The following is a 55,534-nucleotide window of genomic DNA, read 5'->3' as shown; positions in this document are numbered from 1 at the left end:
CTGCGGGCGCCCGTACACGACGTGGGCATCGCTCCGGACGGCACGATCGCCGTCCCGGACGCGGCCCGCGCCCAGGAGGCCGGCTGGTACGACCAGGGGCCCACCCCGGGCCAGTACGGCCCAGCCGTGATCGTCGGGCACGTCGACACCACCAGCGGGCCGGCGGTCTTCCACAAGATCCGCGAGCTGCGTTCGGGTGACGAGATCGAGGTCACGCGCACCGACCAGCGCGTGGCAATCTTCGAGGTGAACTCGGTGGAGAAGTTCGACAAGGACCGGCTGCCGGTGGACGAGGTGTACGGCGACTTCAGCCGCCCGAGTCTCCGCCTGATCACCTGCGGCGGCCAGTGGGTCGGCGGCGAGACCGGCTACGCGGACAACGTGGTGGTCTTCGCCTCACTGGTCAAGGCGCGGTCCGGTGGCTGACCAGCGTCGACGTAATCGGCGAGCCGGGCGGCCCCGGTGAGCATGGCCCGGCCACGCTCGGTGAGCCGTTGTCGCCACTGCCGCAGTGACGCGGCGAGCGGTTCAGCACCGCCGGCGTCGCGCACTCGACGCAGCACGCCGGCGATGTGGTCGAGCCGGTACCCGCCACGGCGCAGCAGGTGGGCGAGTTCGGCGTCCCGGACGTCGTCGGGAAGGTAGAGCCGGTAGTGGGTCACCGGATCACGTGTCGGCCGCAGCACCCCGGCCCGCTCCCATTTGCGCAGCGCGGCTGGCTGGAGACCGAGCCGGTGGGCCAGCACGCTGATCGGCACTGCTTTCTGGCTCTGCGGTCGCGGTCTCGTTCCGGTGAGCGTCGCCACCGCCGTCTCCACCGCGTCCAGCGTCTCCCGATCGCGCTGGAGCAGGGCATGACTCTGGTCGATGGTCCGCAGCGCCGTGTCGATGTCGCCCCGGTTGACGGCCCGCATGATCTCGCCGCTGGCCGCATAGCCGTGGCCCGCGATCAGGGCAAGGTAGGCACTCAGTGCCTTGACGTGCAGCTCGGTGAAGCGACGGTAGCCGTTCGGGGTGCGCTGGGCCGGCGGCAGGACGCCGTCCCGTTCGTAGTTGCGCACTGCCTGTGCGGAGAGGCCGTGGGCGCGCGCGAGATCGACCGGTCGGCGTACCCCTGGGTTTGAAGGTTTTTGGGTCGTCACCGTGCTCCGCCGCTCGCGAGTCTCAACCGCTGGTTCAACGATACGGTTCATGGAATGGCATCTTTTCTCGACCTGCTGGCGGTATCCCCGGACCTGCTCGCGCTCGGCGAACCAACGCACGGTGAGTCCGCCTTCCTGCAACTCCGCAACGAGGCCTTCATGTCGCTGACGGAGCATGGCTACCGCTCGATCGCCGTGGAGAGCGACCGAGCGGCCGGGCTGATCGCCGACGCGTTCGTGCAGGGCGTCGCCGACGTGACGCTCGGCCGGGCGCTCGCCGAAGGGTTCAGCCACGGATTCGGGGCAGCACCGGCGAACCGGGACCTCCTGCTGCGGATGCGGGAATGGAACGCCGGACGGCCGGTCGCCGAGCGCCTGACGTTCCACGGCTTCGACGCCCCGGTGGAACTGGAGAGCGCTCCGAGCCCGCGCCGCCACCTCAACCAGGTCTGCCACTTCCTCGACCTGGACCGGTCGGCCGAGATCGACGACCTGATCGGGGACGAGGCACTGTGGAATGACACGGCCGCGATCTGGGAACCGGGCCGGTCCGTCGGGCGCTCGACCGACGCCCAGCGACTGCGGGTGCTCGCCGACGACCTGGTGACCGAGTTGTACCTGCGAGCGCCGTGGAAGTCAGCGGGCTGGCAGGCGGCGTTCGTGCACGCCACGGCCGCGGTCGCGTTGCTGCGTTACCACGCCGCGGCCGCCGCGCCACTGGCCCAGGAGGAACGCTTCGCCCGCCTGGCCGCGGTCCGGGACGCGCTGATGGCCGAGAACCTGCTCGCGATCCGATCGGCCGAGGCACACCGCGGGCCCACACTGGTCTTCGCGCACAACACGCACCTCCAGCGTCAGCAGAGCACGATGACCCTGGCCGGCATGCAGGTGTCCTGGGCCGGCGCCGGAGCGATCGTCGCGTCGCTGCTGGGCGACCGGTACGCGGTGATCGCCGGCAGCCTCGGCGCGAGCCCGGCGCTCGGCATCGGGCCGCCCGCCCCCGCCACCTACGAGGGCAGACTCCAACAGGAAACAAGCCTTCCCCGGTACCTGCCGACGTCCGACATCGCAGCGGCCGAGCAGCGAACGCACGACTACCGCTACTTCCCGCTGGACCGGACCATCATCGAGCACGCCGACGCGATCCTGCACATTCCGACAGGTGTCGACGCGGCCATGCTCGCCGAACGGATCGTCGCGCTGCCCGACGTCGAGCAGGTCGTGGCGAGCAAGGAGAACGGATCACCCGAGGCAGCTTGGGGCGACCGGTTCTTCTTCGTCGGCCCGGACCGTCGCCAGCCGTTCGCCACAATCGTCGAGCACGACGTGCCCGGCTTCGACGAGGCCGCACAGCTTGACCGCCCCGGCGTCTTCCGCCTCAACCTGGACCTGGGGCGGGCCGAGTTCGAGCGGCGGTTCGGCTTCCCGCCGAAGGCCTTCGAGGAGCACCGGCACGAGTTCGACTTCGCCCGACTGGACACCCTCGTGCCGCACCCGGGCTACGCCCAACACGGCTTCGCCGGCATCGTCATGCCCGGCCCGCAGCTGCTGCCCGAGATCGACGGGCTACTCGCGATCGCGCACGGCCGAGCGGTCGACCGCCGGGAGCGCGCAGCGCGCCGTGCGACCCAACCTGAACCCGAAGCCTGACCGCGTCCTTCGGACTCAGGCGGCCGCCTCGGGCTCCCGCAGGTCCAGCCAGTCGGCCCAGCGGGGGTCGGGGGCGCGGTGCCCGAGCACCCGCCAGGCGGTGCCCTTCGGGGCCGCCGGCAACGCGTGTAACCGCCACCCCATCTCGGCCGGGGTCTTGTCGCCCTTTGTGTGGTTGCAGCGGGCGCACGCGGCGACCACGTTCTCCCAGGCGTGCCGGCCGCCCCGGCTGCGCGGAAAGACGTGGTCGATGGTCTCGGCCGGACCCCGGCAGTAGGCGCACCGCCATCCGTCCCGGGCGAAGATCGCCCGCCGGGACAGCCCGACATGTGTTCGGTACGGCACCCGGACAAAGCGCGTCAGCCGGACCACAGATGGCACCGGGAGCGCGTTCCGGGCGCTGTGCAGGATGCCGTCACCATCGGCGACGCAGACCGCCTTGGCGGAGAGGACGAGGATCGCGGCGCGACGCACCGACACGACACACAGCGGCTCGTAGGTGGCGTTGAGGACCAACGCGCCGGAGCCCACCGTGGGTCGTATGTCAGGCATCGCGCTCACCCTCCCGGTTCAGCGGCTGCTGGGGACCGCCGCCGACCGGGGCCGGGCACAGAGGCCCACACGGTCGACGCCGGGCCGATCACCGACGTCCGTTGCGCCAATAGTCCCTGATCGGACCCCGGATTGCACGTACTAATCCCTCATGGGGTATGAGGATCATCCGCGACCGGGCCGATCGCTGGCCCTGCCTGGGAGAACTCTGCCCTTGCCTGACAGTGGTTAACAGCCCTTGTCGCGCCCGGTTGTGCCGGATCTGGGCCCGATGATCTTTGGCCCTCCCTCCGGCTGCGACCCTCAGCCATCCCGGAGCACCCGAGGGGCCCTCGCCGGAGGCACTGACTTACCTTGATCCTCCCATTTGAGACTGGAGAGGCCCCGAAGTGACAGCCACGAGCTGTCCGCGAATCGATTCGGGTGGCCAGAAGTATGGGCACGAATTCTCATCCGCGCGCGCGGATGCTGCTCCAGCATGCTGCGAAAATATGAATTGTAACTCTCCAGCGCGGCGCGGCTCTCCTTCAGGGGACGGATCGATTCGTTGTTCGGAACCCCCCAATCCCACGAGTCGCCACTATATTTCTTTATCTCGTGGGGAAGCTCAGGCCCCTTGACCCAACTGTTGGCATCAAGGCGAAAAGCTCCGTCCTTGAAGGAAGTGTCCAGCCTCATCCACGCAACGTCAAAGTACAATCCTTCGACAACACTCTTCGCCCGGACGTGCCAGGGCAGATGTTTACCGAGGCCACGGGCGCAGCCGGGAAAAAGGGTGCGCAAGGGTGCGAGACGGCTACTAAGCATAACCATGGATAGACCATCGACCGTAATATCCATAGGTGCATCAACCGTGATGCGGATGTGAATGCTCTCCTGCGCATCCGAAAGGTCGAGTCGCACTGCGCCCCGATTTTTTCTCCATTGGTGCCAGGCGAAGACCAGGGCCGCGAAGGCTATTGCTGCACTGATATACAGTTCCATCGACGAATGAGGCCCTCTCGCTAACTCAAATCCGACTCTTTACGGGTAGCAGAGCGAAATGAATCTCCGGTGCCAGCCCGGAGCGCCTCGGTTGCTCGACCATCACCTCGCCCTGGTCCAGAGCGACGGTGACGCCGGCTTGCAATGTCTCCCAGCTCGATGTCCCCTACTGTAGGGCCACGCGCAAGGCCGGAATTGATCACGCCGCAAACCGACTGGTCAAGCGTCGAGTGGTGATAGCCGCTGGGCCTGACCGATTGCGTGGAAGATCAGCACCGTCCCACTCCGTGACGCTCTTGTAGCTGGCCGATACCCTGTCGCCGGCCAGTCGACCGAACAGGGAGGGCTACACGCGGACGCTCCTGCACCGACTGCACACCTGGTGGAACGGATACGGGCCCACATTGCGGGCGGCTGCCATCGGTCTCTGGCTGTTCGCCACCGCAGTAACCGCATTAGGGCTCTACGGCGATCGTTGCAGATGGTGGGACAACGCTCCCTTCGCCACCAACTTGGTGTCATCAGTAGCTGGCGCGAGCTTCGGAGTGCCCATAGCGCTACTCATTCTGGCGACACTTTCCGCGCAGCAGGCGTTGATGACGGCACAGCGGGAAGCGCAAAAATTCGCCATCAGGCTGCTACGCCGAATTGCGGACGCGCCTCGAATGGACTTCGAACTCAGCTCGGACTACGAGCAAATAGACCAGATTGTTACGATACTCGGCCGCGCCCGTGAATTCGTGCGATCGCACCCCAACGGATATCAGGCGATCGGCTCGGTGATCGATCCTCCGCCATCCCCTCGTGGACAAATCAAACAGGCCGAGCGCCTTCTTCAAGGTTTCCCGACCGCAGTCGCCCGTTGCGCCTACGACTGCAGCGGCGCCTGGGAGCTGTTTCGCACGGAAGCACGGTTGCGACTCGCGGAGCATGGACTACCGTCCGTGGACTACGAGCGAGCACGCCACATCGAGCAGGCTGTGGAAGCTCTCAAGTCGATGGACCGCCGCCTGGGTGCCGAGCTGAAGCTCAGCGAAATCTGGGAGCGATACGAGCAAACGGACACGCGGCATCTGACAGCCAACCTGACGTGGCTGGACGACTCCGACTCTGAACTCCTCGCGGATCCGCCCGCCCATGCGCTGGTGAAGACCGTCGACGCCATCGAGTTGGCCCTGACTGCCATGCGAACTCTCATGGTGGAGGCGTCGGCGGCCGTCCGCGACCTCGAAGGCGCGGGTTGACCTCAGTGGTTCGGCTGCCGAGGGCGAGCACCTCGCCACACCCGGGCCCGCCTGGACGGTGTTCTTCGCCCTGGGCTACCTCGGGCCCGCGTCCACCCACATCGGCGCACTGGTGCGCTCGACCGGACAGGGGTTCGACGTGGTCTTCGACGTTCTCTGGGTCGTCCTGGCCGCGCTGGTGGTGACGTGGGCGTGGCGGGGTCAGGGCGTACGGCTGCATCCGTCCGGAGTACGGCAGACCTGGGCGCTGGGCTCCCTCACCGTCCCGTGGGAGGCCCTCCTGGCCCCGGAGATCCACCCGGCCGCAGACGACCGCCGCCCGTGGTTCCCGATGAGGATCACGGAACCCCACCTGGTCCGGAGGCGCGGCATTCCGCGGAGCCGCAGGGCGTCGCGGACGGACAACGTCGACCCCGGATTCCTCGCTGCGGTCATCGGGCACTACGTCGCCCACCCCGAACACCGGGCGGCGATCGGTACTCAGGCCGAGTACGAACGGCTTCGCGCCGCGTTGGCCGGGAATGGGTGAACAACAGAGCAGGCGGGTCAGCCGGCCGGTGGGTCGGCGACGGACGCTCGGGCCCCTTGCGGTACGAAGACACAGTGAGTGCCGCCAGCGTGACGCCCCTAGCCCTGTCCGACGCCGTCTCGGTGAGCTGCCAGGGCAGCACCTCCTGCGAGTGGATCTACCGGATCACCGGGTCCGCCTGGTTCGCCGAGGGAAGCTACTGGATCCTGCTCAAACCGCTTCGGGTGCTGCTGATCCTGGCACTGGCGATGGTGGCCCGCTGGGCGCTGCACCGGACGATCGACCGGCTGGTGCGGACGACCACCGACGGTGCGGTGCCGACGATGCTGCGGCCACTACGCGAGCGGGTGCCCACCGCCGCGGTCGACCCGGCCGAGTTCGTACCCGAGCGGCGACGGCAGCGGGCCGAGGCGATCGGGTCGGTGCTGCGCAGCCTGACCACCGCGTTCGTCTTCGGCATCGCGCTGCTGATGATCCTGCGCGAGTTCAGCTTCGACCTGGCGCCGCTGCTGGCCAGCGCGGGGATCGCCGGCGTCGCGCTGGGCTTCGGTGCGCAGAGCCTGGTGAAGGACCTGATCGCCGGCCTCTTCATGCTGATCGAGGACCAGTACGGCGTGGGCGACAACGTCGACCTGGGCGAGGCGATGGGCGTGGTCGAGTCGGTCGGCCTACGGGTCACCACGGTGCGCGACGGCCGCGGCGTGCTCTGGTACATCCGCAACGGCGAGATCATCCGGGTGGGCAACAAGAGCCAGGGCTGGGCCCTCGTGGTGGTGGACCTTCCGATCGGTTTCAACAGCACCGAGGAGGCCACGGCGGTGCTACGGACCGCGGCCGCCTCGGTCGCCATGGACCCGGAGCTGTCGCCGGAGATCGTGGAGGCGCCCGAGGTGTTGGGCGTCGAGCAGGTGACGGTGGACGGCGCGGTCATCCGCACCGTGGTGAAGACGACAGCGGACGGGCAGTTCGCGGTGGGCCGGGAGTTGCGTCGGCGTCTCGCGGAGGCTCTGGAGAATTCGGGGATCACGGCGCAGATCGCGGCCGCCCGCATCTATCCCGGCCTGTCGACCCGGCCGTTGCCCGAAGGTGAGACCGGGCAGGGCGGCGCCACCTGAGCCCGCGACATTGTCCTGCTATTCAGGGGTCGCGAGCCGGCCGGCCCCTCGGGTATCGTCCGTTCGTTCAGTCGGGGAGGCGACGAACGACCCGTTCGACCTAGCTAGTTGTCAGACGATCGGGCAGAATCCGGAGCACGCGTTCCCACCAAAGCGTGATCACATCCTCGCTGATCCGTAGATCTGACGAGAGCTTCCGGCGGTGCTGCCACGAGCGGCCGAGCCGGAGCCGATGGAGGCGACGGTGCCTAACGAGCGACCTTCCGCGGAAGGTCCCGCCACGTTTCGCGAAGTGTTCGCCCAGCACGAGTTCCGGGCTGTGTTCGTGGCCGGCGCTCTCTCCTGGGTCGGCGACTATGTCGCGAAGGCCGCCGTCACCCTGCTCGTCTATCAGCAGACCCGGTCCGTCGCGCTGTCCGCGGCCGCCTTCGCGGTCAGCTTCCTGCCGTGGTTGCTCGGCGGTCCCGTGCTCGCCGCACTCGCGGAGCGATACCCGTACCGACGGGTGATGGTGGCGTGCGACCTCATCCGGATGGCACTGATGGTGCTCATCGCCATTCCCAGCCTGCCGTACCAGGTGGTGCTGGTGCTCATCTTCGCCGCCACGTTGGCCAACCCACCGAGCCAGGCGGCGAAGTCCGCGCTGATCCCGCAGTTGCTCACCGGGGACCGACTGGTGGTGGGGCTGTCGGTGAACGCCAGCATCGGGCAGGCCGCCCAGGTCGTGGGTTACGTCTTCGGCGCCGCTGTCGCCGCGATCAACCCGGAGGTGGCGCTGCTGTTCAACGCGGCCACGTTCGGTCTCTCGGCGCTGCTGGTTCGCCTCGGTGTGCGCGACCGCCCGGCGGTGATGAACCCGGCGCACCGCAGTCACCTGCTGCGGGAGACTCGCCAGGGGTTCGGCATCGTCTTCCGTACACCTGTGCTGCGGGCCATCGCGGTGCTGGTGTTCAGCGCGATGCTCTTCTCGATCGTGCCGGAGGGGCTGGCCGCGGCCTGGGCCAACGAGGGGAGCCGTGGTGCCGTGAGCGCGGGCACAGCGCAAGCGGCGATCATGGTGGCGAACCCGGTCGGCTTCATCCTCGGTGGGTTGCTGGTGAGTCGCCTGTTCGGGCCGACTCGCCGACTGAAGCTGATGCGGCCGCTCGCGGTGCTCGCCCCGTTGGTGCTCGTACCGGTGCTGCTCGACCCGCCGCCGTTGGTGGTCGCGCTGCTCGCCGCGCTCTGCGGGTTCGCGGTCGCGGGCATGATGCCGATGGCCAACGGGTTGTTCGTCCAGGCGCTGCCGAACGGGTTCCGGGCCCGCGCCTTCGGCGTGATGGCAACGGGTGTGCAGGTCATCCAGGGTTTCGCGGTGCTGGTCACCGGGGTGCTCGCCGAGCGGTTCCCCATCCCGATCGTGGTCGGGGTGTGGAGCGTGGCCGGGGTGGTGCTGATGGTGGTGGCCACGTTGCGCTGGCCGGACCGGCAGACGGTGGACGACGCGATCACTGCTGCCTCGGCGGCCAACGCCGATCCGCCGCCCTCCGGGCCCGATGGTCCGGCCGGCGACGGCTCGGTCGGAGGCACGGCCGACCCGCACGCCGGTGACGGCCACCGCCGGCACGCGGTGACCTGACCCGTCGAGCCGACCTCGACCGGAGCGGGTGCGCGGCATTCGGAGGCGTCGGCCCGGCGTGATCCGACGCACGCCCTGCGGGTCGGGTCGGCACCGGGCGCACCTGGCAGGATGGAACTGTGACTTCCGCAGGCGAATCCGACCGTCCCGGTGCGTCGATGACCCTCTTCGAAGCGGTCGGTGGCGAACCCACCTTCCGCAAGCTGGTCGACGAGTTCTACGCCGGTATCGCCACCGATCCCCTGCTGCGGCCCATGTACCCGGAGGAGGACCTGGGTCCGGCCGCGGACCGGATGACCCTGTTCCTGATGCAGTACTGGGGCGGGCCGAACACGTACTCCGCGCAGCGGGGGCACCCGCGGCTGCGAATGCGGCACGCGCCGTTCCGGATCGGCGCGGCCGAACGGGACGCCTGGCTGCGGAACATGCGCCGCGCCGTGGACCGGCTCGATCTTGAGCCGGAGATCGCTGGCACACTCTGGGACTACCTGGAGCGTGCCGCGTACTTCATGGTCAACGTCGAGGACGACCCGGCCCACGGTGTCTGACACCGCCCGACCCGAAGCGGCGTCAGAGCAGGGCGCCCTCGTCGTGCAGCCAGTCCACGAAGCTGGTGGCGACCGCTGCGCCGCAGTCGAGCATCTCGACCAGGAGCGCGTCGTGGGTGCCGGCGCCGAGTGGCACCTGGAGCTCGGCGTAGATCGGTAGCTGACCGCGCTCGGTCGGGTCACCGATGTACGCCTTGCAGAACCGGCGGGTGTGGTTCCACTCGTTGACCACCCGGTACGCCCGGTCGGCCCAGTCCGGCGGGACCGTGGCGTGCGGACGTGCCCGCATGACCAGGATCTCGTCCTCCGGACCTTCGAGGGTGACCAGCACCGCGTGCCGCTCCCACATCGCCAGCAGGTTGCCGTCGCCGTCGGCCAGGTAACGCACGTCGAGCAGGTCGAGTGCGTCACAGACCCGGCGCAGACTCACCGGCTCGACGGTGGCGGGCATCTCGGTCAGCACTGGCCGCTCGTTGGACGGGCAGTCGTCCCCCGGCTGGCGAGGGTTGGGCGGCCCGATCCGGACCGCACTGTCGACTGTGATCCCGCTTCGGGTTTCCGGATCGCCGCCGTCGGCGGGACCGGGGCGCCATGACCACCACGGCATCGCTCGCGCACCTCACTCCCCAGCGGATCCAGACGCCTACGGTGCGTTGGATCCGAGGATGGACGGTACCCGGACAGCCGGGTTGAAGCACCCCCCCAACGACCGCCCCTGACCAGAAGAATGATTCGGGGTCATCCGTTCGGACGAGCACTGAGGGGTGTCACGGCAAGATCCGTGGCCTTCTGCAACCAAGCCGCTCCGTGCGGTCCCACCAAGCCGACCCAGCGACCGGCCACCCGCACCTGAACGGCCTTCCCGCCCTCGCCGGCCGCCGAGCCGTCAGCGGCGCCGAGGAAGCCCATTCGGACCACCCCCTGCACCAGCCGCTGCGGCACCTCGACCGGCGCGGCGGGCGCCCCGTCGGGGGTGATCAGCACCGCCACGTGGTCGAGCAACGCGTCACGCAGGACCCGCTGGCCCACGGCACGGCCGGCCACACCCTGCTCGCTCGCCGTCCGCAGGGTGCCCGCCGCCGCGTCCGCGATCCGTCGCAACTCGGCAACGGGCAGCGCCTCCACCTGACGGCTCCTCATCGGCGGCAGCGGCCACCGCCACTGGGCGTCCCGGCGGGTCGGCAGGGCCGCGCCGCCGCGCTCCAGCTCGGCGAGCAGCTCCGCGGCTGCCACCGTGACGTCGTCGGCGGCACCGTCGGCCGGCCCGCCGGCAACCGTGCGGACCACCAGAACCTGCCACGGCAGCCGGGCCCACAGCGCGACCCGGCCGGGTGCGCCGGCCGGCCGCAGCCGGACCGGCGCGACCGGATCCAGCCGGACCAGCCGGGCCAGGAAGGCGCCCGCGTCCGCCACCCCGGCGACACCATGCGTGGATGCCGCCACCCGGCCAGGCTCAGCCATGCCCGGCCGGGTCACGCCACACCGCCCTGCGGCGCGTACGTGAGCAGAAAGTCCCGTTCCTCGGTGGTGATCCGCCGGGGCACCTGGCGGGTCAGGTCGAACGGCACAAGCACCGAACGGGCACGACTGGCCAGCACGTCGCCGTCGTACAGCTCGTAGGCGACGGTGAACCGGGAGGCCCGGATCTCCTCCACCCACAGCTCGATCCGCACGGTGGGTGCCGCCTCCGCGGTGGCCCGACCGAGCGCGTAGTCGACCGGGCGCAGGTAGTCGACCTCGTGCCGGCGGATCACCACCCCGTCGGCGAACGAGCCGACCCCCCAGGCCCGGCCGCCGGCGAACATCAACGCGACCCGCGCCTCCTCGTACAGGGTGAGGAAGCGCGAGTTGTTGACGTGGCCGTACGCGTCCAGGTCGGACCAGCGCAGGGTGCAGTGGTAGACGAAGCGGTCAGACACCGTCTCGGCCGGTCAGTCGCGGGTCAGCTTGCGGTACGTCACCCGGTGCGGCCGGGCGGCCTCCGCGCCGAGGCGGTCGATCTTGTTCTTCTCGTACGCCTCGAAGTTGCCCTCGAACCAGAACCACTTGGCCGGGTCCTGGTCGTCGCCCTCCCAGGCCAGGATGTGCGTGGCGACGCGGTCCAGGAACATCCGGTCGTGCGAGATGACCACGGCGCAGCCGGGGAACTCCAACAGCGCGTTCTCCAGGCTGGACAGCGTCTCCACGTCCAGGTCGTTCGTCGGCTCGTCGAGCAGGATGACGTTGCCGCCGATCTTCAGGGTCAGCGCCAGGTTGAGCCGGTTGCGCTCACCGCCGGAGAGCACCTTCGTCGGCTTCTGCTGGTCCGGGCCCTTGAAGCCGAACGCGGCGATGTACGCCCGCGACGGCATCTCGACCTTGCCCACCATCAGGTAGTCAAGTCCGTCGGAGACGACCTCCCAGACGGTCTTGTCGCCGTTGAGGCCCTCGCGGTTCTGGTCGACGTACGACAGCGAGACCGTCTCGCCGACCCGCACCTTGCCGTCCGTCGGCTGCTCCAGCCCGACGATGGTCTTGAAGAGCGTGGTCTTGCCGACGCCGTTGGGGCCGATGATGCCGACGATGCCGTTACGCGGCAGCGAGAACGACAGGTTGTCGATGAGGATTCGGTCGCCGAAGCCCTTGGTGAGGTTGTTCGCCTCGATCACCGTGCTGCCCAGGCGCGGGCCCGGCGGGATCTGGATCTCCTCGAAGTCCAGCTTGCGGGTCTTCTCCGCCTCGTTGGCCATCTCGTCGTACCGGTCCAGACGGGCCTTGGACTTGGTCTGGCGGGCCTTGGCGTTGGAGCGGACCCACTCCAGCTCCTCGGTGAGGCGCTTCTTCATCTTGGCGTCGCGGCGGCCCTCGACGGCCAGCCGGGAGGCCTTCTTCTCCAGGTAGGTGGAGTAGTTGCCCTCGTACCCGATCGCCCGGCCGCGGTCCAGCTCCAGGATCCAGCCGGCCACCTTGTCGAGGAAGTACCGATCGTGGGTGATCGCCATGACGGTGCCGGCGTACTTCGCCAGGTGCTGCTCCAGCCAGGAGACGCTCTCCGCGTCCAGGTGGTTGGTGGGCTCGTCGAGCAGCAGCAGGTCGGGCGCCTCCAGCAGCAGCTTGCAGAGCGCGACCCGGCGACGCTCGCCACCGGAGAGCTGGGTCACGTCGGCGTCCGGCGGCGGGCAGCGCAGCGCGTCCATGGCCAGTTCGAGCTTGGAGTCGACGTCCCAGGCGTCGAGGTGGTCAAGCTCCTCCTGGAGCTTGCCCATCTCCTCCATCAGCTCGTCGGAGTAGTCGGTCGCCATCTGTTCGGCGATCTTGTTGAACCGCTCCAGCTTGGCCTTGGTCTCGGCGACCGCCTCCTCGACGTTGCCGAGCACGGTCTTGGCCTCGTTGAGCGGGGGCTCCTGGGCGAGCATGCCGACGGTGTAGCCGGGCATGAGTCGGGCCTCGCCGTTGCTCGGCTTGTCCAGCCCTGCCATGATCTTGAGGAGGCTGGACTTACCCGCGCCGTTCGGACCGAGCACACCGATCTTGGCCCCCGGCAGGAAGCTCAACGTGACGTTGTCGAGCACGACCTTGTCGCCGTGCGCCTTGCGCGCCTTTTCCAGGACGTAGATGTACTGGGCCACGGTGCGGGCTACCTCCGTCGGTTGCTGTCGCTGATCGGCGGCGCGGCGCGAGCTGTGCGATCCGCCCGCCGCCGCCGGCCGGGAAGCCGGCCGCGCGCACGCCATCGTCAATCCTGACAGGTACGGCGCGCTTCGCCCACATCACCCCGCCCCAGGAGTACGCGGGCGCGCCTCCTTGCCAGAGCCGGTAAGGCAAATTACGGTTTCGGTATGACCAAGAAGATCACCATCAGCCTGCCCGATGATCTTGCAGACAGGCTGACCGAGGAGCCGAACGCCTCCGCCTATGTCGCGGAGTCCCTCCGACGGCGGGTGGCCGGGGAGAAGACACGAGAGATCCTTCGGCGGGTCGGTTTCGAGATCACTGATGAGGGTGTGGCGCGGGTGCACGCCGAGATGGAGCAGTTGAGGGCGAGCGTCACCCCCGAACTGCGCGAACAGGCGGCCCAACTCCAGGCAGAGGTCTTGGCGGCACGCGCGAGAGCCACCCGGTGACGGGCTACGGCTTGGCGTTGGACGCGACCGCCCTGCTGGCCTATTCGTCGTCGGAACGGGATGTCGGTCACCGCATCGCGGAAGCTGCTGACTATGGCGTGCACGTGCTGGTACCGGCACTCTGCCTCGTCCGTGCGCACCAGGATGCCACCCCCGCCCAGTGGGAGATGCTCGAAGTGCTCGCCGCGTTGCCGCACATCCGGGTAACTCCGGTCGAGCCGAACATGTGCTCGTTTCTCGGCGGATGGTCACGCCGAATGGCCGGGCACACGGATCTGGCCCAGCTGGCGATGGACGCCGCCGCCCACCCCCTCGTGCCGATCATGACGGATCGGCGGGAGCTGCTCGGCGAGGTGCTGCCGAAGGAATGGCCGATCATCGACCTCTGAACCACGCACTGTCGACAAGATCACCTTCAGGATTTCGAGGAGTACGAGGCGGGTAGGAGACTCCGGCACGGGGCGCAACACGCCGCAGCTACGCTCAGTACGCTCATCGCGGTGGACCCGTCAGTACCCGGAGGTGGCCGATCGTGACCGTCCGTAGCTCCTTTGTCGTAGTGGCGAACCGTCTGCCGGTCGACGAGGTGAGCACACCCGAGGGCCGGCAGTGGCGGCGCAGCCCTGGAGGGCTGGTCACCGCGCTGCACCCAGTACTCGCCGAACACAAGGGCACCTGGGTCGGCTGGGCCGGTGGCACCGGCGCCGCCCCCGAGCCGTTCGACCTGGAGGGGATCCGGCTGCACCCGGTCCCGCTCAGCGCCGAGGAACTGGAGCGCTACTACGAGGGCCAGTCCAACGCGACGATCTGGCCGCTCTACCACGACGCGGTGGAGACGCCGGCCTACAAGCGCCGGTGGCGGGAGGCGTACCGCCTGGTCAACGCCCGGTTCGCGGAGGCCGCAGCCGACGTGGCGGCCGAGGGCGCGACGGTCTGGGTGCAGGACTACCAGCTCCAGTTGGTGCCGGCGATGCTCCGTGAGCTCCGCCCGGACCTGCGGATCGGGTTCTTCCTGCACATCCCGTTCCCGCCGATCGAGCTGTTCATGCAGATGCCGTTCCGCACCGAGATCCTGCGCGGTCTGCTCGGCGCCGACCTGGTCGGTTTCCAGCAGCGGCTGGCGGCGCAGAACTTCGTCCGGCTGGCCCGGCACCTGCTCGGTTTGCGCTACGAGGGGCAGATGATCCAGGTCGACGGTCGGCAGGTGAAGGCGGGCGCCTTCCCCATCTCGATCGACACCCAGGAGATGGAACGGATGGCCGCCGACCCGGCGATCCAGGCCCGGGCCAAGCAGATTCGCGCCGAGCTGGGCGATCCGAAGACGATAATCCTGGGCGTGGACCGGCTGGATTACACCAAGGGCATCGAGTTGCGGCTCAAGGCCTTCCGGGAGCTGCTGGCTGACGGAAAGTTGACAGTTCCCGACGCGGTCATGGTTCAGGTCGCCACGCCCAGCCGCGAGCGCGTGGAGCACTACCAGGCACTACGGGTCAAGGTGGAGCGCGAGGTCGGTCGGATCAACGGCGAGTTCGGCAGGGTCGGCGTGCCGGCGGTCCATTATCTCCATCAGTCGTACAGTCGCACTGAGCTGGCGGCGATGTACGTTGCTGCCGACGTGATGATGGTGACCCCGCTGCGAGACGGAATGAACCTCGTGGCGAAGGAATACGTAGCATCACGTGCCGACCAGGGTGGCGCGCTCGTACTCAGTGAGTTCGCCGGCGCCGCCACGGAGCTTCGCCAGGCATTTTTGTGTAACCCGCACGACCCGGACGCGGTCAAGGACGCCCTCCTCCGGGCAGTGCACGTGGAGAAAACCGAGGCACGCCGCCGGATGCGGACAATGCAACGTCACCTGCGTACCCACGACGTGGGCCACTGGGCCAAGTCTTTCCTCTCGGAGCTCGGAGTTCCCGAGGCGGAGGCCGAGTGAACACGTCCGTCAACGATGGGGCGGCAATCGCCACCGGGGTCATGGACCCCGAGTTGCGCTCCGCCATCGGCCGGATCGCCCGGGTCCCCCAGCTCCTGGTCGCCTGCGACTATGACGGCACGCTGGCGCCGATCGTGGAGGACCCGAGCACAGCCGTCCCGCTGCCCGAGGCGGTGGCCGCGGTCCGCGCGCTCGCCGCGTTGCCGCAGACCACCGTGGCGGTGGTCTCCGGTCGGGCGCTGCGCGACCTGGCCGCACTCTCGCGGCTGCCCAGCGAGGTGCACCTCGTCGGCAGCCACGGCTCCGAGTTCGACATCGGCTTCGTCGAGCGGCTCTCCCCCGAGCTGGTCGCGGTTCGCCAGCAGGTGCGCAACTCGCTTCGCGAGATCGCCGCCAAGCATCCGGGCATCCGGCTGGAACGCAAGCCGGCAAGCGTCGCGATGCACACCCGCGGTGTCGACCCGCAGATCGCCGCCGCCGCCATCGAGGCTGTCCTCAACGGTCCAGCCACCTTCGACGGCGTCACGGTGACCCAGGGCAAGGAGGTCATCGAGCTGTCCGTCGTGGCCACCCACAAGGGCACCGCACTCGACCAGTTGCGGACCCAGCTCGCCTCCAGCGCGGTGCTGTTCATCGGCGACGACGTCACCGACGAGAACGCGTTCGGTCACCTGCACGGTCCCGACCTCGGCATCAAGATCGGCCCCGGCGACACCAAGGCCAGCTACCGGGTCGGCGACCCGCTGGAGGCCGCTCGGTCGCTGGCGCTGCTGCTGGAGACCCGACGGCACTGGCTGTTCGGCGAGCGGGCGGTGCCGATCGAACGGCACTCCATGCTGGCCAACGGTCGTACCGTCGCTCTGCTCACCCCCGAGGCCAAGGTGAGCTGGCTCTGCCACCCCAAACCGGACTCGGCGGCGATCTTCGCCGACCTGGTCGGTGGCAGCCCGGCCGGTCACTTCAGCGTCGCCCCGGAGCGCGGCGGCATCCCGCTGGGTCAGCGCTACCGCTCCGGCACGATGACCGTGGAGACCCGCTGGTCCGGGCTCACCGTCACCGACTGGCTGGACAAGCCGGCCCGGGAGACCACCCCGGACGACAGCCCGGCGGTCATCACCGGCGACTCGACACTGGTCCGGGTGCTGACCGGCAGCGGCAAGGCCAAGGTGGAGTTCGCGCCGAGGCCCGAGTTCGGTCAGGTCGCCGTGCAGTTGCAGCCGATCGGCGACGGTCTGCTGGTGCTCGGCTCCAACGAGCCGGTCGCGCTCTACGCCCCCGGGGTGGAGTGGGAGGTCGGCAACGACGGCGGGTACGAGACCGCCAAGGCGATCGTCGACCTCTCCGCCGCCGGCGGGCAGGTCGTGCTGGAGCTGCGCTTCGGCACGCACAGCCTGGAGCACCACCGGGTGCCGATCCACGAGCGGCAGGCCGCCGCCGAGCAGCCGTGGAAGGACTGGGTGGCCTCGCTGCGGCTGCCGTCCACCGCTCGTGACCTGGTCGCGCGCAGCGCCCTCACCCTGCGTGGGCTCTGCCACGAAGCCACCGGCTCGATCCTGGCCGCGGCGACCACCTCGCTCCCCGAGGAGCTGGGCGGGGTCCGCAACTGGGACTACCGCTACTGCTGGCTGCGCGACGCCGCGCTGACCGCCCGCGCGCTTGTGGACCTGGGTTCCGTCGAGGAGGCCGAGGCGCTGCTGCGCTGGGTGGACGGCTGCATCGAGCGCACCGGCGGGCACCCGGAGCGCCTGCACCCGCTCTACACCATCGACGGCTACGAGCTGGGCGCCGAGGCGGTCATCGACACGCTGCCCGGGTACGCCGGCTCCCGGCCGGTCCGGGTCGGCAACCTCGCCAACCACCAGTTGCAGCTGGACGTCTTCGGCCCGATCGCCGACCTGATCGCGGCAGTCGCCGACGCTCGCGGTTCGGTCCGCGACGACGAGTGGCGGGTCCTGGAGAACATGGTCGAGGCGGTCCGCCGCCGCTGGCACGAGCCCGACCACGGCATCTGGGAGGCGCGGCTGCCACCCCGGCACCACGTGTTCTCCAAGGTGATGTGCTGGATGACCGTCGACCGCGCACTGCACGTGATGCGCGAGCACGGCGGCGAGGACCGGCCCGAGTGGAAGGACCTGCGGGACCGGATCGGCGCCAACGTGCTGGAGCACGGCTGGCACTCCGACGTCGAGGCGTACAGCGTCGCGTACGGGGACGAGGACATGGACGCCTCGTCACTCTGGATCGGGCTCTCCGGCCTACTCCCGGGCGACGACCCGCGCTTCCTGTCCACCGTCCTGCGCATCGAGGCGGACCTGCGCAGCGGCCCGGTCGTCTACCGCTACCACTGGGACGACGGCCTGCCCGGCCGTGAGGGCGGTTTCCACATCTGCACGGCGTGGCTGATCGAGGCGTACCTGCGCACCGGCCGCCGCACTGACGCCGAGGAGCTGTTCGCGCAGATGGTGCTGACCGCCGGCCCGACCGGCCTGCTCCCCGAGCAGTACGACCCGCTCGCCGAGCGCGGCCTGGGCAACCACCCGCAGGCGTACAGCCACCTCGGGTTGATCCGCTGTGCCCTGCTGCTGGACAACATGCTCAAGCAGTAGTTGGATCGCACGCGTGAAGGGGCCGGAGCGCTTGCGCTCCGGCCCCTTCAGTCAGTGTGGGTACGGCAGGTTCGGTTGCCACCCGTACAGGTGGGCCCCGAGGTCGGTGGGCACCGTCCAGTGCGCGTACGGCACCGGAAGCCCCTGTGCCTGCCGGCTGTCACGCCAACCTCGGTACGCCGCGTCCAGCCGCCAGGGCGCGAGGTCGGCGAGACCGCGGTAACCCACATCCACCCGTTGTAGGGGTCAACCTCGCCGAGGGACCCCAGCCGCATCAACAGCGCCCGGTCTCCCGTGAACTGCACCGAGCAGGCCGGGCCGTCAGGTTGTGGAGCTGCTTGGGCCGTAAGGGATTCCCTGACCCCCTCGTCACCTTGAAGGTGGGCCGTGTCTGGGACGGCAAATCAGTGCGAGCCTGGATCGGCGAGAACCGCCCCGGCCCAGCCGACGAGGACTGACCGACCGCAGCAACCGGCAGCTGGCAATCTTGGACACTTTCCGTTAGCGCGTAACGGAACGTGTCCAAGATCTACCCTGCCGGCACCCTCCCAGGCCCGATCGGCATCGCCAGCACGGTCGGAACAGACCATCAGCCGGTGACTCTTCACCCGGACCGGCGGAACGCCACGGCAGGGACCTCGATGAGGCTCGGGTGCACCGCCGGGTGTGCCGCCGCAGCGTTCGGTCGCCGGTCAGCCGTCGAGGGCGTCCACCACGTCGCCCACCACCACCACGGCGGGCGGGCGCAGGTCGGCGGCGAGCAGGTCGGCAGCCACCTCGCCCAACGTGGACCGCAGGACCCGCTGGGTGCCTGTGGTGGCTTCCTGGACGACGGCGGCCGGCGTCTGCGGCGACCGACCGTGGGCGATCAGGGTGGCCGTGATAGCGGCGAGGTTCTTGAGCCCCATCAGGATCACCAGGGTGCCGTGCAGGCCGGCGAGGGCGTCCCAGCGCACCAGTGAGGCCGGCGAGTCGGGTGCCAGGTGCCCGGAGACCACTGTGAACTCGTGCGCCACCCCCCGATGGGTGACCGGGATGCCCGCTGCGGCCGGCGCGGCGATCGAGCTGGTCACCCCGGGCACCACTGTCACCGGCACGCCGGCCGCCGCGCAGGCCAGCAGCTCCTCGCCGCCACGGCCGAAGACGTACGGGTCGCCGCCCTTGAGCCGCACCACGAAGGCACCGGCCAGGGCACGGTCGACAAGGATCTGGTTGATCTCCTCCTGGGCCCGGGACGGGCCGTAGGGGATCTTCGAGGCGTCCACCAGCTCGACGTCCGGGCGTAGCTCGTCGAGGAGCAGCCCGGGCACCAGGCGGTCGGCGACCACCACGTCGGCCTCGGTGAGCAGCCGCCAGCCCTTCACGGTGATCAGCTCCGGGTCGCCCGGCCCGGCACCGACCAGCGCCACCCGCCCGGCCTGCCGTCCGCCGGTCGTCTCGGCCGAAGCGTCGGGCCGGCCAGCGATTCCGTCCGGTGCCAGGCGCACGGCCAGGAGGTCGCGGATGGCGTCGCGGACGGTCATCGCCCGGCGCGGGTCGCCGCCGCCGAGCACCGCCACGGTGACCGGGCCGTGCCGGGTCACGGCCGGCGTCCAGGCGGTGGCGGCGGTCCGGTCGTCGGCTCGGACGCAGAAGATCCGCCGCTCGGCGGCCACGGCGCTCACCGAGGCCGCCGCCAGCGGGTCGTCGATCGCCACGTGGACCAGCCACGCGCCGTCCAGGTCCTCCGGCACGAACCGGCGCGGCACCCAGTGCAGCCGACCCGCGTCGGCCCGGGCACGCAGCGCCGGGGTCAGCTCCGGGGCCACCAGCAGGACGTCCGCGCCGGCGTCGAGCAGCGCGGGCACCCGCCGGGTGGCGACCGCGCCACCGCCCACCACGACCACCCGCCGTCCGTGCAGCCGCAAACCCAGGGGGTACGGATTGGAGGTCACGCCGCACCACCGAGGCGGACTGCTCGTTCGCTGCGCGTGCTCACTTCTCGGCCACCCCTGCGGAGTCGAAGGTGGCCACCTCGTGCAGCACCCGGACCGCGCCGGTGACCACTGGCAACGCCAGCAGCGCGCCGGTGCCCTCGCCGAGGCGCAGCCCCAGGTCGATCAGCGGGTCGAGGCCGAGGTGGCGCAGCGCCACAGTGGCGCCGGGCTCGGCCGAACGGTGACCGGCGACCATGGCGCAGACCGCCGTCGGGGCGAACGCGGCGGCGGCGAGCGCGGCCGAGACCGCGATCACGCCGTCCAGCAGCACCGGTGTGCGGCGGGCTGCGGCCCCGAGGATCAGCCCGGCCAGGGCGGCGTGCTCCAGACCACCGACGGCGGCCAGCACTCCCAGCGGGTCGGCCGGGTCGGGGGTGTGCCGGGCCAGCGCGGCCCGCACCACGGCCACCTTGCGCGCGTACGTCGGGTCGTCGACCCCGGTGCCCCGACCTGTGGTGTCGAGCGGGTCGGCACCGGTGAACGCGGCGATCAGCACGGCGGCCGGCGTGGTGTTGGCGATGCCCATGTCACCGGTGAGCAGGATGCCGGCGCCGGCGTCGATCAGCTCGTCGGCGATCCGGATGCCTGTCCGCACCGCCGCAAGCGCCTCGTCCCGGGTCAGCGCGGCGGTCATCGTGAGGTCGCGGGTGCCCCGGCGGACGGAGGCGACGACCAGCCGGGGCACGGCCGGATCGAGCACGGCTGGGTCGGCGGCCGGGTCGGTGGGCAGCGGGGTGGCCACGCCGACGTCGACCACTGTGACCGAGGCGCCGGCCTGCCGGGCGAACGCGTTGACCACCGCTCCACCGGCCAGGAAGTTGCCGATCATCTGAGCGGTGACCTCCTGCGGCCAGGGGCTCACCCCCTGGGCGTGCACCCCGTGGTCGCCGGCGAAGATCGCCACCGCGGCCGGCTCGGGCAGCGGCGGCGGGCAGGCTCCGGCCAGGCCGGCGAGGCGTACCGACAGCTCCTCCAGCGCGCCCAGCGAGCCCGCCGGCTTGGTCAGCCGGCCGTGCAGCTCCCGGGCGGCGGCCATGGCCGCTTCGTCCGCCGGGCGGATCGCCGCGATCGTGGTCTCCAGCATCATGCCTCCATGATTTCGCGCAGCACGTCGATGAACGCGTCGGTGGTGTTGCGGTCCCGTACCGCCACCCGCAGCCAGTCCGGGCCGAGGCCGGGGAACGTGTCGCCTCGGCGCACCGCCCAGCCGCGCTCGCGCAGGGCGGCCCGGATCGCTGTCGCGCCCGGCAGGTGCAGCAGGACGAACGCGCTGGCGGGACGCCCCGCGACGCGTACACCGGGCAGGTCGGTGAGGCGCGCGACCAGGTGGTCGCGGTCGGCGGCGAGGTCGGCGGCGATCGCGCGTTCGGCCCGGACCGCGACGGCGCTGGCGCAGGCCGACGCGGCCGCCAACGCGGGCGTGGAGACGGCCCAGAGCGGTTGGACGGCGGCCAGCCGGGACAGCAGCTCCGCAGCGCCGAGCAGGTAGCCGATCCGCAGGCCGGCCAGGCCCCACGTCTTGGTGAGGCTGCGCACCACGAGCAGCCCGGGCAGGTCGCGGCGTTCGGCCAGCGACTCCGGTTCGCCGGGGTGGCCGGAGGCGATCGTGGTGTCGGCGAACGCCTCGTCGACCACCAGCACCCGGCCGGGGCGGGCCAGCGCGGCCACCGCCTGGGCGGGGTGCAGCACCGAGGTCGGGTTCGTGGGGTTGCCGATCATCACGAGGTCGGCGTCGGCGGGCACCCGGGACGGGTCGAGCCGGAAACCGTCGGCGGCGTCGAGCAGCACCCGCTCGACCGGGTGTCCGGCGGCCCGCAGCGCCGCCTCCGGCTCGGTGAACTGTGGGTGCACCACCACGGGGCGACGAACGCCGCGCAGCGCCTGGGCGATCAGCACGAAGCCCTCGGCGGCGCCGGCGGTGAGCAGCACCTCGTTCGGGTGACGGCCGTGGCGGGCGGCGACCGCCGCGCGGGCCGGCACCGGGTCCGGATAGCGGGCCAGATCGGTCAGGGTCGCGGCGATCGGGTCGGCCAGCCAGGCGGGAGGCCGCGCCCGACGGACGTTGACGGCGAGGTCGATCAGGCCGGCGGTCGCCTCCGCGTCGCCGTGGTGGGCGAGGTCCGGCTCGACCCCGGTGGGCGGGGTGGCCGTGCTCGGCTGATCGGACATGTCCGCGATCCTGCCGGGAAGGTGGCCGGTGGGACAGTCGATCTCGACGTAAGCCACGTCACCACCCGCCGGTTTAAGAGTTCTTCTCATGTACGAATCGGAAATGTCATAACTTGGCCAGGTGAGCAACCGACCCCTTGCTGCCGCTGGTCGACTCGTCCCACTCCTCCGCGCCGGACTGATCGCCGGAATCGTGATCGCCGCCGCCGCCTATCCACTGGTCGCCCTCACCGGGCTCGGCGCGAAGGCCACCGCGCACGCCGTGGACCAGAAGACCCGGGTGCTGAAAACCGCACTGCCCGCCGAGACCTCGTACGTCTACGGCCCGGACGGCAAGACCGTCCTGACCATGTTCTACGAGGAGTACCGGCAGTACACCAAGCTGTCGGACATGTCGCCGAACATCCAACAGGCGATCATCGCCGCCGAGGACTCCCGCTTCTACCAGCACCACGGCGTCGACCCCAAGGGCGTGGCCCGCGCCTTCGTCTCCAACGCCCGCTCCGGCGGCTCCCAGGGCGCCTCGACGCTGACCATGCAGTACGTCCGGATGGCCCTGCGGGACAGCGCGACCACGCCCAAGGAGGTCCAGGAAGCCACCCAGCAGACCAGCCTGCGCAAGGTCAAGGAGATGCGGATGGCGCTGGACCTGGAGAAGGAGATCAGCAAGGAAGAGATCATGGAGCGCTACCTGAACTCGGCGTACTTCGGGCACCGGGCGTACGGCATCTACGCCGCCAGCGAGATCTTCTTCTCCAAGACCCCGAAGGACCTCACCCCGGTCGAGGCCGCCACCCTCGCCGGACTGGTCAAGTCCCCCTCCGAGTACGACCCGGCCGACTCCGACCAGAAGGAGGCCACCGGGCGGCGTAACTACGTGCTGGACCGGATGAGCCAACTCGGCTACCTCTCCCCCGACTCGGCCGCCGCCGCCAAGTCCGAACCGATCCGGCTCAAGCTCACCACCCCGCCGCACGACTGCGCGGCGGTGCCGGAGAAGTACAACAGCTGGGGCTTCGCCTGCGACTACCTGAAGAACTGGTGGAGCGCGCAGCCCGCGTTCGGGGCGAACCGGCTGGAACGGATGGACAACCTGCGCCGGGGCGGCTACCGGATCGTGCTCAGCCTCGACCCGAAGATCCAGGCGGCGGCGGAGAAGAACGTCGGCGCCAAGGAGGCCACCGGCAGTCCGTTCGCCAACGGCATCGTGGTCTCCGAGCCGGGCACCGGGCGGGTGAAGGCCATGGCGGTGAACCGGACGTACTCCCTGGACCTGGCCGACAACCCGCAGAGCTCCAACCCGGAGGCCGGGCCGAAGGTGAAGGCCAACTACCCGAACACCGTGGCACCACTGCTCGGCGGCGGTGACCTGGCCGGCTACCAGGCCGGGTCGACGTTCAAGATGTTCCCGATGCTGGCCGCGCTCGACGCGGGGATGACCCTCTCGACCTCGTTCAACGCGCCCTACCGCTACCGGTCCGAGGTCTACGACGGATGGTCGCCCTCCAACGCCAGCGGCGCCATGTCCGGCCAGCAGACCATGTGGTCCGGCTTCGGCAAGTCGGTGAACACGTACTTCGTGTGGCTGGAGGAGAAGGTCGGCGCGGACCGGGCCGTCCGGTTGGCCGAGCAACTCGGGCTGCGGTGGCGCACCGACGTCGACCGGGACCACGCGTCCCCGGACAAGGCTAAGAAGTGGGGCGCGTTCACCCTGGGCGTCTCCGACGCCACCCCGCTGGAGATGGCGAACGCGTACGCCGCCATCGCGGCCGACGGCCGCTACTGCGAGGCCATCCCCGTACAAGCGATCATGAACCGGGACGGCACGCCCGCCACGTACGCCACAGCGGGCGGCCTCCACCGCGAGGTGGCCAAGCCGCGCTGCCGGCAGGTCGTGAGCGCGGACGCCGCGCGGGCGGCCACCGACGCGGCCCGCTGCCCGACCGGAGACACCCCGGCGCGCGGCAGCTGCGGCGGCTGGTCCACCGCCGACAGCGTGCGGGGAACCGTCGGACGCCCGGTGGCCGGCAAGACCGGTACGACCGACAGCACCCGATCGGCCTGGTTCGTGGGCTACACCCCGGAGTTGGCAGCGGCGAGCTTCATCTCCGACCCGGACAATCCGTTCAACGCCGTTGGTGACGGGCAGTCCCAGATCCCGATCAAGGCGGTTTCGGAGACCCTGCGTGACGGCCTGAAGGGCACACCGACCCGCCAGTTCACCCCACCGTCGGACGCCATCGTCGGCTGACGGCCGGTAGGTCGGTGCGCGTGGCTCAGCGCAGGTCGGCGGCGACGAACGACCAGACCTCCAGGTCCACCCGACCGCCGCTGACGAACCCGGCGTTACGCAGCAGACCCTCGTAGCTGAACCCGGCCTTCTCGGCGACCCGGCGCGAGGCCAGGTTGCCGGGTGCCACCCGCAGCTCGACCCGTTGGAAGCCGTGCTCCAGAATCAGCGCGATGGCCACCGCGTCGACCGCCTCGGCGGCGAGGCCGAAGCCCCGCGCGTGTGCCGCCATCGCGTAGGAGATCTCGGTGAGGCGGGCGCCCCAGTCGGTGCGCCTCGTCCACAACGAGCCCACCACCTGGTCGTCCTCCCGCCGGAGCACCGCGTAGTGGTCGCCCTCCCCACTGTCGCGCCGCTGCCGGGCCAGGTCGGTGCACCACGCCAGCCCGTCGATCGGGCCGGAGTCGTCGGGCAGCGGCAGCCAACGCCGGGTCAGCTTGTCGGCGAAGATCTCCCCGGCCGCCGCCGCGTCGGCCGCCAGGAGCTGACGCACCTCGGTACGCGGGGTGGAAACGGTCAACGCCGGGAATCGGCGCACCGCCACCTGACCGATCACACCGACACCTCGCCCGACTGCGCGGGTACCACCTCGCTCGTCGGGTCGGCTGCCGCGGCGGCGACCAACCGCGCCGCCGTCGCCGGATGGCTGGCCCAGTGCACTGTGAGCTGCGAGGCGTGCACGTTGCGCCAGACGAAGCCCTCCGGCGCGCCCCCGTCCCAGCTCCAGGCCGGGCGCTGACCGGCGCGGGGGGTGAGCACCGCGCGGTGCGCCTTGTGCCCGACCAGCACAGTGCCGGTGGCGGCGACCACGCTGTCGGTCTGGGCGGTCGCCTCCCGGTAGCCGGCCACCACCCCGTCCCGGCTGACGCCTACCGCGTCCAGGACACCGCACATCGGCAGCCCGTCCAACTCCCGAGCCAGCCAGAGCAACCCGGCGCCCTCGGCGATCACCGGACGCCCGGTCCGCGCCAACTCGGCCACCGCGATGCAGAGCCGCCGGTTGGCCGACAACTGCTCGGCGTACGCCTCGGGCAGCGCGCCACCGACGACCAGCGCGCGGGTGCCGACCGGCAGCGCCTCGTCGCGCAGCGGGTCGACGACGACGACCTCGGCGCCGGCGGCCCGGAGCAACTCGGTGGTCTCCGGGTGGCTGAAGCTGCCACCCGGCCCGCCGGCCACCGCCACCAACGGACGGTTCGCCGGGGCCGTGAACGTGCCGAGGGCCTCCTCGGGAGACCAGGCCGGCGTCGGCAGCGGCGGGGCGGAGCGGGCCAACCCGAGCAGCCGTTCCAGATCGACAGTGGCGGCGACGGCCTCGCCCAGCCGGCGCACCGCACGGACGGCGTCGGCCGAGTCGTCGACCACCGGTGCCACACCGTGCCGCCGCGACGGCAGCACCGCCGGCAGGTCCTGGCGACGCAACGCGCCGTAGACCGGCACTCCCACGTCGTCCAACGCCTCGCGCAGCATCCCCTCGTGCCGCGACGACGCCACCCGGTTGAGGATCACCCCACCGAGCCACAACTGCTCGTCGTACGAGCGGAAACCGTGCACCAGGGCCGCCACCGACTGGCCCATCGCGGCCACGTCGACAACGAGCACCACCGGGCTGCGCAGCGCGGCGGCCGCGGCGGCCGTGGACTCCTGCTCGGGACGGCCGCCGACCGAGTCGTACAAGCCCATGCTGCCCTGCACCACGGCGAGCCCGGCACCGGCGGCGCCGTGCGCCACCAGCGGGGCGAGCCGGTCGATGCCGACCAGCCGGGGGTCGATCACCCGACCTGGCCGACCGGAGGCGAGACCGAGGTAGGCGGCATCGACGTGGTCCGGCCCGAGCTTGAACCCGGCGACGTCGACCCCTCGCTCGGCCAGGGCGGCGAGCAGCCCGATCGCCAGCGCGTTCTTACCGTGCCCGGAGGACGGCGCGCTGAGCACCAGGCGCGGCACGACGGTCATCATCGACTCCTCGCGAGCGGTGGCGGGTACGCGACGGGACGACCGAGGCCGATCCGTCGGCGTGACGATACCCGCCCGGCTGGAGGCGCGAGCACCGCCAACCGGGGCGGCCGGCCCGGCCCTGGCAGGGCCCCTGGCGACGGCCCCGGCCCGGTCCGGCCCGGTCCAGCTCAGTGGCGCCGGTCATACGAGTAGCCTCGGTGCCGTGTACCGGTTCCTGCTGAGCCCACGTTGGCTGGGCGCTCTCGCGCTGACCCTTGTCGCGGCCGCCGTCATGGTCTTCCTCGGCAACTGGCAGCTGGACCGCTACCGGGGGCGCACCGAGGTCAACGAGCGGATCGACGCGGGCCAGCGGATGGCTCCCGCGCCGCTCGCCGACGCGCTGCGCGCTCCCGCCGGCGGCGCCGGAACCACGGGTCCGGCGCCCGCCGAGGACAAGGTCTGGACCCGGGTCACCGTCACCGGCCGGTACGACCCCACGAACACCGTGCTGGTCCGTGGCCGGACGGTGGACAGCCGGGTCGGCTTCGAGGTGCTCACCCCGCTGGTGCTCACCGATGGCACTGCGCTGTTGGTGGACCGGGGCTGGATCCCGCCGGCGCCCGGTGGGGCGACCGCCCAGCCGTCGGTGCCGGCCGCACCGACCGGCGACGTGACGGTTGTCGGTCGGGTGCACGAGACCGAGAGCGGCGCCGGCGCGGTGGCCCGACGCGACGGGCTGCTGGAGATCCGGCGGATCGGGGTGTCGCGGCTGGCCGGCGAGCTTCCCTACCCGGTCTACGGCGCGTACCTGCTGCTCGACGAGCAGACCCCGGCAGCCGATCCGGTGTTCAAGGCGGTGCCGGTCGGGCACGCCAACAACTGGCAGAACTTCGGCTACGTCGTGCAGTGGTGGCTCTTCGCGGTGATGGCTCTCTTCGGTTACGGCTGGGTGGCCCGTCGAGAGGCCCGCCGGGCCGCCGGCATCGGCACCACCCCGGCTCCGCTGGACCGGGCCGCCGAGCCGACGCCGACCGCGTCCGCCTGACCTCGCCCGGTCAGCCGCTCACGCGGCCGGCGTGGATGGCGCGGACCGCGTCGATGGTGTCGGCCTCGGCGGCTGACTTGTCGTCGCGGTAGCGCACCACCCGGGCGAACCGCAGCGCCATCCCACCGGGATAGCGCGAGCTGGTCTGCACCCCGTCGAAGGCGATCTCCACCACCTGCTCGGGTCGGACCCGGACCACCCAGTCGCCGCGTTCCACGGCGAGGTCGAGGAACCGCTCGGTCTGCCACCGCAGCAACTCGTCGGTGAGCCCCTTGAACGTCTTGCCGAGCATCACGAACTCGCCGGTGCGCGCGTCACGGGCCCCCAGATGCAGGTTGGACAGCCAGCCCTTGCGTCGGCCACTGCCCCACTCGACGGCGAGCACCACCAGGTCGAGGGTGTGCCGCGGTTTCACCTTGACCCAGGCGGCACCGCGTCGGCCGGCGTCGTAGGGGGCGCCGGGCGCCTTGACCACCACGCCCTCCTGCCCGGCGTCGAGCGCCGCGGCGAACGCGGCGGCCGCCTGCTCCGGATTGTCGACCTCCATGCGCCCGACCAGCAGCGACGAGTCCACCGAACCGGCGAGGGCGGCCCACCGCTCCCGGCCGGGACTGTCGATCAGATCCTGGCCGTCGAGGTGCAGCAGGTCGAAGAAGTACGGAGTGAGGACCGTCGCGCCCGTACTGGCGGCCGCCGCGAGCACCGCCGGGGCGACAGGTGTGCGGCCGGTGGTGCTGGGGGTGGTGCGCCGGGCGGCGCGACTCGACGTCTGCTGGAACGGGAGCGGGCGGCCGGTCTGGTCCAGGCCGATCGCCTCGCCGTCGAGGACAAACTCGCGGCCGGGCAGGGCACGGACGGCGGCGACCACCTCGGGCACCCGGCTGGTGATCTCGTCGAGGCTGCGGGTGAACACCGCGATGTCGGCGCCGGAGCGGTGCACCTGGATGCGAATGCCATCGAGCTTCACGTCGACCACCGCCGGGCTGCCGGTGGCGGCGAGCGCCTCGTCGACCGAGGGGGCGCTCTGCGCGAGCATCGGCGCCAACGGTCGACCGACCTGCAGACCGAACCCGGCCAACTCGGCGGCCCCTCCGGCCAGCGCGGCCACCGCCACGGCCCGGAGATCACCGGCGAGCAGCAGCGCCCGGCGGACCGCCGCCACCGGCACCTCGGCGGCCCGGGCGACAGCATCCGCGAGGAGCCCGGCCTGGGCGCCCTGGCGCAGCTCGCCACTGAACAGGCCGGTGAGCAGGCGCTGCTCGTCGGCCGTCGCCGCCGCGTAGAGGGCGCCGAGCAGCGCCCGACGCCGCGCCTGCGAGCCCGAGCCGTGCACTGCGGCGATCTGCGCGATGGCCGCGTCCACGGCTGCCACCGTCAACGTCGGCTCGGCGGCCGGTGGCGGCAGGTCACGCAGGCTCGCGTAGCCGACCCCGGTCTGCCGTTGGCGCAGCTCACCGGCCAGATAACCGGCGCCCGGCTCGACCTCGTCGGGGTCGAGCCGGCGCAGCGCGTCAGCGAGCAACTCCACCTTGGCCCGTCGGCCGCTGGTGGCGCCGACGGCGGCGGACGTGGCTGCCAGATCGAGGAACCGCACGCAGCTCATCCTGCCAGTCACCTCCGACACCGCCCGGGCATTGCCGTGCCCGGGCGGTGTCGGCAGGGAGCCGCCCACTCACGCGGACGACGGCTCAGGGCCGGTTTCATGAGGGCGGTCGAGCCGAGGCGGAGTCCGGACGACGACCGGCCAGTTCTTATGAAACCGGCCCTTAAGCGGAGACGGGCTCCTCGATGCGCAACCCTCGGGCGCGGACCTCGCCGGCGACCCGGGAGAGCACCGAGTCGAGGGCGACCAGTGCGGCGGAGAGTTCACCGAGCTGTTCATTGAGCGTGTCCTCGGACCACGCGGAGACATCGACATCTCCCAGCGCGCTGACAGCGGCCCCCAACCGGGCCATCACCTCGTTCGTACTCATGTACGAAAGGCTATAACAGGTGGTCGTCCGACACGCCGTAAACCCCCAGATCAGGGCCCAAAGTTGCCGCACTGGAACCTAACCGCCCACCGCCGCCACGTTGCGCAGGAGAAGCGCCTCGGCGAGACAGACCCGGGCGAACTCCCCCAGGTGCAGACTCTCGTTCGGGCCGTGCGCGCGGGCGTGCGGATCCTCCACGCCGGTCACCAGGATCGCCGCCTTCGGGAACATCTCCTGGAAGGTGGCGATGAACGGAATCGAGCCGCCGACGCCGATGTCCACCGGGTCGGTGCCGTCCCAGGCGGTCCGGAAGGCCGAACGGGCGGCATCGAACATCGGCCCGGACGCGTCGATCACGCACGGGTCACCGTCGTGTTCGAAGCTGACAGTCACCTGCGCGCCCCACGGCGCGTGCTGCTCCAGGTGGGCGCGCACCGCCGCGTACGCCCGCTTGGGGTCGTCGCCCGGGGCCAGGCGGATGCTGAGCTTCGCCTTCGCGGCCGGAACCAGGGCGTTCGGCGCCTCGCCGGTGGATGGCGCGTCGACACCGAGGATGGCCAGCGCCGGCTTGGTCCAGAGCCGGTCGGTGATCCGGCCGGTGCCGATGAACTGCACGCCGTCGGCGAGCCCAGCCTCGGCCCGGACCCGGTCCTCCGGGTAGTCGACGGCGGCGCCCTCCCGGCCCACCAGCCCGTCCACTGCCACGTTCCCGGCGTCGTCGTGCAGCGTCGCCAACAACCGGACCAGCGCGGTGAGCGCATCCGGCACGGCGCCGCCGAACATGCCGCTGTGCACCGCGTGGTCCAGCGTGCGCACCTCGACGAAGCAGTTCACGATGCCCCGCAGCGAGGTGGTCAACGCCGGTACGCCGATGTCCCAGTTGCCGGAGTCCGCGATCACGATGACATCCGAGGCGATCTCGTCGCGGTGATCGGCAAGCAGTTGCTCCAGCGAGTCGGAGCCGTACTCCTCCTCGCCCTCGATGAACAGGACCACGCCGACCGGCAGCGCGTCACCGTACGCGCGCAGCGCCGCGACGTGCGCCATGATGCCGGCCTTGTCGTCGGCCGCGCCCCGGGCGTAGAGCCGGCCGTCCCGTTCCACCGGCTCGAACGGGTCGGACTCCCACAGCGACCGGTCGCCGACCGGCTGGACGTCGTGGTGCGCGTAGAGCAGCACGGTGGGCGCACCGGGCGGGGCGGCCCGACGGCCGATCACCGCGGGCTGGCCGCCGGAACGCACGATGTCGACGTCCAGGCCACAGCCGCGCAGCAACTCGGCGACCGCCTCGGCGGAGCGTTCCACGTGCGAGTGGTCGAAGCCCTCGAAGGCGATGCCGGGGATGCGGACGAGGCGCTCCAGATCGGCGCGTACGCCGGGCATCTCCCGCTCGACGGCGGCCCGCACCTCGGACTCGGACATGATCGGTGAGGTCATGACCGGCATCGTATGCCGGCCTTACCGGGGCGTGCCGGCGGAGCCCGTACCGTCACCGTTCTCCGTGGGACCGGCGCCGGGAGCGGCCCGGCCGGCGCGGTGTGCGCGGCCCGCCGCCTCGGTGGCCGCGTCCATCCACGAACGGGCCCGGCCGGCGGTGCCGCCCACCCACTCGCCGACGTCGCTCGCGCCGTCGCCGAGCCGCCGCAGCAACCCGACAAGTGGATCGGTGGACCGGCTGAACTCCTCCCGGTACGACTCGGCAGCCGCCTTGATCTCCTCCGAGACGCTTGTCGAGCCGTCGTCCTCACGGCGCGGATAGTCCCCGGCCAGCACCCGCCCGTACGCCCCGGAGTCGATCCACTGGCGCAGCTGCGCCGCCCGCGCCACCGGCGCCGGGTGGGTGCTCCACGCCGTCATCCGGATCTTGTGCAGGCTGTCGCGCAGGTCGCCCCCACCGGCGTACTCGGCGGCCTGCTCCAGGAAGGCCGTCGTGTCGACCTGGGACAGGTCACCGCCACCGGCCAGCTTCATCAGCAACCGCAGCGCGGCGCCCGGGTCCTGCCCGGCGAGCAGGCCGGCCCGGTCGGCGGAAAGCTCCGCCTTGCGCCACCACTCCAGCATCGCCGCGATGATGGCCCGCAGCGCGATCGCACCGACTGGCAACCAGCTCAGGTTGGCCGCCCACCGGGTGAGGATCATGAGCATGGTCTTGTAGACCGCGTGCCCGCTGCCCACGTGCCCCAACTCGTGGCCGAGCAGGCAGCGCAGCTCGTCCTCGTCGAGTTGCTGCACGCACGCGGAGTTCAGCACGATGAACGGCCGCTCCAGCCCGACCGCCTCGGCGCCCAGCCAAGGCGACTGGGTCACGTACAGCTCGGGCAGTTCGGCCACGTCGAGCGCCGCCGCGGCCTCGGTGTAGCGCTGCCACACCGCCGGGTACTGCCGGTGGTCGACCCGGATGCCGGAGGCCAGCACGGACAACCGGAAACCCCGCTCGTTCCACATACCGAAGAACGCCCTTACCACGTCGTCGAAACCGCGCAGCTCCCGTAGCGCGACCAGGGCGCCCCGGTCGGCCGGATGCTCCCAGGCCCGTGAGCTGATGCCGGTGAGAGTGATCCGACGCCGCGCTGGCGCGTCCGCTGCCGTCATTGTGGCTCCCCCTTCGCCGTAGCTCCCCGCATCGTGCCGCAGTCGCTGGCCGACGTCCATGCCCCGCTCAGCGCAGCCGCACGTAGTACCGGTCCGCGTCATGTGGCAGCGTCGGCGCGCCATCCACCAACAGGTCGGCGTGGGTCGCGGTCTCGTCGACGGCGAAGTGCGCCCGCTCCCCCTCGTGCCAGCGCCGCAGCTCGGGCAGGATCTCCGGCCCGTCCCGGGCGACCGCGCGCGCCAGCCGCAGCGACGCGGGCGCGGTGACGAACACGGCAAGCGTCAGCTCCGGCCGGACGACCGCACGGGCGGCACTGACCCCCTCGACCACCAGCACCGGAGCCACCGGAACCGGAACCGGCCGGGGCAGGAAGCACTGCCGAACCCAGCTGTACCGCAGGTAGGCGCCCGGCTCCCCGTTGCGCAGCGGGGCAAGCACCCACTCGTTGAGCCGGGGCCAGAAGGTGAGCTGGTCGTCCCACCCGTCGAGCAGGTCGTCGGTGTGCACCACCGGCGGTCGGCCACCGAGCGGCCCCGCCAGGGCGTCCGCGAGCCGCGCGGCGAAACGGCTCTTACCCGCGCCGCTCGGCCCGTCGACCGCGACCAGCCGGGTCCGCCCCAACCGCGTCGGGCCCGCGAGCACCCGACGAGCCAATTCGGCGTACGCCTCGACAACCGCGACGGTCGACCCGCCAGTTCCCGGGCTCAGCTCAGCCTCGCGTGGTGCATGACCGAAGTATGCCGCCACCGCTGCCGGACAGGGTGATCGACTCCGATTCACTGACGTCGCGGTATCCCTGTTGGCCCGTGTCGATCATGCTGGTTGAGGGGCCAGGGCGGGCCACGCCGACACGTCCGGCTGACCGCCCTGGCCGGTCACCATCACGTCCGGGGGAATTGGTGCGGCGACGGGTGACGGGCGGCCCGTTCCCCGCCGGGCGTGCCACCGAATCGGCATGATCGGGTGGTGCTCCGAGACGTGATGAGCCCCGGTATAGACGCCCTACTCGAACAGGCCCGCGCCGGGCTGCACCGACTGACTCCGCAGCAGACCGTCGAGGCGGTCCGCGGCGGCGCGTTGCTGGTCGACACCCGCACCGAACTACAGCGCCGAGAACAGGGCGACCTGCCGGGCGCGGTCGTCATCGACCGGACCGTACTGGAGTGGCGCCTCGATCCGGCCAGCGCCTGGCGGATCCCGGAAGCCACCGGGTACGACCGGGAGATCGTGCTGGTGTGCCGGCAGGGCTACAGCTCAAGCCTCGCCGCCGCCAGCCTGCAGACCCTCGGGCTGCGCCGGGCCACCGACATGATCGGCGGCGTGGACGCCTGGCTCGCCGCCGGCCTGCCCACCTCCGACCGCCCCGCCGACATCCGCCCTTGAATCCACCCACCTCGCCCCATCCCGCCGTCGGGCCCGCCGTCGAGCCTGCCCCGAGCGGGCGGTCGGCGCAAGATCGCGCTCGATCCAGGAAACAGGCCCCTCCCCGCGCGAACGAGGCCCCTACAACAAGGATCGAGCACGATCATGCGGAGGTGGCGACCCGCGACCGCCACCGACACACCCGGGCCGGGCACCCCGGCGCACTTTCCCCGAAACTGCTGCCTCCCGACCGGGTGAGGCAGCAGTTTCCCGGAAAGTGCGCAGATCATGGCCTCTCTTGCGCGGCCACTTCGAGTGGACCCGGCGGGTTGGCGCCGCCAGCTCAAGATCACGCTCAAACCAGGAAACAGGCCCCTCCCCGCACGAACGAGGCCCCTACAACAAGGATCGAGCACGATCATGCGGAAGTAGTGGGGTCCGCGACAGGCGCCCTACCCAGGATCACGCCTCGCCGCCCCGGGCACGGCCCCCGCCCCACGCTCCGCATGGGACAGTGCGCCGGCCACGACGGCGAGCCAGCCACGACAGTGCGCCGGCCACGACGGCGAGCCAGCCACGACAGTGCGCCGGCCACGACGGCGAGCCAGCCACGACAGTGCGCCGGCCACGACGGTGAACCGGCCACGACAGTGCGCCGGCCACGACGGTGAACCGGCCACGACAGTGCGCCGGCCACGACAGTGCGCCGGCCACGACGGTGAACCGGCCACGACAGTGCGCCGGCCACGACAGTGCGCCGGCCGGGACGGTGAACCGGCCGGGACGGTGAACCGGCCGGGACGGTGAACCGGCCACGACGGTGAACCGGCCACGACGGTGAACCGGCCACGACGGTGAACCGGCCACGACGGTGAACCGGCCACGACGGTAAGCCGGTCAAGAGAGCGCGCCGGCCGGGACGGTGAACCGGTCAGGAGGGTGGCGGGCCGGGTGGGATGAAGGGGAGGCCCGCGGGTGGGCCGGCTTCGATGAGACGCCAGAGGGCATCGGTGTCCAGGTGTTCCTCGACCAGGTCGCCGAGCAGGTCGAGTGAGCGTTCCCGGGCGGCGGCGAAGCTGGTGTCCGGTGCGACCCGGAACCCGCTGCGGCCGGCCAGGCGAGCCGCCTCGGTGAGGAACCACCTGCGGAACCCGTCGGACTCGAACGCCCCGTGCCAGTGCGTGCCGTGCACCACGCCGAGCACGGCCCCCTCTCCGACACCGTCGTCGCTGGTCAGCAGCGGGGTCAGGCCGGGGTCGGCCTGTGACACGTACCCATGGTGGATCTCGTAGCCGCGCACCGGGAGGCCGCCGTGGCCGGTGCCCACCGACTGCCGGACGGTTTTGCGCGGATCGAAGGTGATGTCGATGGGCAACAGACCGAGCCCCGGCACGCTGCCCTGCCGACTCTCCACCGGGTCGTGGATGGCGCGGCCCAGCATCTGGAAACCGCCGCAGAGGCCGAGCAGGGGTTTGCCGGCCGCCACGTGGGTGGCCACCGCGTCGGCGAGGCCCGTTTCGCGCAGCCACGCGAGGTCCGCGACGGTGGACTTGGAGCCGGGCAGGACGACCAGGTCGGCGGCGGCCAGCTCGGCCGGCTCGATGGTGAGGCGTACCCGGACGCCCGGCTCGGTGGCGAGCGCTTCCACGTCGGTGGCGTTGCTGATCCGGGGTAGGCGGACGACGGCCACGTCCAGCCATTCGCTGCCGTGCGGGGCCGCGGGTCGGCCGAGCACCCGGCCGTAGGCGAGTGAGTCCTCCGCGTCGAGCCACAGGTCCAGTGCCCAGGGCAGCACCCCGTACGTGGGGCGGCCGGTGACCTGACGCAGCATGTCCAGACCTGGTTGGAGCAGCCCGAGGTCGCCCCGGAACTTGTTGATCACGAAGCCGGCGATCAGCGCCTGGTCGGCCGGGTCAAGCAGTGCCACGGTGCCGAACATCGAGGCGAAGACACCGCCCCGGTCGATGTCGCCGACGACGATGGTGGGCAGGTTGGCGTGCCGGGCCAGCCCCATGTTGACGTAGTCACCGGCCCGCAGGTTGATCTCCGCGGGGCTGCCGGCGCCCTCGCAGATCACCACGTCGTACGTCTCGCGCAGCTCGGCCAGTGCGCCGTACGCGGTCTCGGCGAGCCGGGGACGTAGCTGCCGGAAGGTGCCGGCGGTGATCGTGTCGACCGCCTCGCCCAGCAGCACGACCTGACTGGCCAGGTCGCTGCCCGGCTTCAGCAGCACCGGGTTGAACCGCAGGTCGGGTGCGAGCCCGCACGCCGCGGCCTGCATGGCCTGGGCGCGTCCGATCTCGCCGCCACGCCCGTCCGGCCCGACGACCACAGCCGAGTTGTTCGACATGTTCTGCGCCTTGTACGGCGCCACCTTCACGCCCTGCCGATGCAACCAGCGGCAGATGCCGGCGGTGAGCACGCTCTTGCCAGCATCGGATGTCGTGCCGGCCACCAAAAGCCCGCCGCTCACCGTCCGCTCCCCCGCCGCACCCCGACCAGTGCGTGCCTGCTCACGGCACCGACCAAGCGGCCAAGGGTCACCGGATACGCGGCGGCCAGCCCGACCGCGGCCAGCCCGACCGCGCCGGAGATCCGGGCGGCCCGCTTCAGGTGCCGCGCTTCGGGACGGGGACCGTCGCCGAGAAACGGCCGGACCTCGGAGCGCCCGAAGTAGACGTTGCGCCCACCGAGGCGGACCCCGAGCGCACCGGCCATCGCCGCCTCGCACTGACCGGCGTTGGGGCTCGGGTGGTCGTTGCGGTCCCGCCGCCACACCTGCCAGGCACGCCGGCGGTCCCCGTGCGCGACCGGCGCGACGGCGATGGTGAGCAGACCGGTCAGCCGGGACGGCACGAGGTTGAGCGCGTCGTCCAGCCGAGCGGCCGGTGTGCCGAACCGCGCGTAGCGCGCCGACCGGTGCCCGACCATCGCATCGAGGGTGTTGGCCGCGCGGTAGCCCAGCAGCCCGGGCAGGCCGGCGACCGCACCCCAGAGCAGCGGAGCGACGACCGCGTCGGAGGTGTTCTCCGCGACCGACTCGACTGTGGCACGGGCCAGCTCCGACTCGTCCAGCGTCGACGGGTCCCGCCCACAGAGGTGACCGAGCCGTCGCCGGGCAGCGGGCAGGTCGCCGTCGCGCAGCGTCCGACCCATGACTGTCGCCTCGTGCCGTAGCGTGCGGCCGCCCAGCACGCTCCACGTGCCGGCCGCCACGAGCACCGCCCGGGTCACCGGCCGGTGCCGGGTGGCCGCCGCGGCGACCGCGCCGAGCAACACCGGCCCTCCGACAGCCAGGGCGGTGAATGCCGTACCCGCCGTTCGGTCCGGGCGGTAGAGGCGGCGCTCCAGCGCGCCTGCGGCCTGCCCGAAGCCGGCCACCGGGTGCCACCGGCGGGGGTCGCCGAGCAGCCTGTCCAGCGCGTACCCGGCCAGCAGCCCCACCGCGTTCGCCATCGGCGCTGTCCGTCGCACCCGCACCACCTCCGGCCGGCCAGCCTAGACGAGCACCCCGTGAACCAGCCCAACCCACGGTCCCGCACCGGCAACGAGAACCGCCGGAGCGAACAGGCGGGCCAGCCCTCCGACGCCCGTCACGCGGGGTGACGACGCTTGTCACGCCGCCACCCCGCCCCCGTCGTGCCGCACGACCGATCGGTCAGGCTGGCTGCGGGATCCGGCCCCGGCCACGCCGCCCTCGACCGGGTTGCGCCGGCTCCGGCTGCCCCTCGTCGGGCACCGGCTCCAACTCGATGTCCAGGTCAGCGTCGGCGTTGTCGTCGTCCGCCTCGGGCGGAGGGGCCAACTCGTCGTCGAGGCCCGAGGAGACCCCACCGCCCGGGGAGGTTCCCCCACTCAGGGGGACCCCGTCGCTCGGGGAGCTGTCGTCGTCCGACGGGAGGTTGCCGAACGGGCTGGTTCGCAGCTCGGCGTAGTCGGGCAGCTCGAAGTCGTCGTCCAGCGGACGGTCGTCGGGCAGCACGGGCGCCTGCCCAGCGGGCACCGGCTCGGTGGGCTCACCGTGCACCCGGCTTTCGGCCTCCGCGTCCTCCACGGTGCTGGTTGTCATGCTCGGCCGGTTGCGCAGGAACCGGGCTCGGCCCCGGGACAGGTCGTGGCCGACGGCGACAGCCTCCAACTCGTAGAGCGTGCGGTGGTTACCGGCGTCGTCGGTCCAGTCGCGGGTGTAGAGCCGTCCGCAGACCACCACCGGGTCGCCGATCATGACGGAGGCCGCCACTCCCTCGGCGAGCTTGCGCCAGCAGTTGACGCGGACGCGGAGCGAATTTCCGTCAACCCACCGGCCGCTGTCCCGATCGAGTCGGCGGGCGGTGGAGGCGACCTTGAAGTTGGCCACCAAGGTGTTGCTCTGGGTCGTACGTCGCCATTCTGGCGTGGTCAGCACATTGCCGACGATTGTCACGTAAGTGTCGAACATCGTCCCTCCAGGGGGATCGGGGCCTGCCAGCGCGAGTCGACTCGACACCGAGCATCGACACTGGGGGCACCCATCGCCAGCGCCCAACCCGTACCTGTGGATGACGAACCCACCTGTGGACAACGCCCTGATCACGCCCCGATGTGGTACGCCCGACCCGGCCGGCGCGCCGTCCACGGTTTTCCAGGCCGCCCGAACTGGGTAAGGACTTGATCAACGCACCACCGACAGCTCCACGTCGACGAGAGGTCAGCGCCATGACGATCACTACCATCGGCTCCGCGAACGCTTCCGAGGCGCGGCGATGAGCGCCGTGGCGAACCCGGCCACCGTGGCTGAGTGCCTGCGGGTGGGCGCCGGGTTCTCGCAGGGCGACCGCAACTGGATCGCCGAGCAGTTCGCCACCCTCGACGCCCGGCTCGCCAGCTTCCACGCGGACGCCACCGAGCTGGAGGTGTCGGTCAAGGACCGGGAGGCGCGCGGGCAGAAGGTCACCCTGGAGTGCTGGATCGCCGGCCGGCAGAAGATCGTCACCACCTCCGCGGAGGAGGACCTGCACGCCGCCCTGAACGACGTCCGTGACGACCTGCGGCGTCGGCTCAACGACGCCAAGACCCGCCAGGAGCCCCGGCACAACAAGCACCTTCGCGACGTCCCCCAGCCGCAGGCCGAGGTCGACGAGTCCGAGACCACGGCCCCCCGCGCCGACGCGGAAACTGCCTGACCCACGCCCCACCCCCGCGATCTTGCACTTTCGGATGCCGAACAGCGGCTATCGCCCCTTATGTCGGGGCAGAAAGCGCAAGATCGCGGGGGCGCACATCGGCGAGGCTCGGGCTACCGCTGGGTAGGGAGGGGGCGTAGCGTCGCGTTCGTGGAACCGGACGTGTTGGGGCCGCCCTACGAGCGGCAGACGATCGACCTGGGCACCGACGACGAAGGCCCCGTTGTCGCGACACTGGTCCGGCGGCGGGCCGAGCGCCCCACCGGGCGGGCCGTGCTCTACGTACACGGCTTCGTCGACTACTTCTTCCAGACGCACCTGGCCGACTTCTTCGCCGAGCGAGGCTGGGACTTCTACGCGCTCGACCTGCGCAAGTACGGTCGCAGTCTGCTCCCGTCCCAGACCCCGAACTTCTGCCGCGACATCAGCGACTACTTCCCCGAGCTGGACGCCGCCGCCGAGATCATCCGCAAGGACGACGGGCACGACACCCTGCTGGCGATGGGCCACTCCACCGGCGGCCTGATCATCTCGCTCTGGGCGGACGCCCGCCGCGACACCGGCACCATCGACGGCCTGGTGCTCAACAGCCCCTTCTTCGACCTGAACGCCCCCTGGGCGGTCCGTCGACCCCTCGCGGCCGCCGTGTCCCGGCTGGGCCGCAGGGCGCCGCACCGCATCCTCCCGTTCGGGCTGGGCACGGTGTACGGCGAGAGCATCCACTCCGACCACCGCGGCGAGTGGACCTACGACCTGGCGTGGAAGCCGCTGGCCGGGTTCCCGGTCCGGGCCGGCTGGCTGAACGCGATCCGCACCGGGCAACGCCGGCTCCGCGCCGGGCTGGACATCCAGGTGCCGGTGCTGCTGGCCTGCTCGACCCGCTCCTTCCGGGGCACCAAGTGGCACGACAACGCGACCCTGGCCGACGCCGTACTGGACGTCGAACACATGGTTCGCTACGCGCCCCGCCTCGGCCGCCACGTGACCCTGGCCCGCTTCGACGGCGGGCTGCACGACCTCACGCTCTCCGGCCCCGCCGTACGGAAGAAGGTCTTCGACGAGGTGGGCCGCTGGGCCGAGGCGTTCCTCGCCGCCGGCCCCACCGCCCCGGCCGACGCCACACCGACCGACGCCGCACGCTCAGACGCGTCCCCAGCGGATGCCGCACCGACCGACGCCGGCCGAGCTGACGCCGCACAGACCAACGCGCTGACGGCCGACGCGGCAGGGGCGGCGACGCCCGGCCACTGACCGGGCCGGACAGCGCGGCTCAGACGTCGCCGGGCGTCGCCGGGAGGACGGCACGGATCCGGTCGAAGGTCGCCACCGGATGCCCGCCGGCGCCGGGCAGGACCAGGCCCAGGCAGTACGGGGAAACCTCACCGCTGGGCGCAGCCTGGACGATGAAGACCGGCGCGCCGACGTACCCCGGCGGCAGCTCCGTGGTGATCAACACGGCGTCCCCGTCGCGGACCACCCGCTCGATCGCGACCTCCAGCGGACGCGACAGGTCGTCGCGTACCCCGTGAGCCAGCACGAAAGCGGAACCGGCGTCGGCGCCGAGGCGGGCGACCACCTCGGGCCCGGCGGCGATCCCCGCCGGCACCGGCTGGACGCGCCACCGCCAGCCGCCGTCACCGGCATAGCGGTGCAGGCCAGCGGTCGGCAACACCGCGACCCCGTCGCCCGGGAAGCGGGCCCAACCGGGCACGATCTCGGTCTCGGAGATGACGGCCGGGGCCACTCCCGCCGGCTCGGTGACGCTCGACCGCAGGCCCAACTCACCCCCGGAACCGCCCACCAGGTCGGCGGCCGTCAGCAGCGACTCCCCCACCGGGTCGTCGCCGCCCTGAAAGAAGAAGGCGGTGCCGAAGGCGCCCGATGACCGGTACGGCAGGATGGCGCGACCAACGACCTGACACAGCTCGTAGGCGACGTCGCTCTCGGCGTCGGAATCCAGCAACACCAGCCAAAGGTACGGTCCGACGCCAGGCCGGTCCGCGGTAACCCGGATGCCCGCCACGAGGTCGACGTGAGAGTCTGCTCGGCAACGTGGACGCGGGCACCCTTTTCGCCGTCGGGCAGTGGGACGGCGGTACCCTCTGGGCGCGACATCCACGCCACACGCGCCCGTAGCTCAGCGGATAGAGCAGGGGACTTCTAATCCCAAGGCCGCAGGTTCGAATCCTGCCGGGCGCACCCATCACACCGCAGGTCAGTGGCTTTCCGCGCCCTAACCGAGCCCCGCATACAGAAGACAGACGGCCCCTGCCCGGACAGGCAGGGACCGTGCGGCGCATGGCGTCACCTTCGGGGCGGGCCCGGTGCGGATGGCGTGCTCAGCCCTGCTGGTAGCGCTCGTTGCGCCGAATGGCTTCTTCGAGTTGGTCTTCAAGAATGATGATTCGGCAGGCCGAGGCCAGGTCGGTGCCCTGGTCGCACATCTCTCGGGCGCGCGAGGCGAGGCGTAGTTGGTAGCGGGAGTAGCGGCGGTGCCCGCCACTGGAGCGCTGCGGGTCGATCAGTTTCGCGTCACCGAGCCGGCGGAGGAAGTCCTGCGAGCAGCCGATGATCTCGGCGGCGCGGCCCATCGTGTAGGCGGGGTAGTCCTCATCGTCGAGCATGTCGCCGGGTTGAGCCATGGAACCTCCATCACGAGGGCCCCGGTGCTCGGAAGCACCGGGGCCCAAGGGTTGTGGGTCAGGAACACCATCTACCGACAGAACGTCGGCTTGTCTTGTCCGCACCAGCCGTCACTGACGGCTTCGGGTGCGAGGATCGCATATGCGTGACCGGAGACCACCTCTCGTTCGATGGATACTGCGGTGTCCGCGACCAGACCGTGAATGCGGCTGACTGCGGGCGATCCAACGGTGTAAAGCCCTCCCTTGCCTCTGATTTCCTCTGTCGTACTCCGTGCTGTCCGTCGGTGTCCGAGCCCACGCGACTTCTTGGCCCTGACACGTACGACGAACCCTTCTCACCTCGGGTGAAGCCCTGAACCAGCGTCGGCCTCACCCGCTGTCACACCACTACCTAACTACGGCAAAATTCTGCCGCCGAACCGAGCTGGGCCTATCGATTCCCTGGCCCCACTCCTTCGCCCTCGTGCGGGGCGGCAACGTCAGCGTCTTTGTTTGCTCTGTTCTCGACCACAGGAACGTTAGCCGGCATCCGCAAGGATGTCTAGCGCTTCGCACATAGATTTTCTCCGAGCACGTGGGTAGTCCTAGGGCTTCGCGCAGCCAACTACCGTGGGCCGGAACATCCCGAGGGGACGTACGGGAGGCGTGGTGGTCAAGCGGTACCGACGGCGCTCGCGAACGACGGGACCATGGACCACCGGGCAGTCGACTGAGCTGGTTGACCCGACACCCCGGAGCCGATGGCGCCCCGGCTACTGGCTCCGGCAACCGACCCTCGGCGTCGCTGTCGGGGCACTGCTCGTATTCGTCCTCGTAACCTGCGGCCTCGGCAACCTGCGCCACCGCAACGACATGGCGGAACGGGGCGAGCGGGCGGTCGGGACAGTGCGCGAGGTACACGGCCGAAGGTGGTGGGTGTCGGTCAGCTTCACCACCCGAAGCGGTGAGCAGGTCAACACCTGGATCAACTACTCACCCTGGGACGAGCCGAGCGTTGGTGAAGAGGTCGACGTGACCTACGACCGGGTGGACCCGATCGAGAGTGCCTACCTGTCGGGCGACGAACCGGGCGTGCTCTTCCCGACCCTTCTCCTCGCTGGCAGCGCGGCGCTGGCACTGGCGTACGCGTGGTGGCTGCGGCGCAACTGGCGCCGGCTGCGAGGCGACGCGGAGTCGTGGCGCAACCGCCAGCCCGTGCCTCGACTCGGCGAGCGGCGTCAGCCGACCCGCGCGCGTGGCCGCTCAGCCCCGTAGTACCAAGCGCTCCCCGCGCCGGCCGTGGCGTAGCGGATGACCGCTTGCCGGGCCTGGCCGACCAGTGGTCACACATCGAGGAGCTGTCCCGGATCAGCCGAGCCGCGCGTTTGGGCCGGCGGTCTGTTCGGGACTGAGGAGCAGCCGCTCCACCCCGGTGATCCGCAGCACCCGCTGGGTGATTCCCTCGGCGCCTCGGATCGAGAAGCGGGAGCCGACCCGCTCTGCCTGGTCGCGCGCCAGCAGAAGTACGTACACACCCGCGGCGCTGAAGAAGCCGACGCCGGTCAGGTCGCAGCAGACTTCCGGATGGCTGTCGATCGCATTCATCAGGGCCGTCGCCAGGCGTGGCGCGGTGTCCATGTCGACGTACCCCACCGGGGCGACAACCATCCGGTCGGCCGAGATGGTCGCGGACAGGTTCGTGGGCTCGGTGTAGCGGGTCACCTGGAACGACGGCCCGGCGCCGTCCACGTCGAGACGGCCATCCCGCTGGCTGTCGACGAGCGCCGCCTGTGTGACCTGCCCGAGGCTGACGGCAGCCGAGGAACGGTCGAGGTGGGTCTGGAACAACCAGGAAGGTTCGGTCATGGGGGCACACGCCTCCTGTCGAAATCCGTAACAGGATTGGCGCATGGCTTGACCGACTTCGACGATAATCGGCTGGGCGGTCGGCCGCCAGTCGGCGCGTCCGCCCTTGGCCAAGCCGCCGCTGCGGTGGTGCACGCACTTGTTTGACCCGGCGGGCGGTGGGGCATCTGCTCGAACAGCGTGAACACCACGCCCCGGCTCGGGACGCGCCGATGGCAGATCAGAAGCGCGGAGCCGGGTTTCGGCCGCACCGACAGCGGAGGTGGGAGGCACCGATGCCAGCAGGATCAAGCCCGAAGAGAGAACGACAGTACGAGCACATCAAGGAGAGCGCACAGCAGCGGGGCGCCTCCTCCGGCCGGGCGAAGGAGATCGCGGCCCGCACGGTCAACAAGGAACGGGCCCGCTCGGGTGAGTCCCGCACGGCGAGCCCGTCCTCCCGGAACGACGTGTCGTCCGGGCACCGTGGCGGTAAGCGCTCCCACAGCGGCGCCCAGGGTCGCACCAAGGAGCAGTTGTACAACGAGGCGAAGCAGCGCGGCATCAAGGGCCGTTCGTCGATGTCGAAGAGCGAGCTGGAACGGGCCCTGTCGAAGTAGCGACGGGGGTCCTGGCCCCGACACGGCTCAGACGGGCCCCAGCAGGGCGGCCAGCGCGTCGTCGCCCTGGCCGAGCTGCGCCCCACCCGTCGCTGGCGCGATCAGGAACCGTCGGCAGCCGTCGAGTTCGACGTACCGGTCGGGGCCTCCCCCGTCGAGCGGGCGTAGCACCGCGAAGCGGGACGCCGGGGTGGCACAGTCGACCACCGCCCGGCGGTTGGACAGCGCCCGGAGCACACCCGCCTGGCGCTCGGTTGGCAGCGGCCCGCCGTACACGAAGTCGCCCGCCGGTTTGTCGCCGTCCTGAAGCGACGCGGGCACCTGGTAGACGCAGAGGCGCAGAGGCACGGCGGCCGGCCGGGTGGCCGGCCCGACCGGCCCGGGGCGACCGTTCCGGGTCTCCACCGACACCATGTCCGTCCACTGCTGCGCGCATCCGGCGGTCTCGGCGGACGGGGATTCGAGCTGCCGGATGACACGGCTGTCCACAGTGGTCCACTGCGGCTCGGCCAACGCGGCGATCACCTCGGCGCGCGGCTTGCCGCAGGAGTCCGTCGGGATGTGGGGCCGCAGCCACCGCCCCCGGTCGTCCAGCAGGGCCAGCCATGGCGGGATGACCATCTCGAGAGTGCAGGCGACCTCCCCGCCGGTCTGCTCGCTGGGCAGGCGCAGCGCGGTGAGCAGCGGTGCTATCTGCTCGGCGCGTCGCTCGGTGGCGATCTGATCCTGGCCGCCGTTGCGGCCGGGCCGAAACTCCCGCCCACAGATCACGGCCGCGACCGGGGTGAACGTGGGGTCGATACGACCGATGATCGGCTCGTTCACGGCCGGCGGCGACGCCTCAATGATCATCTCGCCTGCCCGTGGCGCCTCCTTGGCGCAGGAGGTCCACCCATCGACGATCTGGGCCAGAGCGGGCTCACCGGTCCCCGGCGGCACGGTCTCCGTGCCACCGCAGCCACTCAGTGCCATGCCGAGCAGTGCCACCGCCAGTACCGTCCGGGACGAGCGCATCCGGCTCACCACCCTTCCACCCGAGGATGAGACGGGCGACGGGCGCGTCCGGTTCCGGCCGGCCGGAGGCGTGACGAGGGTGACCGCCGGGGACGTCACCGACTGGGCCCGGGGCGCCCGCCGGCAGAATGGCCGAATGGCACATCTGGGACTTGTCGCGCTGCTGGTCAGGGAGTACGACGAGGCGATCGACTTCTACGTCGGCGACCTCGGTTTCGAGCTGGTGGAGGACACCGCCCGACCGGACGGCTCACGCTGGGTGGTCGTCCGCCCGGCGGGGGCCCGGGAGACGGCCCTGCTGTTGGCAAGGCCGAGCAGCGCCGAGCAACGGGCCCGGGTGGGCGACCAGACCGGCGGCCGGGTCGGGCTGTTCCTGTACACGGAGGATTTCGCCCGGGATCACGCCCGAATGGTGGCGGCCGGGGTGCGTTTTCTGGAGGAGCCGCGGCACGAGGCGTACGGTTCGGTAGCGGTGTTCGTCGATCTCTACGGCAACAGGTGGGACCTTCTCCAACCCCGCAGCGCAGAGTGACACATTAGCGACACTCCGCACACTAAGGGTCATCCGATATCCCCCGACATGCTATTGTCCGATGTCGATCTACGCCGTGTGGACCCGGACCGGGTCGTTGTCGGAAGGACACTTCCCGATGCCGGCCGTTGCCACCCCAGCCGTGCCGCCGCCCACGTTGGACAATCCGGCCGGCGGGGCCCTGGGCCTCATCTTCACCACGTTGCCGGCGTTGCTGCGGCTGACCTGTGGGCTGTTCGGCGCGGCGGTGGCCGTGTCGGTGCAAACCCCGCCGGTCGAGCAGGCGGTGTTGGTACCCGCTGTGGCAGTGCTGACCGGCTGGTCCCTCTGGTACGCACACCGCGCGTTGCGCCACGGCATCAGCCCCGCCCTCGTCGCCGGTGACGTGGCGGTCACGGCACTGGCCTGCCTCCTCATCCCCGTGCTCGTGGCGCCCGAGGTGCTGCCCGGCGAGGGTAGCTGGATCGCCGTGCTGGCCAGCACCACGGTGATCAACGCACAGGCCACCGCCCCGGGTCGCTGGTCGATCCCGGCCGGGCTACTCGTGATCGCCACCTACGTGACCGGGGCGCAGGCGGCCGGCAACCCCACCGAGGCTCGGGCGCACGCGGCCACGCTGCTGGCGCAGACCGCCTGCACGGCGATGATGGCGGCGGTCATGCGTCGACGCATCGGCCGGGCGGACCGCGCCTTCGTCGAGCACCAGCGGCTGACCCGGCAGGCGTTGGTGGCACGCGCCGCCCGCGAGGCCGAACGCCAACAGAACCGCGACCTACACGACACCGTGCTCGGCACGCTGACCATGGTGGGGCTGGGCGCGGTGGCCGGTCCCACGACTGCCTTCCAAGACCGGTGCGCGGCCGACCTGCGTACCCTCGTCTCACTCACCGACGTCGGCCCGGTGGCCGGCGACGGCCCGGTGCCGCTCGACGGACGTCTGCGGTCGGTTGTCGGCCGGCTGCCCGAGCTTGCGGTAAAGCTGGACCTGGCGTCCTGCGCCGTCCCCGTGGGCGTCGCCGACGCGATCGGCGAGAGCGCCTACGCGGCACTGTCCAACGTGGTCCGTCATGCGCCGGGCGCCGCGGCCACCCTGCGGCTGGCACGGGACGCGATCGGCGTCGTGGTCGAGGTCGTCGACGACGGCCCCGGCTTCGACCTGGCCACCGTCCCACCGCACCGGTATGGGTTGCGCGAGTCGATCCACGGCCGGATGGCGACGGTCGGCGGGCGGGCCGACGTGCACTCGATGGTCGGCGCGGGCACCCGTATTCGACTGGAGTGGCCCGGTGTCGGCTGACCTGAACGCCCCGGCGCACTCCGCTGACGCCCCGGAGGCACCAGCCCGGCCGAGTGTTCCGACGCCTCGGGAGCCGGTCTCCGCCGCGGCGCTCGCCGCGCCGGCCGCCGTCGCGCACGCGTCCGACCGGGGTGCCCGGATCGCCGCCGTCGCCATCGCGTTGGCCTGGCACGTCGCGATCGCGCTGCCGGCGGTGCTGTCGGCCCGCGCGGAGTTCGCCGCTCCGGCGGTGGTGCTCGGCGCCTGGATACTTGTCGCCGTGGCCGGCGCGGTGGCCGGGGTACGGCTGCTGCAGGGCTCGCCGCTGCCGCCGTGGCCGCTGGCCGGGCTGCTGCTGGTCGTCGACGCGGCCGTCTTCGCCGCAGCCGGTGAGCGGCAGTTGTTCACCGCCGCCAACTGGGTGTGGGGCACGCTCGGCTGGTTCTTCGTGCTGGCGGTGTGGGGTCGACGTGTCGTGGGGCTGATCGCGCTCCTCAGCACGCACGCGTTGATCGCCCTGGTCGCCGTGCTCGGGCACGGCCCCGACCCGGCCGACGTGGCCCGCTACGTGATGTACGTCTATGGCACGTTCTCGCTGCCGGTGGCGGTCTTCGTGGGCAGCACTGTCATCGTCGGTCTGGCTCGGGAGCGGGCCGCCGTGTCGGCCGCCGGTCACGCGATGGCCGCGGAGCGGGATGCCGCCGAGCGTGGCCTCCAGGAACGCCGGGAACGGCTCGCCCTGGTCAGCACGGCGGCCGGGCGGGTCCTCGGAGACCTGGCCGCCGGCCAGGCCGACCCGGACGACCCGGAGGTGCAGCGCCGCTGCGTGCTGGCCGCGGCCCGGCTGCGCCGGCTGATCGCCGAGTCCGACGATGTGCCCGACCCGCTGTTGCACGAGTTGCGAGCCGCCGCCGACCTGGCGGAACGCAACGGCCTACCGATCGACCTGGTCACCATCGGCACCCCGCCGCCGCTGCCGGTGGAGGTCCGCCGCCGGCTGGCCGACCCGCTCACCGGCACCCTCGCCGACGCCCGGGGATGGGCGCGACTGACAGTGGTCTCCGGCCCGGACGAGGTGGTGGTCAGCCTCGTCACGCCGGACCGGGAGGGGCCGGAGGCGACCGGCCCACCACCCGGCGAGCACGAGGACGGGCCGGTGCAGCACCTCTACGAACGGGACGGGAACATCAGATGGGCGCAGACCCGGTGGCGGCGGTGATCGGCGATCGGTCGATCGGGGTGGCGATCGTCGATGATCACCCGGTGGTGGTCGAGGGGGTCCGCGCCTGGCTCGCCACCGAGCCGCGCCTGACGGTGCTCGCCACCGGCGACGACCCGGACGAGGTGCTGCGGGCGGCGCCGAACGCCGACGTCATCCTGCTCGACCTGCGGCTGCACGGGCGGATGGCGTTGGACAAGTTGGCCGAGCTGAGCGCCGCCGGGCGGCGGGTGGTGGTCTACTCCGAACACACCGACCCGCAGACGATGCTCGCCGCGCTGGATGCCGGGGCAGTGGCGTTCCTGGCCAAGCACGAGGGCCGCGAGCACTGCGTGGAGACCGTGCTGGCCGCCGCGAGCGACCGCCCGTACGTGCCGCCGGCACTGGCCGGTGCGATGGTCGGCGACCCACGGCCGGACCGGCCGATGCTGTCCGACAAGGAGCGTGAGGCGCTGCTGCTCTGGTTCCAGTCGATGTCCAAGGCGTCGGTGGCTCGGCGGATGCAGATCAGCGAGCACACGGTGAAGCAGTACGTTGACCGTGCGCGGATCAAATACACCCGGGCGGGGCGACCAGCCGCCACAAAGGCGGCGTTACTCGCCCGCGCGATCGAGGACGGTCTCGTCCGCCCGGAGGAGATCGGCATCTACCGGTCACAGGCGACACACGACCGGACGACCCCCTAACAGGCGTCATGACAGGGGCGCTCCGGTCCGCCAGGCTTCAGTACACAGCCAGCTGACCGGAAGGTCGTGACGATGCACGCCGACACGTCCCCCTTCTTCATCGGTCCCCACCGGTTCGACGCCCCGGACGACGATGTGGGCCCGACCCTGGACCGCCGCTACGACCTACGACCGAGGCCCGGTGAGCGGGTGCTCGGACGACACCGGCTGCTGGTCGCGGGCTACCTGCTCGGGCCGAGCGAGATGCGCTGCCGTTGGCAGCTGCCCGAGCCGGTCGCGGTCACCGTCACCGATCAGCGAATCTGCTGGGTGGGCAGTGGCTCGCAGCTGTCGCTTGTCGCCGACAGCACGCGCCGGGGCCGGCCGCCCGCCCGGCTCAACGGTCTGATGACTGGCCAGATCCGCTGGCAGTGGCCATCCCGATTGGAGCTGCCGGCGACCGAGCAGGACACACCCGCGCAGCTGCTGATCGTCTGCGACGCGCTGCGCACCATTCAGCAGCCGGCGTTGGCCTTCAGCGGAGCGGCCGCCGAGGTCGTGGCGCTGGGCCGGCAGGTCCGCCGGGCGGTGGCCATGTTCCGGCTCACCCGTCCACAACTCGTCGACCTCTCGGCCCAGGAGCGCGACGTGCTGCTGCTGCGGGCCGGCCCGGGTCTGCTCGCCGGCGACACCCGGATCACGCTGCCCGGCTCGTTGCCTGTGGAGTTCTTCTCCCGGGACGACTACTACCGCTCAAGACCGGAACCGACCTTCTGGGGCGGGTTCACCGGCGGCGCGGCATCCGGGCATCGGTGAAGCCGACCGCCCGCGCCCCAGGGCGTCAGGCGCTGGGGGTGCGCTGCTCGGCGTCGGCGTCCAGGGCGGCGGCCTCCTCCGGCGTGGGCGCGCTGCCGCCCAGGTACGCGGGCTGCCACCAGGTGTCGTCCGGGCCGGCGGGAGTGTCCGGATAATCCCGCTGCGCCCGCTCGACGAGGGCGCTGAGCCGGGTGGTCAGCTCGGCGGCCAGCACGTTCGGGTCAGGGAAGTCCGCCGGGTTGATCGGCTCGCCGATCAGGATGGTGATCGGCGTGTGCCGGCGGGTCAGGGTGCGCGGGCGGCCCTTGGTCCAGAGGCGCTGGGTGCCCCACAGAGCGACAGGCAGCACCGGCACCTTCGCCGAACGGGCCATCCGGACCGTGCCGCTCTTCAACTCCTTGACGGTGAACGACCGGCTGATCGTCGCCTCCGGAAAGACGCCGACGACCTCGCCCTGCTTGAGCGCACCCACGGCGGCGCGGAACGAGGCCGCGCCGGCCTGCCGGTCCACCGGAATGTGCCGCATGCCGCGCATCAGCGGGCCGGAGATCTTGTGCGTGAAGACCGAATCCTTGGCCATGAACCGAACCATCCGACCCGACGCGTTCGCACCCAGACCGGCGAAGATGAAGTCGAGGTAGCTGACGTGGTTGCTGGCCAGCACCGCCCCGCCCGTGCGGGGCACGTGGTGGGCGCCCTCGATGGTGATCTTCAGGTCGAGGACCCGGAACAGCGTCTTGGCGGCGGCGATAACGGGCGGGTACACGAGCTCCGGCATTCGCAGAATCTACCCTGACCGGCTGGAGATCGGCTTGGGTGGCGAACCGGCGGCGGCGCGGGCGGCGCGCCGCCGCCGGTTCGGTGCTGGCATCCGTCAGTCGGTGAGGTTGTCCAGGTCCAGTCGACCCCTGGCGAACGCGTCCACGCGGCCCCAGCGACCCGGGATGTCCAGCACCTCGATGCGGCCCATCCCCACCGGCAACCGTGGCTCGACCGCCAGGTGACCCTCGTGGGGCTCCAGACCGAGCATGGTGCGCAGCAGCAACAGCGGCGCACCCGTCGACCAGGCCTGCGGGCTGCACGCCGTCGGGTACTCCACCGGGAACTTGGTCAGCTCCCGCGGGTAGCCGCCGAACGCCTCCGGCAACCGGCCGTTGAAGTACGTGGCCGCGTCCAGGATGCCGTTGGCGATGGTCGCGGCCTCCTCGGCGAAGCCGTAGCGGCGCAACCCCCAGGCGATGAACGAGTTGTCGAACGGCCAGATCGTCCCGTTGTGGTAGCCGATGGGGTTGTACCGTGCCTCCCCCTCGGCGAGGGTGCGCACTCCCCAGCCGGAGAAGAGCCGCGGCCCGACCAGGTGCGCGGCGAGCTTCTCCGCCCGCTTGGGTTCGACGATCCCGCTCCACAGCAGGTGGCCGATGTTGGAGCTGAGGATGTCGCACTGGCGGCCGTTCGGGTCCAGGGCCAGGGCGAAGTACTCACCGTCGTCCACCCACCAGTCCCGGTTGAACCGCTCCTTCAGCTCCGCCGCCTCCCGCTCCAACTGGTCGGCGAACCCCGGGTCACCCCAGAACTCGCGCGCCATCCGGGCCGCGCGGACCTTCGCGTCGTACGCGTACCCCTGCACCTCGCAGGTGGCCCGTGGGAACGGTGGCAGCGTGCCGTCCGAGTAGGAGATCGAGTCCCAGGAGTCCTTCCAGCACTGGTTCTCCAGGCCGGTCTCGGTGTTGCGTCGCTCGTACCAGATGTAGCCGTTGCCGACCAGGTCGGCGTAGTTGTCGATCCACCTCAGCGCGGCCCGGGACTCCTGCTCCAACTCCTTGACCAGCGCGACGTCCCCGCTCCACCGCTCGTACTCGTCGAGCAGCACGATGAACAGCGGCGTCGCGTCCACCGAGCCGTAGTACGGCGAGTGGGGTTGCTCCTCGAAGGCCGCGGTCTCGCCGTAGCGCATCTCGTGCAGGATCCGCCCCGGGTCCTCGTCCCGGAAGTCGTCGAACCGGCTGCCCTGCAGCGACGCCAGGATGCGCAGCGTCGTCTTCGACAACTGCGGTGTGAACGGCAGTGTCTGCAGGCAGGTGAGGATGCTGTCCCTGCCGAACATGGTCATGAACCAGGGCAGACCGGCGGCCGGCAGGGTGGCGCCGCCCAGTGACAGCGGCGAGAAGCGCAGCGCCGCCAGGTCGATCAGGCTGCGCCGGTACGTGCTGGCCACCCGGCCGTGCTCACTGTTGACCTTGGGTGCGTCGGCGATCCACCTCTCCAGGTCGTGTTGGAGAGCGAGCCGCTCGGTGCCGTGCGTGCGCAGCCCGAAACGCAGGTCCCGGCCGCCGGGCCCGACCGCGCGGGTCTGCACGTCGATCGAGGCTTCCCACTGCTCGTTGGGCTCCAGGTGGACTGTGTACGCGAAGCCCTTGCTGTCGTACCGGGCCGACATCGACGACGAGATCACCGTCTCCCGCCGGAAGTTCCCCCGCCGGTACCCCAGCCGCAGCTGGTCCGACTCCACCTCGGTGTAGATCTCGCCCTTCTTGTTCAGGATCTCGTCCTTGACCTGGAACAGGTCGGCGAAGTCCGACGCCGCGTCCATCCGGACTTCCAGGTCGACCGGCTTCTCGTCGTGGTTGAGGATGGTCAGCTGCTCACAGAAGCTGCCGCCCACCGCGCGCTCCCGGATGATCGACAGCTTCGCGTCCACGTAGTGCGTGGCCATCCCCGGGACCAGGAAGAATCGCGACTCGAAGTACTGCAGGTCGTCGAAGGAGAGCGAGTTGAGTCGCTCACCGTTGACGGTCAGCACCCAGGTCGACAGGAACCGGGTGTCGATGGAGAAGAGCCCGGTCGGCTCATTCGGCGTCGCCTCGATGTCACCGGTGTCCTCGCAGACGACGAACGTGTTGCCGTCCAGGATCCGGACCGTATTGCTCTGCCCCATCAGTGCACCTCCCCGGCGAAACGCCGACGCGGCCCACGGGCGTCCGGGGAACCCGGGAAGATCCGCTCCACCTGTACGACGAGACGAGCGTCGCCCGACACCGTCATGTCCCCCCGCAACAGGGCGGCCAGGCCGTGCTCGCGCCCCGAGGCGATGTCGTCGAAGAGGACCGGGCTCGCGCCGATCACCGTGTCGGCCTCCCGGTCCTCCTGGCTGACGTTCAGCCGGCCGTGATCGATCCTCAGCAGCCAGTGCCGGGTCTGCGCCCCCTCGTGCAGGTCGATCCGCAGCGTCCCGGAGGTCTTGGCCAGCAAGGGTTCGTACCCCCGCCGGTCCAGGTCCTCGAAGAACCTCGTGGTCGCGTCCACCATCGGGTCCACTCCTCCCAGTTGCCGGGCCGGGGATCCCACCCACCGCGCTCGCGTCGCGCGGACGGCCGGCGTTGCACGTCCCCGCACGGGTCCCCGCCGGTCCCCCGGTCAACCTCGCCCACATCGGGTGAGCGCCGAAAAGGGCCCCGGACGCCACAGCGCCGGCCCTCCCCAGGGGGAGGGCCGGCGCGTGCCGCGGCGGACGGTCAGTTGTTCGGGTCGTCGGCGCTGATGTCGGCCAGGACCGACTGTGGTTCGCGCTCGACCGCGAGGTCACCCATCGAAATCAGCCCGATCAGGCGGCCGTCGTCGATCACCGGGAGCCGGCGTACGGCGTACGTCCGCATCAGGTCCGCAGCGGCCACGGCATCGTCGTACTGACTCACCGTGATCACGTCGCGAGTGGTGATCTGGTTCAACCGGGTCGAGCCCGGGTCCATGTTCTCCGCGACACCTCGGACCGTGATGTCCCGGTCCGTGACGATGCCGACCACACTGTCGCCGTCGGTCACCACCACATCGCCAATCGCACTGTCACGCATCTCCTGCGCGGCTGCGATGAGCGTGTCATTGCCGTCCATCGTCACCAACCGGGTCGTCATGAACTCTCCGACCGTTGTCATGGTGCTCCCCTCTCGGCGTCGGCACGGACCGTCTACCCGCCGCCCGGGAAGGGGTAACGCCGACGGCGGCTGCCTATCCGGGCGGATGCCGCAGGCGTCGTAGCTCGTACAGCCCACTGCTGGCGACGGGCGGCACACCCGGCGCCACGGGCAGCGGGCTGCGGCTCCGCTGCCTACCGTGGGGCGGATGACGACGGGCGAGAAGGAGCTGCGGGAACTGGTCGCCGGCAGCGGTTGGCTGACCCGGGCGCTGACCGTGGTGCGTGACTCCGGGCTGCCGGACGCCTGGATCGGCGCGGGGGCCCTGCGCGACCTGGTCTGGGGCGAGCGGTACGGCGACGGGTTCGACCCGGCGCAAATTCGGGATGTGGACGTGGTCTTCTTCGACCCGGCGAGGCTGACCTCCGTCGACGACGACCGGGCCACCGCCCGACTGACGGAGATGTGGCCGCAGCCGCCGTGGCAGGCACGCAACCAGGCGGCGGTGCACACCTGGTACGCGGCCAAGTTCGGTGGTGACCCGATCGAGCCGTACCGCAGCGTGGCCGAGGCGGTCGCCACCTGGCCGGAGTACGCGACAGCGGTGGCCGTCAGCCTGGACTCGGCCGACCGGCTCAAGGTCTGCGCCCCGTACGGCCTGACAGATCTACTGGGCGGGGTGTGGCGGCACAACCCGGCCCGGGTGGACGTGGCCCGGTCCCGACAGCGGTTGGCCCGGCACCGGCCGGCGCAGCGTTGGCCGGGTGTGACAGTGATCGAGCCGGGCTGACCGCCTCCGGGCGGGTCAGCCCCGGGGCGGCATCCCGTACATCCGTTCCACGTGCAGGCGCAGCACGACTCGTCCCTCGTCGACCATCGCCCGGCGGTACTCGTCCCAGTCGGGGTGTTCGCCTCTCAGCCCCCGGTAGAGCGCCACCAACTCCTCCACCGTCTCGTCGCCGGGCTCTGCGGACGGCGGGGTCAGCTCGGCGCGACCCTCGACCACCGCGTACGCCCAGCCGTCCTCGCTGCTGACGTGGAAGCTGGCACGTGGGTCCCGGCGCAGGTTGGCGGTCTTGGCCCGACCGTCGGTGACCGAGACCCGGATCAGGCCCGCCTCCCGGTCGAAGGAGTAGACCACCGTGGAGAGCTGTGGCCGCCCGTCCCGCTTGATGGTGGCGAGCACGCCCATCGATCGGGCGGCCACCAGATCGGTCAACGCCTGCTGGGTGCGGTCATCCGGCATGGTGTCCTCCAGGTTGGACGATCGTCTCCGGCCCATCAAAGCACGACCTGCCGGCCGTCGCGGGCGACCACCCGGAACGGCACCGAGCCCCCGCCGACGGACGGCGAGGGCTCGGTGTCTTGGCGACCGCGACTGGTCACTGGCGTTCGGCGGCGACCAGCTCGGCGAGTTGCACCGCGTTCAGCGCGGCGCCCTTGCGCAGGTTGTCGTTGGAACAGAACAGGGCCAGCCCGTACTCCACGGTCTCGTCGGCGCGGATCCGGCCCACGTAGGTCGAGTCCTGGCCGGCGGCCTGCAACGGCGTCGGGACGTCGGTCAGTGCCACCCCGGGCGCGTCGGCCAACAGCTCGTGGGCGCGTTGCGGGGTGAGCGGTCGGGCGAACCGCGCGTTGATCTGCAGCGAGTGCCCGGTGAAGACCGGCACCCGGACGCAGGTGCCGGAGACCTTCAGGTCGGGGATCTCCAGGATCTTGCGGCTCTCGTTGCGGAGCTTCTGCTCCTCGTCGGTCTCGAACGAGCCGTCGTCGACTATCGAACCGGCCAGCGGAAGGACGTTGAAGGCGATCGGCTGGGTGAACGAGCGCGGCGCGGGGAACTCCACGGCCGAGCCGTCGAAGGCCAGCCCGGCGGCGTGCTCGGCCACCTTGCGGACCTGCTCGTCCAGCTCGGCGACGCCGGCCAGCCCGGCGCCGGAGACCGCCTGGTAGGTGGAGACGACCAGGCCGACCAGGCCAGCCTCGGCGTGCAGCGGACGCAGCACCGGCATCGCGGCCATCGTGGTGCAGTTGGGGTTGGCGATGATGCCCTTCGGGCGGTCCAGGGCGGCGTGCGGGTTGACCTCGGCGACCACCAGCGGCACCTGCGGGTCCATCCGGAACGCCGACGAGTTGTCGATCACCACGGCGCCGGCCTCGGCGACCCGGGGCGCCAACTCCAGGGCGGTGCCCTTACCGGCCGAGAAGAGCACGATGTCCAGCTCGGAATAGTCCGCGGTCGCGGCGTCCTCGACGGTCACCTCGCCCTCGCGCCACGGCAGCGCACGCCCGGCGGACCGCGCCGAGGCGAACAACCGCACCTGCTCCGCCGGGAACTCCCGTTCCGCCAGCACCTGCCGCATCACGCCACCGACCTGGCCGGTGGCCCCCACAATGCCGATCCTCATGCCCGGAGGCTACCGACCCCACCCCCAAAACCGGGACCCCTTTCCCACCCCCCGGGTCCCACCTCCCACCCCCAC

General features: G+C 71.2%; 55 protein-coding genes and 1 tRNA gene (1 of these 56 cut by a window edge). 25 read left to right on the top strand and 31 right to left on the bottom strand.

Annotated features, from left to right (window positions below; genetic code table 11):
• Positions 1 to 426 carry the 3' portion of a class F sortase gene (locus tag KBX71_RS26500; RefSeq protein ID WP_247684166.1) on the top strand. The gene continues 351 nt to the left of window position 1, outside the view, so only the last 426 of its 777 coding nucleotides appear in the window; its start codon lies beyond the left edge, outside the window; it ends in the stop codon at positions 424 to 426.
• Here the strand turns inward: KBX71_RS26500 and KBX71_RS26495 are convergent.
• Positions 369 to 1,142 (bottom strand): MerR family transcriptional regulator, encoded by a 774-nt coding sequence (locus tag KBX71_RS26495; RefSeq protein WP_307847324.1) that lies wholly within the window; start codon positions 1,140 to 1,142, stop codon positions 369 to 371. The two genes, KBX71_RS26500 and KBX71_RS26495, sit on opposite strands and share 58 nt — an antisense overlap.
• A 54-nt stretch (positions 1,143 to 1,196) precedes the next feature.
• Here KBX71_RS26495 and KBX71_RS26490 point away from each other — a divergent pair, with 54 nt between their 5' ends.
• Positions 1,197 to 2,792, top strand: a complete 1,596-nt coding sequence (locus KBX71_RS26490) for a DUF6194 family protein (RefSeq protein ID WP_210820524.1) — start codon at positions 1,197 to 1,199, stop codon at positions 2,790 to 2,792.
• Between the two features lie 15 nt (positions 2,793 to 2,807).
• Here KBX71_RS26490 and KBX71_RS26485 read toward each other — a convergent pair whose 3' ends face one another.
• A complete protein-coding gene (locus KBX71_RS26485) occupies positions 2,808 to 3,344 on the bottom strand; it encodes an HNH endonuclease (protein ID WP_196929863.1) in 537 nt (178 codons plus the stop codon).
• A gap of 303 nt (positions 3,345 to 3,647) precedes the next feature.
• On the bottom strand, positions 3,648 to 4,328 hold the full coding sequence (locus KBX71_RS26480) for a hypothetical protein (protein ID WP_210820523.1): 681 nt from the start codon (positions 4,326 to 4,328) through the stop codon (positions 3,648 to 3,650).
• Positions 4,329 to 4,732: 404 nt separating this feature from the next.
• On the opposite strand from KBX71_RS26480, the gene KBX71_RS26475 reads away from it, so the two are divergent.
• From KBX71_RS26475 to KBX71_RS26455, 5 genes are all read left to right on the top strand, one after another.
• Positions 4,733 to 5,572 (top strand): hypothetical protein, encoded by an 840-nt coding sequence (locus KBX71_RS26475; RefSeq protein WP_210820522.1) that lies wholly within the window; start codon positions 4,733 to 4,735, stop codon positions 5,570 to 5,572.
• Between the two features lie 58 nt (positions 5,573 to 5,630).
• A complete protein-coding gene (locus tag KBX71_RS26470) occupies positions 5,631 to 6,101 on the top strand; it encodes a hypothetical protein (RefSeq protein WP_210820521.1) in 471 nt (156 codons plus the stop codon).
• A 56-nt stretch (positions 6,102 to 6,157) separates the two neighbouring features.
• Positions 6,158 to 7,216: a mechanosensitive ion channel family protein gene (locus KBX71_RS26465; protein ID WP_210820520.1), complete on the top strand. Its 1,059-nt coding sequence runs from the start codon at positions 6,158 to 6,160 to the stop codon at positions 7,214 to 7,216.
• 232 nt (positions 7,217 to 7,448) lie between these two features.
• The gene (locus KBX71_RS26460) at positions 7,449 to 8,834 is read left to right on the top strand and encodes an MFS transporter (RefSeq protein WP_210820562.1); all 1,386 of its coding nucleotides are present in this window, start codon (positions 7,449 to 7,451) and stop codon (positions 8,832 to 8,834) included.
• Positions 8,835 to 8,992: 158 nt separating this feature from the next.
• The gene (locus KBX71_RS26455) at positions 8,993 to 9,382 is read left to right on the top strand and encodes a globin (RefSeq protein ID WP_210820519.1); all 390 of its coding nucleotides are present in this window, start codon (positions 8,993 to 8,995) and stop codon (positions 9,380 to 9,382) included.
• A gap of 22 nt (positions 9,383 to 9,404) precedes the next feature.
• On the opposite strand, the gene KBX71_RS26450 is transcribed toward KBX71_RS26455, so the two are convergent.
• The 4 genes from KBX71_RS26450 to ettA all read right to left on the bottom strand — a co-directional run bounded on the left by KBX71_RS26450 (position 9,405) and on the right by ettA (position 12,990).
• On the bottom strand, positions 9,405 to 9,989 hold the full coding sequence (locus KBX71_RS26450; protein ID WP_210820518.1) for a YbjN domain-containing protein: 585 nt from the start codon (positions 9,987 to 9,989) through the stop codon (positions 9,405 to 9,407).
• A gap of 131 nt (positions 9,990 to 10,120) precedes the next feature.
• Positions 10,121 to 10,843 carry a hypothetical protein gene (locus tag KBX71_RS26445; protein ID WP_210820517.1) on the bottom strand — a complete coding sequence of 241 codons (723 nt, stop codon included), beginning with the start codon at positions 10,841 to 10,843 and terminating at the stop codon, positions 10,121 to 10,123.
• A gap of 11 nt (positions 10,844 to 10,854) precedes the next feature.
• Entirely contained in the window at positions 10,855 to 11,301 is a 447-nt protein-coding gene (locus KBX71_RS26440) for a thioesterase family protein (RefSeq protein WP_210820516.1), read from the bottom strand.
• 12 nt (positions 11,302 to 11,313) lie between these two features.
• Positions 11,314 to 12,990 carry an energy-dependent translational throttle protein EttA gene (gene ettA / locus KBX71_RS26435; protein ID WP_124817258.1) on the bottom strand — a complete coding sequence of 559 codons (1,677 nt, stop codon included), beginning with the start codon at positions 12,988 to 12,990 and terminating at the stop codon, positions 11,314 to 11,316.
• Positions 12,991 to 13,200: 210 nt separating this feature from the next.
• On the opposite strand from ettA, the gene KBX71_RS26430 reads away from it, so the two are divergent.
• The 4 genes from KBX71_RS26430 to otsB all read left to right on the top strand — a co-directional run bounded on the left by KBX71_RS26430 (position 13,201) and on the right by otsB (position 18,024).
• Positions 13,201 to 13,485: a hypothetical protein gene (locus tag KBX71_RS26430; protein ID WP_210820515.1), complete on the top strand. Its 285-nt coding sequence runs from the start codon at positions 13,201 to 13,203 to the stop codon at positions 13,483 to 13,485.
• Between the two features lie 17 nt (positions 13,486 to 13,502).
• Positions 13,503 to 13,874, top strand: a complete 372-nt coding sequence (locus KBX71_RS26425; protein WP_210820514.1) for a hypothetical protein — start codon at positions 13,503 to 13,505, stop codon at positions 13,872 to 13,874.
• A gap of 143 nt (positions 13,875 to 14,017) precedes the next feature.
• Complete coding sequence (locus tag KBX71_RS26420) at positions 14,018 to 15,418, top strand: trehalose-6-phosphate synthase (protein ID WP_124817234.1); 1,401 nt, start codon at positions 14,018 to 14,020, stop codon at positions 15,416 to 15,418.
• Positions 15,419 to 15,459: 41 nt separating this feature from the next.
• Entirely contained in the window at positions 15,460 to 18,024 is a 2,565-nt protein-coding gene (otsB, locus tag KBX71_RS26415) for a trehalose-phosphatase (RefSeq protein ID WP_210820561.1), read from the top strand.
• A gap of 51 nt (positions 18,025 to 18,075) precedes the next feature.
• Here otsB and KBX71_RS26410 read toward each other — a convergent pair whose 3' ends face one another.
• The 4 genes from KBX71_RS26410 to cobC all read right to left on the bottom strand — a co-directional run bounded on the left by KBX71_RS26410 (position 18,076) and on the right by cobC (position 22,169).
• Entirely contained in the window at positions 18,076 to 18,258 is a 183-nt protein-coding gene (locus tag KBX71_RS26410; protein WP_210820513.1) for a hypothetical protein, read from the bottom strand.
• 458 nt (positions 18,259 to 18,716) lie between these two features.
• Positions 18,717 to 19,958: a uroporphyrinogen-III C-methyltransferase gene (gene cobA, locus KBX71_RS26405; RefSeq protein WP_210820512.1), complete on the bottom strand. Its 1,242-nt coding sequence runs from the start codon at positions 19,956 to 19,958 to the stop codon at positions 18,717 to 18,719.
• Positions 19,959 to 19,998: 40 nt separating this feature from the next.
• Complete coding sequence (gene cobT / locus KBX71_RS26400) at positions 19,999 to 21,084, bottom strand: nicotinate-nucleotide--dimethylbenzimidazole phosphoribosyltransferase (protein ID WP_210820560.1); 1,086 nt, start codon at positions 21,082 to 21,084, stop codon at positions 19,999 to 20,001.
• Positions 21,084 to 22,169 carry an Rv2231c family pyridoxal phosphate-dependent protein CobC gene (gene cobC, locus KBX71_RS26395; RefSeq protein ID WP_210820511.1) on the bottom strand — a complete coding sequence of 362 codons (1,086 nt, stop codon included), beginning with the start codon at positions 22,167 to 22,169 and terminating at the stop codon, positions 21,084 to 21,086. Before cobC ends, cobT begins: the two co-directional genes overlap by 1 nt.
• Positions 22,170 to 22,290: 121 nt before the next feature.
• On the opposite strand from cobC, the gene KBX71_RS26390 reads away from it, so the two are divergent.
• On the top strand, positions 22,291 to 24,420 hold the full coding sequence (locus tag KBX71_RS26390) for a transglycosylase domain-containing protein (RefSeq protein WP_210820510.1): 2,130 nt from the start codon (positions 22,291 to 22,293) through the stop codon (positions 24,418 to 24,420).
• A gap of 25 nt (positions 24,421 to 24,445) precedes the next feature.
• Here the strand turns inward: KBX71_RS26390 and KBX71_RS26385 are convergent, their stop codons facing one another.
• Both KBX71_RS26385 and KBX71_RS26380 read right to left on the bottom strand, forming a co-directional pair.
• Complete coding sequence (locus KBX71_RS26385; RefSeq protein ID WP_210820509.1) at positions 24,446 to 25,015, bottom strand: GNAT family N-acetyltransferase; 570 nt, start codon at positions 25,013 to 25,015, stop codon at positions 24,446 to 24,448.
• Positions 25,012 to 26,415, bottom strand: coding sequence for a cobyrinate a,c-diamide synthase (locus tag KBX71_RS26380; RefSeq protein WP_210820508.1), 1,404 nt, complete (start codon positions 26,413 to 26,415; stop codon positions 25,012 to 25,014). The genes KBX71_RS26385 and KBX71_RS26380 overlap by 4 nt, the downstream gene beginning before the upstream one ends.
• Before the next feature lie 205 nt (positions 26,416 to 26,620).
• Here KBX71_RS26380 and KBX71_RS26375 point away from each other — a divergent pair, with 205 nt between their 5' ends.
• Positions 26,621 to 27,442: an SURF1 family protein gene (locus KBX71_RS26375; RefSeq protein ID WP_196929852.1), complete on the top strand. Its 822-nt coding sequence runs from the start codon at positions 26,621 to 26,623 to the stop codon at positions 27,440 to 27,442.
• 10 nt (positions 27,443 to 27,452) lie between these two features.
• On the opposite strand, the gene KBX71_RS26370 is transcribed toward KBX71_RS26375, so the two are convergent.
• From KBX71_RS26370 to KBX71_RS26350, 5 genes are all read right to left on the bottom strand, one after another.
• Positions 27,453 to 29,045 (bottom strand): ATP-dependent DNA ligase, encoded by a 1,593-nt coding sequence (locus KBX71_RS26370; protein WP_247684152.1) that lies wholly within the window; start codon positions 29,043 to 29,045, stop codon positions 27,453 to 27,455.
• Positions 29,046 to 29,208: 163 nt separating this feature from the next.
• Complete coding sequence (locus tag KBX71_RS26365; protein ID WP_030333429.1) at positions 29,209 to 29,415, bottom strand: hypothetical protein; 207 nt, start codon at positions 29,413 to 29,415, stop codon at positions 29,209 to 29,211.
• 78 nt (positions 29,416 to 29,493) lie between these two features.
• Positions 29,494 to 30,837: a dipeptidase gene (locus KBX71_RS26360; RefSeq protein WP_210820559.1), complete on the bottom strand. Its 1,344-nt coding sequence runs from the start codon at positions 30,835 to 30,837 to the stop codon at positions 29,494 to 29,496.
• A 36-nt stretch (positions 30,838 to 30,873) separates the two neighbouring features.
• Entirely contained in the window at positions 30,874 to 32,007 is a 1,134-nt protein-coding gene (locus tag KBX71_RS26355; RefSeq protein ID WP_210820506.1) for a M48 family metallopeptidase, read from the bottom strand.
• Positions 32,008 to 32,074: 67 nt separating this feature from the next.
• A complete protein-coding gene (locus KBX71_RS26350) occupies positions 32,075 to 32,716 on the bottom strand; it encodes a uridine kinase (RefSeq protein WP_210820558.1) in 642 nt (213 codons plus the stop codon).
• Positions 32,717 to 32,989: 273 nt separating this feature from the next.
• Between KBX71_RS26350 and KBX71_RS26345 the strand changes: the two genes are divergently transcribed.
• Complete coding sequence (locus tag KBX71_RS26345) at positions 32,990 to 33,391, top strand: rhodanese-like domain-containing protein (protein WP_210820557.1); 402 nt, start codon at positions 32,990 to 32,992, stop codon at positions 33,389 to 33,391.
• Between the two features lie 910 nt (positions 33,392 to 34,301).
• Here the strand turns inward: KBX71_RS26345 and KBX71_RS26340 are convergent.
• From KBX71_RS26340 to KBX71_RS26330, 3 genes are all read right to left on the bottom strand, one after another.
• The gene (locus KBX71_RS26340; protein WP_210820505.1) at positions 34,302 to 35,843 is read right to left on the bottom strand and encodes a cobyric acid synthase; all 1,542 of its coding nucleotides are present in this window, start codon (positions 35,841 to 35,843) and stop codon (positions 34,302 to 34,304) included.
• Entirely contained in the window at positions 35,840 to 36,826 is a 987-nt protein-coding gene (locus KBX71_RS26335; RefSeq protein ID WP_210820556.1) for a cobalamin biosynthesis protein, read from the bottom strand. Before KBX71_RS26335 ends, KBX71_RS26340 begins: the two co-directional genes overlap by 4 nt.
• A 202-nt stretch (positions 36,827 to 37,028) precedes the next feature.
• On the bottom strand, positions 37,029 to 37,808 hold the full coding sequence (locus KBX71_RS26330; RefSeq protein ID WP_210820504.1) for a single-stranded DNA-binding protein: 780 nt from the start codon (positions 37,806 to 37,808) through the stop codon (positions 37,029 to 37,031).
• A gap of 304 nt (positions 37,809 to 38,112) precedes the next feature.
• Between KBX71_RS26330 and KBX71_RS26325 the strand changes: the two genes are divergently transcribed.
• Together KBX71_RS26325 and KBX71_RS26320 are read left to right on the top strand one after the other, a co-directional pair.
• Entirely contained in the window at positions 38,113 to 38,532 is a 420-nt protein-coding gene (locus tag KBX71_RS26325) for an HPF/RaiA family ribosome-associated protein (RefSeq protein WP_210820503.1), read from the top strand.
• Between the two features lie 150 nt (positions 38,533 to 38,682).
• A complete protein-coding gene (locus tag KBX71_RS26320; RefSeq protein ID WP_210820502.1) occupies positions 38,683 to 39,783 on the top strand; it encodes an alpha/beta hydrolase in 1,101 nt (366 codons plus the stop codon).
• 19 nt (positions 39,784 to 39,802) lie between these two features.
• Here KBX71_RS26320 and KBX71_RS26315 read toward each other — a convergent pair whose 3' ends face one another.
• Complete coding sequence (locus tag KBX71_RS26315; protein ID WP_210820501.1) at positions 39,803 to 40,498, bottom strand: hypothetical protein; 696 nt, start codon at positions 40,496 to 40,498, stop codon at positions 39,803 to 39,805.
• A 160-nt stretch (positions 40,499 to 40,658) separates the two neighbouring features.
• Here KBX71_RS26315 and KBX71_RS26310 point away from each other — a divergent pair.
• Positions 40,659 to 40,731 (top strand) — tRNA-Arg (locus tag KBX71_RS26310).
• Between the two features lie 140 nt (positions 40,732 to 40,871).
• Here KBX71_RS26310 and KBX71_RS26305 read toward each other — a convergent pair.
• On the bottom strand, positions 40,872 to 41,174 hold the full coding sequence (locus KBX71_RS26305; protein WP_210820500.1) for a MerR family transcriptional regulator: 303 nt from the start codon (positions 41,172 to 41,174) through the stop codon (positions 40,872 to 40,874).
• Between the two features lie 612 nt (positions 41,175 to 41,786).
• Here KBX71_RS26305 and KBX71_RS34875 point away from each other — a divergent pair.
• On the top strand, positions 41,787 to 42,431 hold the full coding sequence (locus tag KBX71_RS34875; protein WP_374102643.1) for a DUF3592 domain-containing protein: 645 nt from the start codon (positions 41,787 to 41,789) through the stop codon (positions 42,429 to 42,431).
• 93 nt (positions 42,432 to 42,524) lie between these two features.
• Here KBX71_RS34875 and KBX71_RS34650 read toward each other — a convergent pair whose 3' ends face one another.
• Positions 42,525 to 43,157 (bottom strand): STAS domain-containing protein, encoded by a 633-nt coding sequence (locus tag KBX71_RS34650; protein WP_210820498.1) that lies wholly within the window; start codon positions 43,155 to 43,157, stop codon positions 42,525 to 42,527.
• A gap of 140 nt (positions 43,158 to 43,297) precedes the next feature.
• Here KBX71_RS34650 and KBX71_RS26290 point away from each other — a divergent pair, with 140 nt between their 5' ends.
• Complete coding sequence (locus KBX71_RS26290) at positions 43,298 to 43,621, top strand: plasmid stabilization protein (RefSeq protein WP_196929817.1); 324 nt, start codon at positions 43,298 to 43,300, stop codon at positions 43,619 to 43,621.
• A gap of 27 nt (positions 43,622 to 43,648) precedes the next feature.
• Here KBX71_RS26290 and KBX71_RS26285 read toward each other — a convergent pair whose 3' ends face one another.
• Positions 43,649 to 44,635 (bottom strand): hypothetical protein, encoded by a 987-nt coding sequence (locus KBX71_RS26285; protein WP_210820497.1) that lies wholly within the window; start codon positions 44,633 to 44,635, stop codon positions 43,649 to 43,651.
• 136 nt (positions 44,636 to 44,771) lie between these two features.
• On the opposite strand from KBX71_RS26285, the gene KBX71_RS26280 reads away from it, so the two are divergent.
• The 5 genes from KBX71_RS26280 (at position 44,772) to KBX71_RS26260 (ending at position 49,143) form a co-directional block, all read left to right on the top strand.
• Positions 44,772 to 45,167: a VOC family protein gene (locus KBX71_RS26280; protein ID WP_210820496.1), complete on the top strand. Its 396-nt coding sequence runs from the start codon at positions 44,772 to 44,774 to the stop codon at positions 45,165 to 45,167.
• Between the two features lie 118 nt (positions 45,168 to 45,285).
• On the top strand, positions 45,286 to 46,464 hold the full coding sequence (locus tag KBX71_RS26275; protein ID WP_210820555.1) for a sensor histidine kinase: 1,179 nt from the start codon (positions 45,286 to 45,288) through the stop codon (positions 46,462 to 46,464).
• Complete coding sequence (locus tag KBX71_RS26270) at positions 46,454 to 47,662, top strand: hypothetical protein (protein ID WP_210820495.1); 1,209 nt, start codon at positions 46,454 to 46,456, stop codon at positions 47,660 to 47,662. Before KBX71_RS26275 ends, KBX71_RS26270 begins: the two co-directional genes overlap by 11 nt.
• Positions 47,635 to 48,348 carry a response regulator transcription factor gene (locus KBX71_RS26265; RefSeq protein ID WP_210820494.1) on the top strand — a complete coding sequence of 238 codons (714 nt, stop codon included), beginning with the start codon at positions 47,635 to 47,637 and terminating at the stop codon, positions 48,346 to 48,348. The genes KBX71_RS26270 and KBX71_RS26265 overlap by 28 nt, the downstream gene beginning before the upstream one ends.
• A gap of 72 nt (positions 48,349 to 48,420) precedes the next feature.
• Positions 48,421 to 49,143 carry a hypothetical protein gene (locus KBX71_RS26260; protein WP_210820493.1) on the top strand — a complete coding sequence of 241 codons (723 nt, stop codon included), beginning with the start codon at positions 48,421 to 48,423 and terminating at the stop codon, positions 49,141 to 49,143.
• A gap of 25 nt (positions 49,144 to 49,168) precedes the next feature.
• Here KBX71_RS26260 and KBX71_RS26255 read toward each other — a convergent pair whose 3' ends face one another.
• The 4 genes from KBX71_RS26255 to KBX71_RS26240 all read right to left on the bottom strand — a co-directional run bounded on the left by KBX71_RS26255 (position 49,169) and on the right by KBX71_RS26240 (position 53,072).
• On the bottom strand, positions 49,169 to 49,921 hold the full coding sequence (locus tag KBX71_RS26255) for a 1-acyl-sn-glycerol-3-phosphate acyltransferase (protein WP_210820492.1): 753 nt from the start codon (positions 49,919 to 49,921) through the stop codon (positions 49,169 to 49,171).
• 96 nt (positions 49,922 to 50,017) lie between these two features.
• Positions 50,018 to 52,078 (bottom strand): amylo-alpha-1,6-glucosidase, encoded by a 2,061-nt coding sequence (locus tag KBX71_RS26250; RefSeq protein WP_210820491.1) that lies wholly within the window; start codon positions 52,076 to 52,078, stop codon positions 50,018 to 50,020.
• Positions 52,078 to 52,449, bottom strand: coding sequence for an SCP2 sterol-binding domain-containing protein (locus KBX71_RS26245; protein ID WP_124822132.1), 372 nt, complete (start codon positions 52,447 to 52,449; stop codon positions 52,078 to 52,080). The genes KBX71_RS26250 and KBX71_RS26245 overlap by 1 nt, the downstream gene beginning before the upstream one ends.
• Positions 52,450 to 52,655: 206 nt before the next feature.
• On the bottom strand, positions 52,656 to 53,072 hold the full coding sequence (locus KBX71_RS26240) for a CBS domain-containing protein (protein WP_124822133.1): 417 nt from the start codon (positions 53,070 to 53,072) through the stop codon (positions 52,656 to 52,658).
• 187 nt (positions 53,073 to 53,259) lie between these two features.
• Between KBX71_RS26240 and KBX71_RS26235 the strand changes: the two genes are divergently transcribed.
• Positions 53,260 to 53,841: a nucleotidyltransferase family protein gene (locus tag KBX71_RS26235; protein ID WP_210820490.1), complete on the top strand. Its 582-nt coding sequence runs from the start codon at positions 53,260 to 53,262 to the stop codon at positions 53,839 to 53,841.
• A 15-nt stretch (positions 53,842 to 53,856) separates the two neighbouring features.
• Here KBX71_RS26235 and KBX71_RS26230 read toward each other — a convergent pair whose 3' ends face one another.
• Together KBX71_RS26230 and KBX71_RS26225 are read right to left on the bottom strand one after the other, a co-directional pair.
• A complete protein-coding gene (locus KBX71_RS26230) occupies positions 53,857 to 54,297 on the bottom strand; it encodes a PPOX class F420-dependent oxidoreductase (RefSeq protein ID WP_210820554.1) in 441 nt (146 codons plus the stop codon).
• Positions 54,298 to 54,433: 136 nt separating this feature from the next.
• Positions 54,434 to 55,459 carry an aspartate-semialdehyde dehydrogenase gene (locus tag KBX71_RS26225; protein ID WP_210820489.1) on the bottom strand — a complete coding sequence of 342 codons (1,026 nt, stop codon included), beginning with the start codon at positions 55,457 to 55,459 and terminating at the stop codon, positions 54,434 to 54,436.
• Positions 55,460 to 55,534: the final 75 nt, after the last annotated feature.

Origin of the sequence: Micromonospora sp. D93 (genome assembly GCF_018070365.1) — a bacterium.
GTDB classification, from domain to species: Bacteria; Actinomycetota; Actinomycetes; order Mycobacteriales; family Micromonosporaceae; genus Micromonospora; species Micromonospora ureilytica.
Note: the sequence above shows the minus strand (reverse complement) of the source record. Positions and strands in the feature narration are given on the sequence as shown.

What these genes read in the sequence shown, in the direction of transcription:
- KBX71_RS26330 (WP_210820504.1), bottom strand. Translation starts at nt 37,808, where the DNA reads ATGTTCGACACTTACGTGACAATCGTCGGCAATGTGCTGACCACGCCA.
- KBX71_RS26365 (WP_030333429.1), bottom strand. Translation starts at nt 29,415, where the DNA reads ATGAGTACGAACGAGGTGATGGCCCGGTTGGGGGCCGCTGTCAGCGCG.
- KBX71_RS26280 (WP_210820496.1), top strand. Translation starts at nt 44,772, where the DNA reads ATGGCACATCTGGGACTTGTCGCGCTGCTGGTCAGGGAGTACGACGAG.
- KBX71_RS26235 (WP_210820490.1), top strand. Translation starts at nt 53,260, where the DNA reads ATGACGACGGGCGAGAAGGAGCTGCGGGAACTGGTCGCCGGCAGCGGT.
- KBX71_RS26240 (WP_124822133.1), bottom strand. Translation starts at nt 53,072, where the DNA reads ATGACAACGGTCGGAGAGTTCATGACGACCCGGTTGGTGACGATGGAC.
- KBX71_RS26450 (WP_210820518.1), bottom strand. Translation starts at nt 9,989, where the DNA reads ATGCCGTGGTGGTCATGGCGCCCCGGTCCCGCCGACGGCGGCGATCCG.
- KBX71_RS26445 (WP_210820517.1), bottom strand. Translation starts at nt 10,843, where the DNA reads ATGGCTGAGCCTGGCCGGGTGGCGGCATCCACGCATGGTGTCGCCGGG.
- KBX71_RS26345 (WP_210820557.1), top strand. Translation starts at nt 32,990, where the DNA reads ATGAGCCCCGGTATAGACGCCCTACTCGAACAGGCCCGCGCCGGGCTG.
- KBX71_RS26485 (WP_196929863.1), bottom strand. Translation starts at nt 3,344, where the DNA reads ATGCCTGACATACGACCCACGGTGGGCTCCGGCGCGTTGGTCCTCAAC.
- KBX71_RS26255 (WP_210820492.1), bottom strand. Translation starts at nt 49,921, where the DNA reads ATGCCGGAGCTCGTGTACCCGCCCGTTATCGCCGCCGCCAAGACGCTG.
- otsB (WP_210820561.1), top strand. Translation starts at nt 15,460, where the DNA reads ATGGACCCCGAGTTGCGCTCCGCCATCGGCCGGATCGCCCGGGTCCCC.
- KBX71_RS26275 (WP_210820555.1), top strand. Translation starts at nt 45,286, where the DNA reads ATGCCGGCCGTTGCCACCCCAGCCGTGCCGCCGCCCACGTTGGACAAT.
- KBX71_RS26460 (WP_210820562.1), top strand. Translation starts at nt 7,449, where the DNA reads ATGGAGGCGACGGTGCCTAACGAGCGACCTTCCGCGGAAGGTCCCGCC.
- KBX71_RS26265 (WP_210820494.1), top strand. Translation starts at nt 47,635, where the DNA reads ATGGGCGCAGACCCGGTGGCGGCGGTGATCGGCGATCGGTCGATCGGG.
- KBX71_RS26260 (WP_210820493.1), top strand. Translation starts at nt 48,421, where the DNA reads ATGCACGCCGACACGTCCCCCTTCTTCATCGGTCCCCACCGGTTCGAC.
- KBX71_RS26490 (WP_210820524.1), top strand. Translation starts at nt 1,197, where the DNA reads ATGGCATCTTTTCTCGACCTGCTGGCGGTATCCCCGGACCTGCTCGCG.
- KBX71_RS26480 (WP_210820523.1), bottom strand. Translation starts at nt 4,328, where the DNA reads ATGGAACTGTATATCAGTGCAGCAATAGCCTTCGCGGCCCTGGTCTTC.
- KBX71_RS26305 (WP_210820500.1), bottom strand. Translation starts at nt 41,174, where the DNA reads ATGGCTCAACCCGGCGACATGCTCGACGATGAGGACTACCCCGCCTAC.
- KBX71_RS26290 (WP_196929817.1), top strand. Translation starts at nt 43,298, where the DNA reads ATGCCAGCAGGATCAAGCCCGAAGAGAGAACGACAGTACGAGCACATC.
- KBX71_RS26285 (WP_210820497.1), bottom strand. Translation starts at nt 44,635, where the DNA reads ATGCGCTCGTCCCGGACGGTACTGGCGGTGGCACTGCTCGGCATGGCA.
- KBX71_RS26370 (WP_247684152.1), bottom strand. Translation starts at nt 29,045, where the DNA reads ATGAGCTGCGTGCGGTTCCTCGATCTGGCAGCCACGTCCGCCGCCGTC.
- KBX71_RS26355 (WP_210820506.1), bottom strand. Translation starts at nt 32,007, where the DNA reads ATGACGGCAGCGGACGCGCCAGCGCGGCGTCGGATCACTCTCACCGGC.
- cobC (WP_210820511.1), bottom strand. Translation starts at nt 22,169, where the DNA reads ATGTCCGATCAGCCGAGCACGGCCACCCCGCCCACCGGGGTCGAGCCG.
- KBX71_RS26250 (WP_210820491.1), bottom strand. Translation starts at nt 52,078, where the DNA reads ATGGGGCAGAGCAATACGGTCCGGATCCTGGACGGCAACACGTTCGTC.
- KBX71_RS26225 (WP_210820489.1), bottom strand. Translation starts at nt 55,459, where the DNA reads ATGAGGATCGGCATTGTGGGGGCCACCGGCCAGGTCGGTGGCGTGATG.
- cobT (WP_210820560.1), bottom strand. Translation starts at nt 21,084, where the DNA reads ATGCTGGAGACCACGATCGCGGCGATCCGCCCGGCGGACGAAGCGGCC.
- KBX71_RS26335 (WP_210820556.1), bottom strand. Translation starts at nt 36,826, where the DNA reads ATGGCGAACGCGGTGGGGCTGCTGGCCGGGTACGCGCTGGACAGGCTG.
- KBX71_RS26455 (WP_210820519.1), top strand. Translation starts at nt 8,993, where the DNA reads ATGACCCTCTTCGAAGCGGTCGGTGGCGAACCCACCTTCCGCAAGCTG.
- KBX71_RS26430 (WP_210820515.1), top strand. Translation starts at nt 13,201, where the DNA reads ATGACCAAGAAGATCACCATCAGCCTGCCCGATGATCTTGCAGACAGG.
- KBX71_RS26360 (WP_210820559.1), bottom strand. Translation starts at nt 30,837, where the DNA reads ATGTCCGAGTCCGAGGTGCGGGCCGCCGTCGAGCGGGAGATGCCCGGC.
- KBX71_RS26245 (WP_124822132.1), bottom strand. Translation starts at nt 52,449, where the DNA reads ATGGTGGACGCGACCACGAGGTTCTTCGAGGACCTGGACCGGCGGGGG.
- KBX71_RS26325 (WP_210820503.1), top strand. Translation starts at nt 38,113, where the DNA reads ATGAGCGCCGTGGCGAACCCGGCCACCGTGGCTGAGTGCCTGCGGGTG.
- KBX71_RS26230 (WP_210820554.1), bottom strand. Translation starts at nt 54,297, where the DNA reads ATGCCGGATGACCGCACCCAGCAGGCGTTGACCGATCTGGTGGCCGCC.
- KBX71_RS26380 (WP_210820508.1), bottom strand. Translation starts at nt 26,415, where the DNA reads ATGACCGTCGTGCCGCGCCTGGTGCTCAGCGCGCCGTCCTCCGGGCAC.